This window comes from Bacillus sp. AFS098217, assembly GCF_002551815.1.
Taxonomy (GTDB): Bacteria; Bacillota; Bacilli; order Bacillales; family Bacillaceae_G; genus Bacillus_A.
The window spans coordinates 1-57,671 of record NZ_NVPR01000074.1 but is presented as its reverse complement, the minus strand read 5'-3'; the positions used below and the strand labels follow the sequence as shown (position 1 = coordinate 57,671).

Sequence of the window (57,671 nt, the reverse complement as noted above, 5' to 3'; positions counted from 1 at the left end):
TCCGACTATCTCTACTGATTAAACGATTGTCCCCCATAACGAAAATTTTATTTTTCGGAATGGTAATAGGACCAAAGTCTTCCGTTAAATTAATAAGAAGCTGCTTAGCCTGTTTTTTATTTTTTTCCAAGTAGGGTTCGCTTTGCACTTGATGATTGACATATAACTGATCATTTTTCATCTCAATTACATCACCTGGTAGCCCAATAATTCTCTTCACATAAAAATTATCAGTCTTTACTACAATGATATCTTCTCTTTTATAACTTTCAAATCTCTTTGCTAACTTATTGATAATCACTTTATCTCCGTCTTGTAAAGCAGGTCTCATCGATGCTCCCTGTACAGTTGTTGGGAAAAACACAAAGATTTTCGCTAGAAAAACTAGCAAACATGCAATTGCAAGTATTTCAAAGAATTCACGAAAACGGTTTTTCTTTTTCATTTTCTACTCTCCATTTCCCTTCCTTAGTTAGATTTATTATAGGTAGTTTTCATTTTTAATTATCTGAAGATCTAGAAAAAAGTAAGGTAAAACCCATAAAATTTTATAAATATATTCTGAATAACATTCTTGAATGTAAGATTTTGATATACTAGATTTTGTCTTTTTATAAATTACATAATATCCAAAGAGGACTTATTTTCTATGAAAGTTATGTTAAAAAACGAAAATACCGGACAAATTAAACAAGCAAAACTAGGTTTTAGCTGGACTGTCTTTTTCTTCGGTTTTTTCCCTACTATATTCCGTGGAGATTGGAAATGGTTTTTAATTATCTTAATTGCAAGTTTTTTTACATTTGGATTCTCTAATTTAGTTTTCTGCTTTATTTATAATAAAATATACATAAATGAGCTACTCTCTCAAGGTTATAAGGCCGCAGACGAATATAGTCATTCCGCTTTACAACAAAAGAATATCGTAGCATAACACGTACTCAAAAAGAGGATATCTTAAAAATAACTCAATAGCTATTTTTAGAGATATCCTCTTTTATCATATTCCTACATATATAATACACATCTGTGCAGCAACATATGTTAGCCAAATCCAAAGTGGGTCATACTTTAGTTTCCGTCCACCAATATCTGTAACACCAATAATGAAATCAGAAATCACAAATAGCAATCCACCAAATGCTGGTACCCACCACATTCCATGATTCGCATAATACAAGGCAAATGCAAAACAAGCCATTCCGCCCACCCATAAACCGTAAATGAGTGCACCTAAAGTAAACAACTTATCTTGATTGGGGTTTCGAATAAAAAAGAACCAACCAATAATTAAAAATAAACCATATACAAGTAGACCGATCCAAAAGCCATTCCATGAAATACCCGTTTGCAAAAATGCTGTTACATAAAAACAATGGGCAATCGCAAAGGCCACCATTCCTCCAATTAATCGATGACCAAATGGAATCAGTCCCGCCATAAATAAATCACCTAATGTAGATAATGTCATGCCAATTGCAACCCATTGATGATACGCTATAGATGGATCTTGTAACCATATCCAAATCGCACCAATAGTTAAAGAAAAACTAAGGATAAGGCGGATAACTAATGGTAATGGTCTATTTCCTCGTGTTTGATTTGTCTGCGCTATCGCATAAATGGCACCGGCAACAAATATAATAATTTGTCCAATTAATAAAATATAAATTTCATTCATAATGTGTTCTCCTCAACAAATGGATATGTATCTGAACTCAAAATGCTATTTTACCAATAAAGTAAAACTCGAATCAGCGAGGGTTTTCTTCATCCCCACTGACTATTAGCCCTTACCAATCGGGCTTTTATCGGTAATTTATCTCCTACCTAACTTCTTTAGAAAAGCGGAAGCGGCTCGCTCAGAATCGCAGGACGCCCGCGCCAAAGGCAGAGAGGCGCTTTTTGCCTCGTCCGAGGAGGCGAAACGACCGGAGATTCTAGCCGTTAGAGCTGGACAATGCTTTCACCGAATTTTGAAGCGGGAGTATTACTATCCGCAAATAGCAGAAAAAGTTTCACTGTATCTCTTTTCGTGATATAGCAGCTTTTCTCCTGTTTTCATTTCGAATAAAAAAGAAAAACAATTCTGGTCCTCTCCTCTATGCCACTTGTTTTTCTTGTTCAGTTTTCGGTTCAGCTGGTGTACGATTTACTACAATAATCCCAGCTGCAACACACGCTAAGCCGAATAAAACAAACGAATGAATCGCTTCTCCTAAAATCATACTTGATAACAACACACCAAACACTGGTATAAAGAACATATACATCGATACTTTTCCTACTTTGTTATATTTCATAACTGTATTCCATATGCAGAATCCCGCTGCCGATAAGAAAGACAAATATATCAACATAAAGAGCGCCTTCGTACTAAATACAAATGGCATAAATCCAACTTGAAAAATACCAATACACAATAATCCAACCGATCCAAAAATCATTTGATATGCTGTCATGTATCCTACATCTAATGTTTTACTACCTTCTTTAGCTAATATATTTCCGTATGAATACATCATAGCAGCACCAAGTAGTAATAATTCACCAATACCAAAATGGAATGCCAAACTCCCGTCACTTGGTACATTTACCAAGATCACGCCACAAAAGCCGATGGAAACTCCGATTACTTTTCTTATATTTAATGCATCATCTTTATACAAGAAATGAGCAATTAAAATTTGAAAGAAAGATGATGTCCCTGAAATAATTGCCCCTTCAATACCCGAGCTGTAACTCATACCAATATAAAAGCATACATATTGTAGAAATGTTTGGAACAATCCTATTTGTACTAATTGCTTCGCAGTTTCTTTTTTGAAATGCATATCTTTTCCTAGTACTCTAAAAAAGAATAAAAGCATCACACCTGATAAGAAAAAGCGATAACCAGCAAATAATATTTGCTCACCAACTTCATGTGGCTGAATTCCAAGTTCAGCATAGCTTAATTTAATGAAAGGAAATGCGCTTCCCCATAAAAATGTTGCTGCCAATGCCGCAATAAACACGCCAATCGGATGAGTAAAAAATTCCTCTGTCTTCACTTGCTGTCTTCCTTCCCGATCTTTTTATGAACAATATTCATATATACCAAAGGAAACGGTAAAACACAAGTTTTTCACTTTATCATATAAACAAAAACATATCATCAAGTAAAAACATATGATATGATGTAGGAGAAATCCAAAATAATAAATAATAAAATTAATTTCAACTGAAATGCTGCTATCCGTATGGATGGCAGCTTTCGTCGTTTTATAGGGATTTCGATTTTGATTCTTTTTCTCAATAAAAAATTGGAAGGAGCAAGTCACAATGAACGGAGAAGTAAAAACTTTACCATCAAAACAGAAGGTATCTACCCCATCTTGGGTTCAAGCATTTAAAAAGCACCATGAACTTATCTTTGCCATCTTATCTGGTGTTTTCATTTTAGCCGGTTGGTTACTAACCAAAAACGAAGCAGCTACTGCTGGAATTACTTTTTATATCCTCGCGTATATCGTTGGAGGATATGCAAAAGCAAAAGAAGGTATTGCAGATACAATCGAAGAGAAAGAATTAAATGTTGAAATGTTAATGCTCTTTGCTGCCATCGGTGCTGCTATAATCGGCTACTGGGCAGAAGGCGCTATCCTAATCTTTATCTTTGCACTAAGTGGTGCGATGGAATCTTATACATTAAGTAAAAGTCAAAAAGAAATTTCGGCACTCCTTGATTTACAACCGGAGGAAGCACTACGTATTTCAAACGGAACTGAAGAACGTATTCCAGTAGGTCAATTACAAATTGATGACATCATTTTGATCAAACCAGGTGAGCGTGTTCCTGCTGATGGTACCATTTATAGTGGTGAGACAAATATTGATGAAGCAGCTATTACAGGAGAGCCTATCCCAAATGAGAAAAAATTTGGTGATGAAGTATTCGCTGGAACTGTAAACTTACGAGGTGCCATTGAAGTTAAAATTACAAAACCTAGTGATCAAACATTGTTCCAAAAGATCATTCGTCTCGTTCAAAATGCACAAAGTGAAAAGTCACCATCACAACTATTCATTGAAAAATTTGAAGGAACATATGTAAAAGGGGTACTTCTTGTTGTTGCTCTTATGATGTTTGTACCTCACTTTCTACTAGGCTGGAGCTGGAATGAAACATTTTATCGCGCTATGATTTTACTTGTAGTCGCTTCTCCTTGTGCACTCGTTGCAGCGATTACACCAGCAACTTTATCTGCTATCTCTAATGGTGCAAGAAACGGTATTTTATTTAAGGGAGGCATTCATTTAGAACGCCTTGCCTCTGTAAAAGCGATTGCCTTTGATAAAACAGGTACATTAACACAAGGGAAACCTACTGTAACAGACGTATATGTGCGAGAAGGAATGACAGAAAAAGAGGTACTTTATATTACAGCAGCTATTGAAAGTCATTCTACGCATCCTTTAGCTGAATCAATTGTGAAATATGCAAAACACGCATATGACATTACATTAGCCAAACCAGAAAATGTAGAAGATGTCACTGGATTTGGCTTAAAAGGAATTTTAGAGAATACAGCTTATAAAATTGGTAAAGCAGATTTTATCGGCGAAGAAACAAAGACTTTCTATAACGGCATTGCTAATACTCTCGAACAAGAAGGAAAAACCGTTGTCTATATTAGTGATGAAAAAGGTATTCTTGGCCTTATTGCTTTAAAAGATACATTGCGCCAAGAAACAATTGCCGCTATTCGTGATTTACAAAAAATTGGTGTTGAAGCCATCATGATTACTGGTGATAATGAGGAAACAGCAAAAGCAATTGCAGCTGAAAGTAACATAAAGGAATATTATGCTTCATGCCTGCCAGAAACAAAAGTTGAAACAGTAAAACAATTAAAAGAAAAATATGGCACAGTCGCAATGGTTGGTGATGGTATTAACGATGCTCCTGCACTCGCTACAGCTAGCATTGGTGTTGCCATGGGAGAAGGAACAGACGTCGCTTTAGAAACCGCAGATGTTGTTCTTATGAAAAACGAACTATCTCGTCTTTCTCAAGCCATTCGCTTATCAAAACGAATGAATCGTATCGTGAAACAAAACGTTATCTTTTCTTTAGCAGTAATTGCAATGCTTATTTGCTCGAACTTCTTGCAATTTTTAGCTCTTCCATTTGGTGTTATCGGCCATGAAGGAAGCACAATCCTTGTTATTTTAAACGGCTTACGTTTATTAAAAGGAGATAACTAAACGGGTCCCCAGAGGGAACCCGTTTTTTTTAATGATAGCTATTATGTCCATTCGCACTGCTACTCGTTTTGTGCTTTGGATGTGAGCTACTATTTTTTTTACCTTGGTTTTTATTATTGTGATTTTTTTTGTTATTACTCATTTTAAATCCCCCCTGTTCCTCTTTATTATGGAACAGAAAATTACTTTTCATCACGGGAATTATTGTCACTTGTTCGATAAAAATGTAGTAATCCATTAATTTCCCCGCCAAGTAAAATGACCCAGGCTGTTAAATAGAACCACAACATTAAAATGATAATACCACCAAGACCACCATATGTATTGGCATAATTTGCAAACTTATCTACATAAAAAGCAAATGAGTACGATACCACAATCCATCCAATCGTTGCAAATAATGCTCCTGATACTACTTCTCTTTTTTTTAACTTTCGATCAGGTGTGAATGTATATAGAAAGCTGAATAAAGCAAATAACACAAAGAAACTAGCTACTAATCGTGTAATGCTCCATACAAAAGAAAAGCTCTCCGATAAACCAAGCGCTTTAAAAATCGCTGCTCCAATTACTTGTCCAAACACAGGAACAATTAATGCAAAGACAATCATAAAAATGATTGCTAATGTCAACACGATTGACAAAGCCCTTGTTACAATAAAAGAACGTGTCTCTTTTACATCATAAGCACGATTAAAAGCATTCATGATTGCATTTACACCGTTTGAAGCAAACCATAACATCGATAATAAACCAAATGATAGTAATCCACCATTTTGTTCATTTACAACTTTATCTACATTCACTTCAATTAAATTCATTGCATCTTCTGGCACATAGGCCTCCAATAAACCAAGCACATCTTCTGTATGAATGGGAATAAAACCAAGAAGCGTAATTAAAAAAACAAGCCCAGGAAAAATAGCAAGCAAGAAGAAATAAGCGAGCTGTGCTGCTAAGCCCGCTACGTCATCTCGCATCGTTCGGTCATATAGGTCTTTCCCAAACGAATAGACACGATTTCCCCTTGCTTTTTCTAGAAATTTTTTCATATTTTTCTAAACGCTTTTCTTCTCTTCTTTATCTTGCTTTAACTCAATGTATGCTTCTGTTTTTTTCTCTTCCGTATTAGATTCCTTCATAAATAATTCACGCGCTTCTTTCATACCACCATCTTCAGCTACTACCGGTTCTTCTTCTGCTTTTAATTCTTCTGCTTTTGGAGACACAGCTTGAATTTCAATTGTCTCTGGCTCAGCCTTTTTCTTACTAAACATTTCTTTTGTTTCCTTTAACGTGCCAACAACAGCTGGCGTTAGCTTCTTTATTTCCGCTACTTTAGCCTTTACTACATTAAAATCTGCCAGTTCGCGTCCCTTCTCTGTAACAGTTTGCATTTTTTCTTTTATCTTCGCATTTTCACCAATTTCAATCATCTTTGACTTTGCTTTTTCTGCCGTATTTTTCACTTTCTCACGATTTTCCTTTTTAAGCATGGAAACAGCTACACCTGCTGCTACCCCAATCGCTATATTTCGAGCTATATTATTCTTTTTTGCCATATTCCTTCACCCTTTCATTTCTTATGTTAAAAAGTATCTCTTTCTAAGCTTACTCATATTCCTTGCTCATTTCGAATGAACGCTAACAGCTTTGCACACCCTTCTGTTACAAGGTCATAGACTTCTTGAAAATTCCCTGTGAAATACGGATCAGGAACATCTGCCCAGCCACCGTCTGGAACAAAATCGGACAGTTTACCAATATAGCCTCCTGCTTTACCTAAGCTTTTTAAATCTGCTATATTCTTGTTGTCCATGGCAATAATATAATCAAACTTTGTTAAGTCTTCTTTTTCTACTTGACGTGCTTTAATTCCTTCAAAAGAGACTTCATTTTCTTTTAAAATTTTTTGTGTTCCTTCATGAGGTGGATGGCCAATATGCCAATCTCCTGTTCCAGCAGAGTCAATTTGGATTTTATCTTCTAGTCGCTCTTGTATAACAAGGTCTCGAAAAATTGCTTCTGCCATAGGAGAGCGGCAAATGTTCCCAAGGCAAACAAATAATACTTGAACCATATTTGTTTCTTCCCTTCTTGCTGCATTTCTTATATATACATATAGTATAAACAACCAATTATTAATTATAAAGGAAATCCCTACTAATTTAATGGACTGAAAAGTTTCATTAACGAAAATGATAAAAAATGTTAAGATAGCCTTATGTTATTTTAAAGGGGGACACTTCGGTGGATTTATCCGTAAAATCGCAAGAAAATGTTGAATATATGGTAGAAGCTATTAAAGAAAAATTACGTATGGTAAATGCAGGTGCAATGAGAGCTGCTAGCTTTAACCAGGAAATGTATGAAGATTTAAGAGACATTTATGACCATGTCATGAAACGTGAAACATTCAGCATTAGTGAAATGCAAGCTATTACAGAAGAATTAGGTACATTAATTAAAAAGTAACAGAAAGCCTCTAAATGGGGCTTTTTTCAATTCCAACAAATTTATGACAACTCGTCCCTTCGCTTTATCCTACTTTAAAATACTGTACAATAAAAATAGAACCTCATCCTAGATTATTTCTCCATACATACTACACGTAAAGAATTGCCACACTACCATTGCTAACTGTTTTTACTGGGGGTGCTTATATTGAGCAATTGGTACAGTAAGACGAAAGATCAAATACTACTTGAACTCGAAACAGATGAACAGCGTGGTTTAACAGATGAAATGGTACGTAATCGGTTAAACCAATATGGACAGAATGAATTGGTTACGAAGCAAAAACGGACCTTATGGCAACGCATTTTTGCTCAAATCAATGATGTTCTTGTCTACGTCCTTGTGATCGCTGCTCTTATTTCTGCCTTTGTAGGTGAATGGGCCGATGCGAGCATTATCGCTCTTGTCGTTATTTTAAATGCTGTAATTGGTGTGATTCAAGAATCAAAAGCAGAACAAGCGCTAGAAGCATTAAAAAAGATGGCAACACCAAAAGCAATTGTAAAACGTGATGGTGAACTAAAAGAAATTCCATCAGAACACGTCGTCCCAGGTGATATTATTATACTTGATGCCGGCCGTTATATCCCATGTGACTTGCGACTTATCGAAACAGCAAATTTAAAAATTGAAGAGTCGGCTTTAACAGGTGAGTCCGTTCCTGTGGATAAGGATGCACTTTACCATCCATCCATGCAAAATAATGAACAAGTACCACTCGGTGATCAAAAAAATATGGCCTTTATGTCGACACTTGTAACATATGGCCGTGGGGTCGGAGTCGCTGTTGAGACAGGGATGAAATCACAAATTGGGAAAATCGCTACTCTTTTACATGAAGCTGACGATGATACAACCCCGCTTCAAAAAAGCTTAGCACAAGTGGGAAAATATTTAGGGTTTGTAGCTGTAACCATTTGTATCATTATGTTCCTCATTGGATTTTTCCAAGGCCGAGACACATTAGAAATGTTCATGACTGCTATCAGCTTAGCCGTTGCAGCAATCCCCGAAGGATTACCAGCTATTGTTTCCATTGTTCTCGCCATTGGCGTGCAGCGTATGATTAAACAAAACGTTATCATTCGGAAACTCCCAGCTGTCGAAGCTCTCGGTTCTGTCACAATTATTTGTTCAGATAAAACAGGTACTTTAACCCAAAATAAAATGACAGTTACTCATTTCTACAGCGATCGTATATACGATAAATTAGATAATTTAAATATAAATAATGATGCCCAGCGCTTACTATTAGAAAATATGATTTTATGTAATGATGCATCCTACAGTGCTGAATCACAAACTGGTGATCCAACAGAAATTGCACTCCTTATCGCCGGAGGCGCCTTCAATATTCAAAAAGATGCTTTAGAAGATAAACATAAACGACTAAATGAATTGCCATTTGATTCTGATCGAAAAATGATGTCAACATTACATACATACAATCAAGGCTACTATAGCATGACCAAAGGCGCAATTGATAAGCTCTTACCTCGTTGTACTCATATCTTTATAAATGGTACAACTGAGGTTTTAACAGAATTAGATAAAAAACAAATATTAGACGCTGCTCAATCAATGTCACAGGACGCTTTACGAGTGCTTTCATTTGCTTTCAAACAATATGATACAAAAAATATTCGTATCGATCACGTAGAAGAGAACCTTACATTCATTGGACTTGTCGGTATGATTGACCCACCGCGAACAGAGGTAAAAGCATCTATTACAGCGTGTAAAAAGGCTGGTATTCGCACCGTCATGATTACAGGAGACCATAAAGATACTGCATTCGCTATCGCTAGGGAACTTGGCATTGCTGAGAAAGAATCTGAAGTCATGATTGGTATAGATTTGGACCATATTTCAGATGAAAAACTAGAAAATGAAATCAATCATTTAAATGTCTTTGCTCGTGTTTCCCCAGAACACAAGGTGAAAATTGTCAAAGCATTGCGTGCAAAAGGAAATATCGTCTCGATGACTGGAGATGGTGTAAATGATGCCCCATCTTTAAAACAAGCGGACATTGGAGTCGCAATGGGAATTACGGGAACAGATGTAGCTAAAGGTGCAGCTGATATGGTTTTAACAAACGATAACTTCTCGTCTATTGTCAAAGCGGTTGAGGAAGGAAGAAACATTTATCGCAACATTAAAAAGGCAATCCTCTTCCTACTGTCCTGTAACTTTGGAGAAATTATTACACTATTTTTAGCTATTTTACTCGGCTGGGCTACACCACTACGCCCTATTCATATTTTATGGGTAAATTTAATCACAGATACGCTCCCAGCATTGTCACTTGGTGTTGATCCAGAAGATCCAGACGTTATGAAAGACAAACCGCGTCATGCAAAAGAGAGTTTATTCAGTGGTAGTGTTCCTTTTCTGATTCTAAACGGAATTGTCATTGGGCTCATTACTTTAATTGCTTTTATTGTTGGCGCAAAGCTCTATACCGGAGATACAAATCTCTTTCCGCTCTTCCCATCTCAAATTGATGAGGATGCTTTATTACATGCTCAAACAATGGCATTTGTCGTACTTAGTTTTTCACAGCTCGTTCATTCGTTTAACTTACGATCAAGCACGAAATCAATTTTTTCAATTGGGGTATTTACAAATAAATACTTAGTTTTTTCTCTTCTTATCGGCGTTCTTATGCAGGTGTGTATTATCTCTATAGCACCGCTTGCAAATATATTTGGAGTACATGCTTTAACAATAAAAGATTGGGGGTTCGTTCTCTTATTAAGCATCATTCCGCTTATTGTAAATGAAGTCATAAAACTATTTAAGAAACATTAAAAGGCAATGAGTGAGTTTTCTCATTGCCTTTTCATATTATCCTTGCAATTCTTTTTTAATATTCTCTGTTAATTCTGCCATACGCTTACGGCTTTCTTCACGTTCACGTTTGTTTTGCTCTTCAATTTGCTGCGTTTCTTGCATACCCCTTGAAATAATATTCCATGTTTCTTCAAGTGTCTCCATCTTAATACTAGAAGAACCAGATAATCTCGCTACTTCTACACTTTGCGTTGCAATATTTTGGGCATTTTTCTTAAGCAGTTCATTCGTACGACGATCAAGTTCAGCCATTGAATCTGCAACAAGCTTTTGACGCTTCGCATTTACAGCTTGAATAATTCCATTTTTAAAAATAGGAATCGTTGTAATAAACGCTGTATTAATTTTACCAATTAATTTGTTATTACCGCGTTGAATCATGCGGATTTGCGGTGCTGTTAATAGTGCCACCATACGCGCTTTTTCTAGATCATCAATGCGTTGCTCTAAAATTTCAACAGAGTTTTTAAGGGACTCTAACTCAATACCCGCTAATTGATCGTTATTACGTACACGTTCTTCATACATTGGAACTAATTCTGTGTTCAAGCGCTCCAATAGCATTTCCCCTGCTACTACATATTTCTCTAAGTCTAAATAATATTTTAAGTTTTGTTCATATAAGCCATCTAATGTACCAATTGATTTCTTCATCTCATCTTGATATTTCGTAATTTCCACGTATACTTTGTCCATTTCACGGCCCATTGTTTGATACTTACTAAAGATTTGCTCAATCATTTTATCTGCTTTTTTAAACATACGAGAGAAAAAGCCGCTCTTCTCCTCCGCAAAGTCTTTACTATCAAATTTATCCATAATTTTGCCAAGTTGCTTTAACAACTCACCAGAATCCTCTATCTTAGATAAAGACATTGTATGTAAAATTTGATCCGCAAAACGAGAAATTTCCATGGATGGTTCTTTTCCAAGCTCAATTAATTCTAACTGATCTTTAACATCCACTCCATTATAAATGCGTTGCACTTCAGCATCTTGTCTCAGCTGCAACCGAACATCTTGTGCGGTTTGCTCATTTAATTCTGTTTTCGAATCTAGTACAACTGGATTATTCATGTATTATTCTCCCTTTCCTTATAAAAATGGACGAAATAGCCCTTTTATTGTTTGAGATAAATTTTTATACGCTGACGGACCGTGAAATTCAAGATCAAAGTTCACTTCCTCAAGCCAGTGTGAATCGAATGCTGCTCCTTCAATATACGGTTCAATATCATTTCTTCCTGTTGGATTGAAGTGCAGTACATCAATTCCAATTTGATTTAAAAATAATAATAAGACCGCATCAGAACGCGTTAATTCTCCACTCTTTTCATTGTTAAATATAACAATTTTCGGTACTTCTTGCGAATAATCAAATTTCTCAAGTAACTCTAAAATATGAGGTGGAATTTGAGAAAGCTGCGCAAAAACATACAGTGCTACATCTTGTTTTGTTTCTTTTCCAACTGGTTTACACAGTTCACTTTCACACGTATGAATGATGGCTTCTGCAATCCCATGCTGCAAACCTTCAGGTAAGCGCTTATGTGGCCACCAGTGACTATTCATAATTTGATCTGGATGCAGTTTCCCAGCACGGTCTAATGCATCTCGATAATGAAATTGAAAGTTTGCTTTTTGTTCTTTTGTAAATGGAAATGTATTAAGTAATAAGCTGTTATCGAATGATGTGACAGCCTTCAAACGCTGGAAATATTCTTTATCATTTTTTGAAACACCAGATACTTTTGCAAATAAAGATGGAATATAAATATGTTTATTTTCCACAAAGAATGTCGGGCGTATAAATGCTTTTTCTTTCGTAATGATAAAGAGTTCATCGTATGTTGTCTTCAGCGTACGCGCTACAGGCGTGTACGTACGAAATTGCCACGGTTTGTATAATAATGAATTATCATGATGAAGCACTTGTTCAATTTCCTTTGATGCTTGATAGGCTACCGTTGCAACACGCTCACGACGCCGATCAGGGAATGGCTCTAATGAAACGCGTCCTGGATGAGAAACGACAAAAGTCTTAGCTTCTTCATCAACGCTTTCAAAACCATCTTTTCCTTCTGGATGATAGTAGAGAACGTCACATCCGAGCATAATAAGAAAATATAAGAAATAGATCTGACTCTCTTTCGCATCACCGTACCAAACGATACGCGGCATTTGTTTCTTATAATTAATTGCAGAAAACCATTTTGCTACGTAATTTTCGCTTAATTTAATTATGTCAATTAAGAAACGACGAAAACCTTCTGTTTTTAAAGATTGATTATGTTGTTTCTCATACAATTTCAATACAGCGATAAATGTTGTATGTATATAATGTTGTAAATCAGGATTATCTACTTTCGGCAACAATTGTTTTCCCGATAAATGTGCAACAAGTCTGTTTACAGTAAGCCCATTTGGTGCCTCTTGATGCAGTGTGAATATTTCTTGAATGTGACGAAGTTTTTCAGAATCAATCACCTTATTCAAATTTTGTTCATGTAGTACATGAATTCCTTTTGCTTCACTATAATCAAATAGTTCATTGAAATATTCGTCTACATCGTTTGGAACACCAAGAATACGACAAGCTATATAGCTAAATTTCATCTCATTCTCTGTTAATTCATACTGTGGGCGCTTTTCTAAAATCATTTCGAATTGTTTTAAGTCAGCTTCTTCTTTTAATGCATATGGATGAAGTGTAAAACGCGAAAACACGACAGTTCACCTCCAGAAACATTTACTTTTTTAAAGAAATAATATCTTATCTTTCTATTATAAACTATTTTAAGTTATAAAAAATGGGCGCTCGCATAACGAGCAAACCCATTTCAATTATTTATCTTCTTTCTTAGTAGCTGCAATCTCTTCTCGGGCTTGTCCTTGTCGCATATAATGCAAAATAAATGTTGCTCCAAATGCCACAACTAAAATAATAAAGAACACCGTATGACTCATTTCGATACCGAATACAGACAGGAACATTTTCGCCGCAATAATTAATATTAAAATATATGCTGTCGTTTCAAGCTCTGGAACACGTTCTAGTAATCTTAAAAATACGCCTGCAATACCACGCATCATTAAGATTCCAAGCATTCCGCCTAATAGTAGAATCCAAACTTCATTGGAAACACCAAAGGCTGCAAGAACACTGTCCACAGAAAACGCAATATCCATTAATTCAACCATTACAACCGTTCCCCAGAACACACCAAACATTCTAACGAGAAGACCGTTTTGGTTTATGCCATGAGCTTCCTCGTCTTCACTACCTTCTTTTCGTTTATCAATGAAGTATTTAATAGAAAGCCATGCAAGATACAACGCTCCCAGTACTTTAACCCACCATAATTTAATTAAGAACATTCCGATTCCGATAGCAATAAATCGGAATGCATATGCACCAATTAATCCATAAAATAACGCCTTTTTACGTTTTTCTTCTGGAAGATGTCTTACCATTACCGCTAACACAAGTGCGTTATCAGCAGATAATAACCCTTCAAGTACAACAAGTGTACCAATTAATCCCCAAGATACTGGATCTTGTAATACTTTAATCCACATGTCCAAATCAAAAAATTGGGCATACGTATCAAGGATTCCTTGTAAAACGCTCATCTTACTATTATCTCCTATTCTTTGCTAGATTTATAGAAAGGTCAAAAAGAAGGAAACGAGGTTCGTTTCCTTCTTATGCATCCAAGCCATACGCTCTTACAAGCGCACCTAATCCACCTTGGAATCCACTTCCTACTGCATTAAACTTCCATTGTCCATTATGACGGTATAATTCACAAAAGACAACTGCTGTTTCAATGGAGAAATCTTCTCCTAAATCAAAACGTAGAACTTCTTCATTTGTCTCTTCATTTGCTAAGCGAACAAATGCATTTGCAACTTGCCCAAAGTTTTGATTGCGGCCTTCCGCATCATAAATTGTAACTGTAATTGCGATTTTATGAACATCTGCTGGAACCTTCTTCAAATCTACAACAAGTTGTTCATCATCGCCTTCTCCTTCACCTGTACGGTTGTCACCTGTATGTAAAACCGATCCGCAAGGAGATTGTAAGTTGTTATAGAAAATGAAATCTGTTTCTTTCGTACATTTTCCATTTGCATCTAATAAAAAGGCAGAGGCATCTAAATCATAGTCAGATCCACCATCATATGACTTAATGTCCCATCCAAGACCAATTACTGCTTTAGTAAGACCTGGGCTTGTCTTACTTAAATCAATTTTCTGTCCTTTTTGTAATTGAATAACCATTTATATTCACCTCTTCTTAAAAAATGTGTCCATCAATAAAACTGCTGATTCACTGATGGGCATTAGCATTTATTACTCTACATCTAAGCCGAAGTTGTTACATAAAGCACCTAATCCGCCTTGGAATCCACTTCCAATTGCATTAAACTTCCAATCGCCAGCATGACGATATAATTCACCTACTACTACTGCTGTTTCAATAGAGAAATCTTCTCCTAAATCGTAGCGAATTAATTCTGCATTTTTTTCCTCATCTAAAATACGTACGAAAGAGTTGGATACTTGTCCAAAGTTTTGGCTACGGCCTTCACCATCATAAATTGTAATGGTAAAGCAAATACGCTCGATGTGTGAAGGAACATTTTTTAAGTCTACTTTAATTGCCTCATCATCGCCTTCTCCTTCACCTGTACGATTATCTCCTAAATGTTCCACAGAACCATTTGCACCCTTTGGATTATTATAGAAAACAAAATCTTCTGGTCCTGATACTTTACCATTCGCACCTACTAAGAAGATGCTAACATCTAAATCAAAATCATGTTGTCCATCATAACGATTTGTGTCCCAACCAAGTCCTACAAGAACTTTAGAAAGACCTGGATTCGTTTTTGTTAAATCTACCTTCTGTCCTTTTTTTAATGAAATAGATGCCATATATGATTCCTCCTCAAATTGTATTACTGATAACGTGATACAATCTCACTTAAATTCTTATCTTGTGTTCCTTCACCAACTGCAGAAAACTCCCATTCGCTTCCGTGACGATACATCTCACCTGCGATTAACGTTGTTTTCCCTCCGTAATTTTCCGATAAATTATAACGTGCTAATTCTTCACGTGTTTGCGGATTTTGAATACGAATATACGCATTGCGAATCATCCCAAAATCTTGACGACGATTCACGCAATCATAAATATTTACAACAAATACTAAACGATTAATACGGCTTGGAACTTTATGCAATTCTACGAAAATTGTTTCGTCATCGCCTTCTCCTTCACCTGTTAAATTATCACCTGAATGAATAATGCTTCCACAAGTAGAAAGCTTATTTCCAAAATAGACAAGATCATTCTTATTTACAAAACGGTCATTTTCTAGCATAATCACGGATGCATCACAATCAATGTTCGGTTTACTTCCAAATAACGAAGATAGAAATCCACCTGATTGCCCCATTGGGTCCCATCCTAAGCCAACCTGTAATTTTGCTACTCCTGGTTGTCCCTTTGTTAAATCAATCTTCTGTCCTTTTTCTAAAATAATAGGCATGAAGTTTCTTCCTTTCTACAATGTATTTTCCTAATGGGAAAATATTGTATTCTTCTATTCTATTGTAGCATTATTTGTCGATTGAAAAAAAGAATAAATTTCTAATTATATGAAAACATTCGCACCATTTAGTCATAAGGATGTAAGAAGTGGGAAATTACCCCTATCATTCCGGCATGATTACGATTTTTCGCAAGTTAAATCTCACAATTATCATAAAATATAACTGGACCTTTATCTCTTATACATCAATTAAAAAACCGACATAAAACCTCTCTTTTTAGATGGGAGAGAGCATCTATTCATGCATAGAAGCGGTCATGGCCTTTTTCTGCCACATGCGAAGGAAAAACAGAAAGAACAAACAAGTATAGGTTACTTTTTATTCTGCATCGCAGGGAGTTAGATGTCGAAAAATTAAAATGGATTTATATCGTTTCAGATGAAGGTCCAGTTTATTAATTAAGGAATGTATTCAAATAGAATACGGCTCAAGCTAAATTTAAACACCAGCACATTAGTACGCCTTGCCCCAGTACACCATATGTTCAGCTTTTTTACCACAACATACACATTCTCCTGCTAACTGTTCTTGCTCAAATGGTATACAACGTGATGATACACCTGCTTCTTCTTTTAATTTTTCTTCACAAGTTAGCTCACCACACCACATTGCTTTAATAAATCCTTGTTTTTCGTCAGCTGCTTGCTTCATTTCTTCAAAGGTCGTAACACTATATGTGTGTTCATCACGAAACGCCTTTGCTTTATTAAATAAAGTATGATGAATCTCATCAAGTAACGCTGTAATTCGTTCTTCTAATTGATTCATGGATACAAATTCTTTTTCCTTCGTATCACGTCTCACAAGTACTACTTGGTTCTTTTCAATATCTTTTGGACCAACTTCTAATCGAATTGGAACACCCTTCATTTCATACTCATTAAATTTCCATCCAGGCGTTTTATTACTAGCATCCATCTTCACACGAGCAACTTTTTGAATACGACCTTGCAACTGCGTTGCCTTTTCTAGAACGCCTTCTTTATGCTGCGCAATTGGTACAATAACAACTTGTACTGGTGCTACTTTAGGCGGCATTACTAACCCGTTATTATCACTATGGACCATAATTAATCCACCGATCATTCTTGTTGATACACCCCAAGATGTTTGATGTGCATATTGCCATTTCCCATTCCGATCTAAAAACTTAATATCAAATGCTTCAGAGAAATTCGTTCCAAAATTATGAGATGTTCCTGTTTGAAGCGCTTTTCCATCATGCATTAAGCTTTCAATCGTATAGGTTGCCTTCGCTCCTGCGAACTTTTCTTTATCTGTTTTCTGCCCTTTAATGACTGGAATAGCTAAGTAATCTTCACAAAAAGAAGCATATAGATTCAAGATGTTTAATGTTTCCTTTTGAGATTCCTCTGCCGTTTCATGAATTGTATGACCTTCTTGCCATAAAAATTCAGTTGTACGAAGAAATGGTCTCGTCGTTTTTTCCCAGCGAACTACTGAACACCATTGATTATATAATTTTGGTAAGTCGTTATAAGACTGGACAATTTTTGAAAAATGCTCGCAAAATAACGTTTCAGATGTTGGACGTACACAAAGTCTTTCCGCTAACTTCTCATCTCCTCCATGTGTAACCCACGCTACCTCAGGTGCAAACCCTTCCACGTGGTCCTTCTCCTTTTGAAGTAAACTCTCTGGAATAAACATTGGCATATACACATTCTCATGACCAGACTCTTTTAATTTTTTATCCATCACTTTCTGCATATTTTCCCATAATGCGTATCCATATGGGCGTAAGATCATACATCCTTTTACACTTGAATAATCCACAAGTTCAGCTTTCTTTACAATATCGGTATACCACTGAGCAAAGTCTTCTTCCATTTTTGTAATGGCTTGTACCTGTTCTTTTGCCATAGCTATTCCTCCTTTAGAAAATAAAAAAAGCCCGTGTCCCCAAAATAGGGACCGAGCTTTTGCCGGCGTTACCACCCTGATTCATGCACAAATAAATTATACATGCTCTCTTTTTGATAACGGGAATTTCCCGCTGCATATGCAGAACGCAAAGGTAGGTTCCATATCGCCTTTTTAAGAATCTTCCAGCCAAACGGATTCTCTCTCTACAAAAAAGGTGGGACATGTACTAATCCTTTTTCATCGTTATAACAAGATAAATTTGTTGAATATCATAATATAAATTCTATTTCAAAACAATAGCTACTTTTCTTATTTTTATATATTCTTTTCATTTTTTTCTGTTTTATACTGCATTTATACATAAGTTTTCCGAAAGAGTTTTACGATTTGATGAGTAATCATACCGATAAGTGTTCCCACTAAAACAAAGAAACATGCAATACCGTAACCCATTCCATCCCATCCGCCAATAGCGAAGATTGTAACTGGAAAGAAAGCTAAACAAAGAAGAATTAAAATGAGTGCAAATATAATATCAAATGATCTCTTTGGGAATCGCTTCTTTAATAAAAATGAAACAGCAAATACAATGAGAATTGTTACAGCCCCAATTATAAAAAACACTTCAAATCCATCCATCCCATTCCCTCCTTCCATTCATTTCCCTATAATATATATTATATGTTTAAAAATTCAAAAAATAAATAATAAACTTTCTTCAAATATAAGTTTTTATAACTAGGTGTTAATAGTAATATATAATAATAGGTTACATATAATCAGGAGGTATACACAATGGGAAACCCATTAACAAATCATGTAATTATTTTATCTTTTGACTGTTTATCAGCTTTAGATTTTCCTATATTACAAGAACTTCCTCATTTTCGTTCTTTAATAGAACAAGGTGCAATTGCAAAAAAGGTAGAAGCTATTTATCCTTCTGTAACATATCCAAGTCACGCCACTATTGTCACTGGTAACTATCCTAACAAACATGGTGTTGTAAATAATACATTACTTCAGCCTGGCCAAGAATCACCAGATTGGCATTGGTACCGCCGTTCCATTAAAGGAACGACATTATATGACGAAGCAAGAAAAGCAAATTTAACGACTGCTGCTCTCCTATGGCCAGTTACAGGAAGGGCAAAAATCGACTACAACTTACCTGAAATCTTTCCAAACAGACCGTGGCAAAATCAAATTCTTGTTTCATTATTTAGCGGAAGCCCGTTGTATCAGCTAGATTTAAATCGTCGTTTTGGCCATATTAGAAATGGATTGTCACAGCCAGAGCTTGATGATTTTGTCCTTGCCTCTGCTGTACATACCATTCAAACAAAAAAACCTAACGTTATGTTTGTACACTTTACAGATTTAGACACGCAAAGACATTATCATGGATTTACTTCTAAAGAAACCCAAGCAGCTATTCATCGACATGATGAACGACTAGGGCAAATCATCAATGCATTGCAAAAAAGTGGTATGTACGAAAACAGTACAATTATTGCTCTTGGTGACCATAGTGCTCTAAGTGAAAATAAAGCAATTCAATTAAATGTTCTTTTCCATCAAAAAGGACTAATTTCTGTAAACAAAAAAGGAAAACTAACAAGTTGGAAAGCCTATTGTCAAAGCTGTGACGGCTCTGCCTACGTGTATGTGAAAGATAAAAATGATACTCAAACCATCCAAACGGTTCAACACCTTCTTGAAGAACTTCTTCAAGATAAACAAAATGGAATCGAATTTGTTCTCCATGATGAAGATGCAAAAGAGCGCGGTGCTGATGGAAATTGCCTTTTCATGTTAGAAGCAAGAGAGGGCTATTACTTCATTGAAAATTATACGGGAGATTTTATAAAAGAAATTACAGAAAAAGATGTAACTTCCAATAAAAAATATACATTTGGTACACATGGATATTCTCCGACAAAACCAAACTATGAAACAATCTTTATCGCCTCTGGAAAAGGAATTCGTCAAGGTGCAACCATTCCATATATGAGATTGATCGATGAAGGCCCTACCATTGCCAGATTACTTGGATTACACCTTGGTGAGACAGACGGAACTGTGATAGAGGATTTACTTCAATTGTAAAGAAATGTGTATATGTAAAAGTTATGTAAAACTTATCTCTGTTTCTCTTTTTTAAATTTTTATTTTTGTACACTAATATTAGAACATTTTTAAGGAGGAACATTTTATGAAAAAAATGTCCAGGCAAGAAAAGAGCTGGATATTGTATGACTGGGCAAACTCGGTATACTCGCTCGTCATTACAACTGCAATATTTCCGATTTATTTCAAAGCTGCAGCAAAAAATGCAGGTTTATCAGGTGCAACTTCAACAGCTTTTTGGGGATATGCGAATTCTTTCTCTACGCTTTTAATTTCCATTCTTGCTCCTATTCTTGGTACAGTTGCTGATTATAAAGGGTTTAAAAAACGCTTTTTCACATTCTTTTTTGGACTCGGCATTATATTTACAAGCATGTTAGCAGTTGTTCCTACATCACAATGGCACTTACTCCTAGGATGCTATATGCTCGCTTTAGTTGGATTTGCTGGAGCGAATATTTTTTATGATGCGTTCTTAGTAGATGTAACATCAGCAGAGAGAATGGATCGAATTTCAACACGCGGTTTTGCACTCGGTTATATTGGAAGCACAATTCCTTTTATCGCTTGTATCGCTCTTATTATCCTTGCACAAAAGGGAGCTATTCCATTATCAGTCGGCATCGCTAGTCAAATTTCCTTTGCAATTACAGCACTTTGGTGGGGATTATTTACAATTCCAATGCTTAAAAATGTAGAACAAACGCACTATATTGAACGGCATCCAAGACCAATTACAATGAGTTTTAAACGTTTAGCTATTACTTTTAAAAATATTAAGCAATATAGAACTGTATTTTTATTCTTACTCGCTTACTTTTTCTATATCGACGGGGTTGATACAATTATTACCATGTCAACTGCTTATGGAACAGATCTCGGGATTAGTGCAACAAGCTTACTTATCATTTTGTTTGTAACACAAATTGTCGCTTGTCCATTCGCCTTGTTATATGGAAAACTCTCTGAAACATTCACAGGTAAAAAGATGCTATATGTCGGTATTATTATTTATATCATTATTTGCACATATGCTTATTTCTTAAAAACAACACTAGATTTTTGGATTCTGGCAATGCTTGTTGCAACTTCTCAGGGCGGGATTCAAGCACTCAGCCGCTCTTATTTCGCTAAATTAGTTCCGAAAGAATCCGCAAATGAATTCTTCGGATTTTATAATATTTTTGGTAAATTCGCAGCTATTATGGGACCTGTATTGGTCGGTGTAACAACTCAATTAACAGGAAAAACAAACGCTGGTGTACTAAGTGTTATCGTCCTATTTGTTATCGGTGGATTTGTACTAACACGAGTACCCGAAAATGCTCCTTCTGTTACACCCCCTGCTCCAAAATCAGAAACACTATAACAAAAATGTCCCTTTCTATATGACAGGGACATTTTTTTATGGATCTTCTATCTATACCACTTACCCCGAAGCTCTGTTAAGCAATAATAAAGTGCAAATGCCATAGCACTTACCCCCACTACAAACAGAAACAATAAACTCATTCTACTTTCCTAAAAATTGTCTTTCCTTATTGCTTATATAAAAATAATTTATCAACAGTTGTCCCTAGCACTTCAGCCAAACGAAATGCTAGTGCTAAACTTGGATCATATTTATTATTTTCAATTGCATTTATCGTCTGTCTTGATACTTTACACTTATCAGCTAATGCACCTTGTGAAATATTATTTTCAGTGCGCAATTCGTAGATTTGATTTTTCACGCTATTTCTCCTAACCTGTAAAATCGGTTTTACAACATCAGTATATATTCGGTACATATAGTTGTCAAAAAATTCCCAGACAAAAAAGGGGCGGTAACTGCCCCCCTCTTTCAAAACCGACCGTTCAGTCTAATTTAGTGTAAGAAAAAAGCTGCTGATTTAAGATTCAGCCGCCATTCCTTGTAGTAATACATCGATTGCCTTTTTGTAAATTCGCTTCATCTCTGTAGAATCTAGCTCATAGTAAAGTACGCCAAGTCCAGATAATAAACCATTTACAATATACATAAGATCACGAATATCATCTTGACGGAATTCTCCGGATTTTATGCCTTCTTCAATTAATTTTTCAAAGACAGCATATGACGCTCTTGCTAAAACTAGCATTTCATCTAGAATCTCTTTGCTCACCACTTGGCTTGTAGAAAATTCTTCTACTGCACTAAAAATAGGATGTTGCGTGTCTTCTACATGATACTCAGCAAGACCATATAATTTTTCAGTACTCGTACAATACTGCTTTTCCTTCACATTCCATTTTTCAAGCCAATCATACGTATGTTGTTTTACTACAAATAAAAATAATTCTTCTTTACTTTTAAAATGATAATAAATACTACCTTTACTACGCTCTGTAATTTCACAAATATCTTCCATAGATGTTGCGGCATATCCTTTTCGTGAAAACAATTCTTCCGCTTGGTAGGCTATTTCTTTTTTTATCTCTTCTGCACTTTTTCTCATATTTACACCTCATAAAACCGACCGTTCAGTCCAATGATAACAAATATAAAACCTCCATTACAAGAGGCTATATTCCTGATTTAAGAAAATATATTTTCAAACCACGTTTTAATCATATGGATAGCTCCAATCTTAAAGCCCAATTTAATAATAAATACACCACCTGCCACTAATAAAAATAATGCTACTTTTCCTTTATTTTTAACTTCTGGCTTTTTCTCCATGTTCATTCCCCTTATAACATCATATATTCCTTATTTATCAATATATCACTCTTAAACAAACGTTTGTTTAGCTGATTCTATACAGGTTTAGGCCAACTAATCAAACGTTTGTTTAAAAAGGAATACGCCCATAAAGAGCGCATTTTTCATTAATCTCCACCGCCGCCACAGCTACCACCATCACCGCCTGAAAAACCGCTATCTCCCCCAGAGAAACTTCCGCAATCATTTGAACTATCACTATCTGATCCTGCAAAGAAAATTGGTGTAGAAGTAGTTGTAGATGTTGTACTATCTCCACTACCTGTTTTATAAAGGTTCACTTTCTTTCTGCTTGCCCGAATTGATTTTGCAATCATTCCAATTAAAACTAAAAATAATAGTGCCGCTATTGCAAATCCCATATAAAAGGCCCCCTTTATTTTTCAACTAATTGTAGTACTCGCTCTATCTTCTCTAAAGAAATAAATCGTGACTCACGAAGTATCTCTTTACCCTCATGAAATAATAAAACTGTTGGACCTGTAAACACTAAATACTTCCCTGAAATTTCTCTCATATCCTGTAGTGAGATTACAATGTTTTCTACACCTTGATAGTGTTCTAATAAGCGACTTACTTTCTCTAACATCACATCACAAACACCACAGTTTTCAGTTTTGATGAATAAAAGCGCCAAGTCTTTTTCTTCAATATATGCTACTAATTCTTCTATCGTTTGAAAATCTCTCATATTATCCCTCTTAACGTAATTTACGAAACACTTGATTTTGGTACATACGAAATGCCGAATTTCCTTTTATTTTTCTCTTTTCCATTAACTGTTGAAATCGCAGCGTTTTTGCAGTTAACTCTTCTTGCAATCTTGTTCTCTCTGTTTCATCATAACAACACGCAATTAAATCCTCTATTTTCAATATATCCTTTTGTAGTTCCATCTCTGCTGGAATCATTCGAGCATTTTTCAAAATCTTATAGCTCATTCTAAGATCTGGAGGTACCATTGAAAGGTCTTCTAATTGCAGTGGTCTTCCTTTACCAGGTAGATCATCAAGATCACCATTATGAACTGCTTGACGAATTCTTTCCTCAGCAATACTCAAGAAAACATCCACTTCCTTCCCTCCCCTTACATATTTTTACTATTATTTTACATGAAATTTTAAAATGTCGCTACGATGTGAAGTAACACCCTTACACAATTTTTTCTCAAATTATCTTCTAAACAACCTAATTTTCATATTGAGAAAGTCTTTCTCTTTACTGATGGGGCCTTTTCAGTCTGAATTGTAAGCTGAGATTTTTACTTTTTACGTAGTTCTCACCTTTTATTTTTTTAGATTGGACATATAATTCAATTTAAAAAATAAATTATTATTATATTCAATTTTACATACGAAGTTTATGTGAAGTTGAATTGAATTTTACATGAATTTCCTATAAATTTCCTTGTTTTTCTATATCAATCACATTATTCTGTATTTATAGAAATAATTGTTGTTCCGATTGAAACTATCTATACATATAAAAAAGATAGTGGCCTATTAGGGAAAGGCATCTATATAGTATTCATAAAAATATAAATATAACAACAACTATAGAAAAAGCACGCTTATATGTGCATCATAAAAGTGCTTATTCATACAATTCTCATGTAAGAGTTATCGAAAATCATATGAATCACAGAGAAAAGGCGTTAGCTTTTATCGCTAATGCCTTTCTTTTTTGTTCCGTTTTCTTTGAACATTTCTCTGTAATAAAAAGCATCTGAACACTCTCTGTTCAGATGCTTTCTTTACTTTCTCATATAAGGAGCTAATATTCTTAAAATCTCCGTTTTGTCTTCTTTTAACTCGAGGGATGTTAACATATCCATCGTTCGAGGACGAGGTAAGTTAACTTTCACCTCACCTACAATTGCTGCTGGTCTTTGTGACATAATAAACACCCGATCAGATAGTAATATTGCTTCATCTAAGTCATGCGTTACCATCACAATCGTTTGTTTCTCTTGATGCCAGGAATCTAGAAGCCAACGATGCACTTCCATTTTTGTGAAAGCATCTAATTTTCCAAATGGTTCATCAAGTAGCATAATAGGTTTTTCACATAAATAAGTACGAAGGAAACTAATCCGCTGTCGCATACCACCAGATAATGCATCTGGATAATGATTTGCATATTCAGACAGACCAAATTGTTTTAATGCTTCCATTCCTTCTGCAAGACGCTCTTTCTTCGGCTTTCCCTCAATTTCCAATGGAAGCACAATATTTTGCAAAGCTGAACGCCACGGAAGCAGTAAATCTTGCTGCGGCATATAACTCACGATATCTTGTTTTTGGACAAGTTCGTCATTATACATTACCTCTCCACTAGTCGTCTCTTCGACACTCGCAATCATATTTAATAACGTACTTTTTCCGCAACCACTTGGCCCTACAAATGAAACAAATTCACCCTCGTGTATCGAAGCACTAATCTTCTCTAACACATTTTTCCCATCGAACGCCTTCACAACATCTTTTATTTGTAATCCGCTCATTTTTCACTTGGAAGGAATTCATTTGTAAAGGCATCTTTTACATCAATTTTCTTTTTAATAACTTTGTTATCATATAAGAAATTCATGTAATTTGTCCAAACTTCTTCCTTTTGTACTCCCCATGCTTTTGCATCATCCTGATATTTTGTACTTAACCACTTTTGGCTCTCTTGCACTAAATCTTTATTAATATCTGGTACGTTTTTGATTAAAATATCAGCAGCTGCTTTCGGATCCTTAATTGCAAAATTATATCCTTCCGCTGTGGCACTCATAAATTTTTTCACAAAATCTTTATCTTGTTTCGCATGCTTTTCACTTGTAATAATAACAGGGCTATAAAAATCTAGTGCTGGATCTAAATCTTTTACCATAATTGTATTTAATTCTTTTCCTTGGCGCTTCGCTTCGATGCCATCCCATCCATAGTAAATCCATTCAAAATCTGCGTCACGACCAATCGATTTAAAGAAATCTGTTTGTCCAAGCACAATTTTGTTTACTTTACTAAAGTCCGCTTGATGTTTATCCATAATTGTTTTTAATGTTGCTTCTTCCGCTGGTGCTCCCCAGCCTCCATAACGCTTGCCTTCAAAATCTTTCGGTGAAGTAATATTATCTTTTTTCAAAGATGCAAATGCAGATGTGTTATGTTGAATAATTGCTCCAATCGAAACAACTGGAATTCCCTCAACACGTGCAGATGTTACATTTTCTTGATAACTCACACCAAAATCTGCTTTTCCTGAAGCAATCATTTGCTCTGCTGATACATTATCACCCGGTTGAATAATTTCTACATCTAAACCTTGCTTCTTATAATAATCTTTCGTCTTTGCTACATATAAACCAGTATGGTTTGTATTTGGGAACCAGTCTAAAACAACTGTTACTTTCTTCCCTTTATCTGTACTTTCTTCTTTCTTCGCCGGATTACAACCAACGACACCTACTGCGAGTAGTGCGGCTAGCATAACTTTTAAGCCTTTTTTCATTTTCTGTCTTCCTTTCTGTATATCCATGGTGCTGTTATTCTTGCCATAAACTCTACGATAAAATACAAGAGCAATGTCACCATGACGATAATAGCTGCGATACCGAAGACACGAGCAGTTAAAAAGGATTTTGTCGCTCTTGTGAGCATAACTCCTAATCCTTCACTGGCTCCAAGCCACTCCCCAATAATCGCCCCCATCACACTATATGTGACAGCAATTTTTAATCCCGAGAAAAAATACGGAAGCACGGCAGGGAATTTTACCTTTTGATAGATTTGCCACTTTGTTGCACGCATTGTTTGTAATAACTTGAGCATGTTTTTATCTACCGTTTGAAAACCTTCTAAAATGCTAAGGGCAATCGGAAAGAAGCAAACAAGAATAACAACCATCACCTTTGGTAACATGCCGTATCCGAACCAAATAATAAATAAAGGTGCGAGCACCACGATCGGAATCGTTTGTGAAATAACAAGCAACGGATTAATTAAAATGCGAAAGAGCGGAATAACATCCATAATAATAGCAATACTCGTTCCAAGCAGAATCGCAAAAAATAACCCGATGATAACCTCTTGCAATGTTTGCAGCGTATTTGGCAGCAATAAATCCTTCATTCCAATCAGTTCCTGTACAATAGCAGAAGGCTTCGGTAAAATCCACGATTCAATTTGAAATATTGAAACCGATCCTTCCCATATAGCAATGAGAAGGATAAGCCAAATCGTTGTAATTGTTATGTTAGATCGCTTCTGGTTTTTCATATTCATCACGATACTTCCATACCTTTTCATCAATCGTTACACCTGTACTTGGACGATAATGGATTTTAATAGAAGTAATAACTTCCTCTGCACCAGCATCGACGCAAGCTTGTTGTGCACGTTTAATGACATCAAGAAGTACGTCTAATTCTCCTTCCAGTGTTGTTTCCATCGCTCCTACTTCATAGCGAACGCCTGATTGTTGTACGACTTCAATCGCTTTATCAACAACTGCATATAAATCTTTCGTTTTTGCTTGCGGTACTACTGAAAATGAAATTGTAACCTGTTGTGACATGTTAAAATCCCCCTTGCGAAATATGTTTGTAAAAAGAAAAGGCTTTCCTACCATCACGTAGGAAAGCCTTGTATGCAAGTTATTATAAAATAACATATGCTACATCACTTTAAGTAACTCCCTACGCTGGCATTATCCAGATCAGGTTGAGGGTCGATGTATTCTTACATCCTCTCAGCCAATTGGCTCCCCGGTTCTTAATTCGTTTTCATTGTAGCATGATTTATTTTATTGAACAAACAAAAGCACACTAAGCCCTTTTCATTACTTGTCCATTTTTGGAAAATATCCTACTTGTTTACCATGTGCTAACAACTTCTGAATAAATTGTGTATCAATTGCTGGTACCACAACTTGTTTCTTCTGTATCCACTCATTTGTTCTTCTAGTACCCATTACAATTTCAGATTGCTGCGCTCCATCTCCTGCGACTTGTGAAGCAATTAATTCTGCTATCACATCATTCTCTTTGGCTAGCTTCAGACCAGTATCCACATATTGTGAAAGTGGAACAACATCGAGATCATATCCGCATTCCATAATCAACTGTACAAAGTTTTCAAATTCAACTTGATATGGATGACAAATATGCAGAGTTTCTCCTACAATTTGTGGATCCTGCATATAAGTTACGATTGATTTACTCGCAAAATCTATTGGTGTAAAATCAACTTTCCACTTCACACTCGGTGCTTGTCCTACTAGCAACATAGTCTTAATTAAACGATAGAATGCATTTCCTTCAATATTTTGTTGAAATGCTCCTGTCTCTGAATGACATGCTAGATTGCCTGCACGATAAATATTTCCTCGCATACCACGTTTCATTGCTTCACGAACAAGATTCTCTGCTTGCAGCTTACTATCAGAATAAACATTCTCTAGCTGCACATTATAATTGAAGTCACCAATTTTCTCATACGTATCCCATTGTTCTACAGCTAAATCTATTGGAATACCAATCGTAGAAATGAAATGGAATGTTGCTCCTTCATCAGCTAATGCAAGCATACGTCTTGTTCCTTGAACATTTACATTTTCAAATTGCCTTACGTCTCCAAAATGCCTTACATCCGCACCGCAGTGAATTACTGCATCAATATTAGAGCGTATCGATATAAACTCTTCCTCATTTAATCCAAGACAATCTTCTCCAAGGTCACCAGGAACAGCTGTTATACGTGCAAGTAATTCATTAGGCATATCGTTAAAATAACCTGTTAATGTATCGATAATTCTTTGCTGTACATCTTTCGTGGGTCTTACTAAACAATAAATATGTGAAGAAGTTTGTTGTAATAATTCATATAAGACATGAGACCCTAAATAACCAGTTGCCCCTGTTAAAAAGATATTCGAAATACGGCTACCTTTTATAACTTCTGGATACATAATAGTCTTTGGTTCATGAATCCATTTATATTCACGAAATACTTCTTTTTCTTCTACTTTTAATTCCCTCTGTATTCTCGCTAATTGGTACACTGTTTTTTCCTTAAAGAAATCTTGAATTGTTAAATGCGGAAAATCTTCTTTTAACAATGTTAAAATTCGCAATACTTTTAATGAGTGCCCACCAATTGTAAAGAAATCATCATGTACACCAATTTTTTGAATCTCTAATACTTCAGCCCATGCCTCTGCTATTTTCTTCTCGCTCTCAGTAGATGGTGCAATATATTCTTGCAGACGAATTGGTTCATAATCCTCTTCTAATTCTGCCAATTTCTTAATATCTACCTTTTTATTTGGTGTAAGCGGAAGTTCGTCAATATAAATCAATTTAGATGGCACCATATAATCTGGAAGTTGTTCTCTCAATTCATGTATCAGCTCTGATATAGCTATCCCATCAACCGTTGTATAAAAAGCGACTAAATAATGACTACCTTCTGCGCTTTTCTTTGTAAATACAGATACTTCTTTTATTTTTTCATATTTTGCAATCGTATTTTGAATTTCACCTAATTCAATACGATGTCCTCTTATCTTTACTTGGTTATCTTTTCGGTGTAAAAACTCAATGTTTCCATCTTCTAATAGTTTTACAATATCACCAGTTTTGTATATTTTACTATTAGGTTTAAAAGGGTGCGAAATGAATGCTTCTGCCGTTTTTTCTGGCTTATTAAAATACCCCTTTGCTAATCCCACTGATTCTATATATAGTTCCCCTGGGATACCAATTGGACATAGCTTCCTATTCTTATTCAAAATCATAACCCGATAATTATCTGCTGGTTTCCCAATTGGGATACTAGCCAGATTATCATTTAATTCTGCCGGAATTGCATAGGCCGTTGTTGTAATCGTGCACTCCGTTGGCCCGTATGCATTATTTAATTGAACATGCGTTCCGATTCGCTCTCTCCATAGTCTAACAACTTCCGCTGTCAGCATTTCGCCACCAACCGCAATTCTCTTTAGTGAATTCAATTTATATGTATCTTCTTCCGGAAGATATGTTGCGACTTGTTGTAAAAAGATTGTAGCTAAGCCTAAAATAGATGTTGCCTTCACCTTATAGATTGCATCAGCAAATGTATCTACTGATAATCTTTGTTCATCAAGTAACACATATAAATTCCCACCACAAAATAGCGACGCAAACAATTCCCAAATAGATGCATCAAAACTAAATGACGGAAATTGTGCAAAAACATCTTCCTCTGTTAATTCATAATGTTTTTTCATCCATGTACATAAATTAACTACACCACGATGTGCAAGCATAGTACCTTTTGGATTTCCTGTAGATCCTGACGTATATATCATATATGCAATATCATCAAGATGAATTGGAAGTTTTATATCTGTATCAGGAAACGTATTACTTTCATAAACGGACAATTCTTGAATCCCTGTATATGTCAATTTGGTTTCTTTTGTTAATACTAACGTTGACTGGCTATCTTCAATAATATACTGTACACGATTCGCTGGATAATCAGGATCGATTGGAATATAAGCAGCACCTGTTTTTAAAATAGCTAATAAACTTACTACCGTATCAATGCTACGTTTCATAAAGATACCGACATAGTCACCCTGCTTCACCCCATGTTGTATTAACATATGTGCAATTTGATTACTTTTTTTATTCAATTGTTCATATGTTAAAGATCCCTCGACCGAAGATAATGCGACACGGTTTGAAAATTTTGCTACCGTTTCATAAAACATCTCGGTAATATTTTTATTTGGATACACGACTTTGGTACAATTTATTTCATGATATAACGCTAACTCTTCTTCTGTAAGAATATCCATATCTACAACAAATTGCTCTTCATTTTCAAAGCCTTGTTGTAATACATGCTGAATTTGTTTTACATAACGGATTGCTGTTCTTTCTTTTAATTGCATTATATTGCAAGAAACTTCAAAATCTCCATTTTCGTTTTCTGTGAAGTTCAACTGGCCATATGTATTTTCTTTTCCAATTACAACAGGTGCTAGTCCCCATTTTTTATCATCATACTTTATTGCTTCTCTTTGTTCTTTCTTCATATTTTGAATTTGCATCATCTGGTCAGCGACTTCTTCTTTTAATTCTTTATAAGAAAGTTCCTTTGATATATTCACAAATAATGGATATGCCATTTCCCCTGTATGATAAAGAACTACAATTTGATTTTCGTTACTAGCATGATGCATCCATACAAAGATAGCCGTTACCATTTCTAGCATATCTGTACCATCTATATAAACATCTTGTAGTTTTTCTTGTTTATTCTCAGCTGTTTGAAAATCTTTTGGAATTATAATAGATTCATAATTTTGTTGTAAAAATTGTTTATACTTCTCCACATAAGAAACTTTTAAAGAAATACTCATTCAAAACCCTCTCTTTCCATTGGATAAAGGTGTGGATTTTTACCACACCTTTTTTATATTCTATTAACTTTTAAACTCACCAATTAGTTCTTGTAATTCTTGAGCAAGCCAACTTAAGGATGTAGCTAACTCAGCGATATCTTGAACAGACATCTCTTGCTCTTTCATACTCTCTTCTACATGACCGCTACTATTCGCATATGTCTTAGCAATATGGGATAATTCATCAACAACTTGAACAATTCCTTGGCTATTTTGTAAAATATCATTTGAATTACTAGAAACCTCTTTGACTTGATTCGTAACAGATTGTGCCGATTTTGAAATTTTTTCGAAGAAGGCACCACTGCTCTGAACAAGTGTAATCCCAGATTCTACTTCTTTCGAACCTTTTTGCATCGAAACTACAGCTTCTTCAGTTTCTGCTTGTGTTTCTCCAATTAATTTAGCAATATCTTTAGCTGATGTCTCAGTCTGTTCTGCTAGCTTACGTACCTCGTCTGCTACAACGGCAAATCCTCTCCCTGCTTCCCCAGCACGAGATGCTTCAATAGATGCGTTTAAAGCAAGTAAATTTGTTTGATTCGAAATTCCTGTGATAACAGTTACAATGTCGCTAATTTGTTTTGAGCGATTTTCTAATGAATAAATAATAGAAGATAGATCTTGCACTGCACTTTGAATCAAATTCATTTGGTTAATAATTTGATCAATGACTTCATTTCCTTCTACTGAATGATGCTCCATACCTTCAGACGCATTTGCAACCTGTTTAGCAGCACCTGTAATCTCTTCTATTTTACTTCCCATCTCATGTACAATATGTAAACATTTTTGTACAGAAACTTCTTGAGATCGTGCTCCTTCATTTAAACCTTCCATAGAGCTTGCAATCTCTTGAACTGCCATGCTGTTTTCCTCTGTACTTGCTGATAGTTCTTGTGAAGAAGAAGAAACTTGTTCTGCCGTCTGCTTTACTTTATCAATAATCGATTTAAACTTTTCAATTGTAGTATTGAAGTAGGCATTAATAATCCCAATATCATCTGGTCGCTCTTGTAATTGAATACTTAAATCTCCCTCTCCTACTTTACGTAACCCTTCACGTAAATCTTGTAACGGAGCTAAAGAACTGCGGACAATAAAAAATTGAACTACAATAGCAATTACTAATGAAATAGAAATAAAGATTAAACCTTGTATAATAAACTTTTGCTTTGTGCTAGGAACGATAGAAGCATCTACATCAGCTGCCACAACTGCAACAATGTTTTTTTCTTGATCAGTAATCGGTTCTAATATCGTTACCCATGAACCAAACTCATCTTTATACACTTCTGTCATTTGTGCTTTCTTCGTATCCATTACTTTATGGTATGCTTTCATCCAATGATCCGGTTGTCCAAAATACTCACCTGGTTTCACAGGTACGGACTTCGCCAACTTGGTGTTTAAACCAACAATTTGTAGTTCGCCCTTTTCATTCGTTTTTGAACTTATTACATATGCTTGTCCCACGCTTTTTAATTTTTTTGTAACTTCATCTAGTTGCTCCGTTAGCTTCTCTTTCTTCACTCTTTGACTCGCAGGGTCCTTCGCAATATCTTCGATCAATTGCTTGTCTAACTCATTTAATACAGTATCCCCTGTTTCAATAGATTGTCTTTCAAATAAAGACATCATGTTGCTTTGGAACATATTAAGACTTATTACTCCCATACTTCCAACAAGCGTTAAAATAACAAGGACGGTTAATAATACATTTTTCTGTAAAAACGATAGCTTGTGCCAATATTTTTTCATCAAAACTACCTCCTTTATTTTTCGTATAATAAGATATAAGAATATAAATAACACCCAGAAATGATAACACTTCTCATTTAAGGGTGTGCAAATAAAAAAAAGACCAATGTAAAAAAAGCATTGGTCAAGACCAACCCTATCCGTCCGGTAACTGGCTAGCTTAGTCAGTTTTTGACCTTAGCTCCTATAGTTTTGCGCCCTCATGTTTCCATTAGTTTGCCTTTCTCGCTGAACGAGTTGAACGATATGGGAGTTTTATGAGAATTAAATATTCTCTTCCACAGGTTACAACATAAAAATTAAATTGTCCACTTATTTGCACATATAAATATAAAATTCAAATAAAAAGTTTTATCAAAATAATTCTATAAAAAGAGTGAATGTTACTTTTTATGTGTTATATAATAAAAAAGGTTTATAAATAAAGGTTTCATTTGGATGCTTTATTAATTTTTACACAAATTAAATTATTCAAAAATATCTAATCCTATGAATTCCGGAGGTAGTTTATCATGTTTTGGCTACAATTTCTTACTTTACTGCTCTGCATTTTCATTGGCGCACGCCTTGGCGGAGTTGGTCTAGGAGTAATGGGTGGAGTCGGTATGGCAATCCTCGTATTTGTCTTCCACTTGCAACCTACAGCTCCCCCTATTGACGTTATGCTGATGATTTTAGCAGTAATTACAGCTGCCGGTGCATTGCAAGCAGCAGGGGGGATGGATTATCTTGTCCACCTTGCAGAAAAAGCATTGCGTAAAAATCCAAAGCGTATCACATTTTTCGCACCTATTGTAACTTATTTATTTACGCTGTGCGCTGGAACTGGTCATGTTGCCTATTCTGTACTTCCTGTTATCGCAGAAGTATCACGTGAATCAGGAATTAGACCTGAACGCCCGATGTCAATCGCCGTCATTGCTTCACAACAGGCAATTACAGCAAGTCCAATCTCGGCTGCAACTGTTGCTCTTTTAGCAATGCTAGCTGATTATAAAATTACATTGTTAGATATTTTAAAAGTAAGTATTCCTTCTACTTTTATTGCTTGTATGTTAGCAGCTTTTGTTGCTAGCAAAATGGGAAAAGAGTTAAATGAAGATCCAGAATACTTGAAACGATTAAAGGAAGGCATGATTCCTAAACTTGAAGAAAAGAAAGAGTTTGTAGGTACAAAGGGCGCCAAGTTATCTGTTATTCTCTTCTTATTCGCAACTATTTTTGTTGTTCTTCTCGGTTCATTCGAAGCACTTCGTCCAGGATGGATGATAGATGGAAAATTAGTTCGACTTTCCATGCCAAACACAATTGAAATGGTCATGTTAACAATTGCTGCTCTTATTATTATCTTCTGTAAACCAAATGTAGAAAGTATTGTATCTGGTAATGTCTTTAAAGCAGGAGCTACAGCTGTCGTTGCCATTTTTGGTATCGCTTGGATGGGAGACACATTCTTTAACGGAAACTTGAATATAATTCAAGGATCCATTCAACACTTAGTAACAAGTGCACCATGGCTATTCGCTATCGCACTATTTATCTTATCAATCTTACTATATAGCCAAGCAGCAACAGTACGTGCTCTCGTGCCACTTGGATTATCACTTGGCATTTCACCGGCACTGCTCATTGCAATGTTCCCTGCAGTAAATGGTTATTTCTTCATTCCAAACTACGGAACCATTGTTGCTGCGATTAACTTTGATCGTACTGGAACAACACATATCGGTAAGTATGTATTAAATCATAGCTTTATGATTCCTGGTCTTATCGCAACATTTACTTCCATTGGAATTGGAATGCTACTCATTTCAATCATGTTTTAATGAACGAAAAGCACAAACTTTTTTTCAAGTTTGTGCTTTTTTCATTTAATCAAACGTTTGTTTAAAACTTTCATTCAATAACCTCTACGTGATACCCTTTCCTTTCTATTCCACTTAATATTTCTTCAATATGATTTTTATCTTTCGTCTCTAATGACAAGTGGATCTGCGCATACCCTGGAAACACCTTTGTTCCAATTCGTTCTAAATGTATATTCAATACATTTGCTTCAAAGCTTGTTACGATTTCAAGTAAATGTTGCAAATATCCTGGTTTATCTTTAATCATTGTTGCAATATGGACAAAGCGTCCGGCTTCAACCATGCCATGCTCAATGATACGTGCAATGAGGTTTACATCAACGTTACCACCACTTAAAACCGGCACAATTTTCTTCTCTTTCACTGGGATTTTTTGATAGAGTAAAGCAGCCAATGAACTAGCACCCGATCCCTCTACTAATAATTTATTGCGCTCAAGTAGCATTAACATCGTTCTCGAAATTTCCATTTCATCTACACAAAAAATATCATCCACATAACGTTGTACAAGTTGAAATGTTAAATCTCCTGGCCTTTTTACTGCAATACCATCAGCCATAGTCGGTGCACCATCTACTGTTATCACTTTCTTTTCTTGAAGTGATTGCTTCATCCCTGGACAAGCAAGTGCTTGTACGCCATATATTTTCACCGACGGTTTTTGCTCTTTAATCGCCATCGCAACACCTGCAATTAAGCCGCCGCCTCCAACAGGACAAATAACAGCTTCGACGTCATCAAGTTGCTGCATGATCTCTAATCCCACTGTACCTTGACCAGCAATCACTGCTTCATCATCAAACGGGTGAATAAATTTTGCACCCGTTTCTTCTTTCAAATCTAACGCATATGCCAAAGCATCATCAAATACATCCCCTTGTAGTTCCACATGCGCACCATATCTCTTTGTCGCAAGTACCTTACTTAGTGGTGCACCTTTTGGCATTACAATCGTGCAGGGAATACCCAGCATATTACTAGAATAGGCGACTCCTTGCGCATGATTTCCAGCTGATGCTGCAATAACTCCATTTTCTAATTCTCCTTTTTCAAGAGAAACCATCTTATTATAAGAGCCACGTACTTTAAAAGAGCCCGTCTTTTGTAAATTTTCAAGTTTTAAATACACTTCATTATTTGCTAGCTCGCTAAATGTACTTGAATAATCTAGTGGTGTGATATGTACAATGCCTTTCATTTTCTCATAAGCAGCTATAATATCCTGTAAAGAAATCATGCATTCGCCTCCGAAACGATATATGTTCATATATATTAGTTTGAGCGACAAGATTTGTTTTATACGATTTTCTAACTCAAGCCCAATTCATTTTTAAGTATTTGTTATTATCTAGTTTGGTTCTACTATATATTGAACAGCTTCTGATAACAATTTTGTAAAATCATCTGGAAAAAGGTGCCCTAATCCTTCTTTCACAATTAGTTTACATTTGATATCATACTTCTCAAATATAGACATCAATTCAATTGTTTTCTTATAAAATGGATCTTTATCCCCCGTAATAATGCATCCTTTCAAATTAGCTACCTTCTTTGTCTGAATCAACTTTTCTATAGACTCTATGTCTCGAATAGCTGGTATAACAGCAATGAATCCCTTAGTAGCTAACAGATTATCATTTAAACTTAACTCTATTGCTAAGTTCCCTCCTTGCGAAGCTCCAGCAATTATTACTTGTTCCATATTATACTTCTCTTTAAAGTCACGAAATGTTGTAGAAATATCATTTAGAGCTATATCGTGCTTATCCCAGCAATAAGAATTCACTCCATATATTTGTGAGGACTGCGGAAATCCTAAAACATACTCATGAAGCAACTCATCATTATACCAATACGGTGCAAAATCATTTACATTCGAACCTCTCCAATGTAACGAAAATATTCCAGTGTTTGAATCCTCATTTCCATACACAAATAATTTAGAACTAGAATTCAATTGATGATTATTTAAAATAGCTTCACATTTCTTTACAATCAGTTTGAATTCTTCTCTGCTTTGTAATTCATGTAAGTCTGGATCACTCATTAAGGTATATGGATTCCACCAAACTCCTTTTGTTAAAGCTGCATTCAAAATAGCGAGCGCTTCCTCTTGTTTACCTTGGAGGGAATAAGCACATGCCTTCCAAAAACTCGTTTTATCTAGCCTTTCAGGGAAATCCTTTTGCGCTTTATGAATAAGTCTATGCATGGCCTCAAAATCCTTTTTTTCGAACAACTTGAACAGTTCATTTTGTAGCTCAACAAATTTTATTTTTATCACAAAGATTCCTCCCTTATTTTTTTCTAAATTATACCATTAGATCATCACGATAAGACTGAATATTCAAAATAAATCTTAAAAAAAGATCACTCAACACTTGCTATGTTGCGTGATCTTTTTTCATTCTTTCTCAATAAATAAATTATTTTTTTACTTGCTGAGCTAATTCCTTCGTACTTTCATACGCCGAATCCGCTAAACTAATTGCGGAAATAACGGAAACTCCATCTGCCCCTGCCTCGATAACAGAAGAAGCATTTTCAATTGTAATTCCACCAATACCGACAATCGGTACCCTAATCCCTTCTTCTCTAAAATACCTTAGTCCTTTCGTTCCTTGAACTGCTTTTGTATCCTTTTTTGTATTTGTCGGGAAGATAGGCCCTACTCCTAAATAATCCGCGCCACTTGCAATTGCAAAACGCGCTTCTTCGATTGTATGAGCAGACACTCCAACAATTTTATCTCCCATTCTTTCACGAACTGATGTGATTCCTTCATCGTCTTGTCCGATATGAACGCCGTCTGCATCTAGTTCAATCGCTAATTCCACATCATCATTTACGATAAAAGGCACACCATATTCTTTACAAAGCGCTTGTAGCTGCTTTGCAAAATACAATCGTTCGTTTCCAGTTAAAGCTCCTTCCCCCTTTTCACGAAATTGAAAAAGTGTCGTTCCACCATCTAGTGCTTCTTTCATTACTTGCAATGGATCCGTTTGGCAGTTATTGCTCCCCATAATAAAATATACTTGCAATAACTTGGACATTTGTTGCATTTCAATACGCGCCATTTTTCCTCCTCCCTTCTTACTGCACCTCTTGTATCTTTCCATATTGTTCAATATCAGCTGCAGTAGTGTTTGCTAGCTGATTCAAAAATTCAATTTGGAAGCTTCCTGGCCCTAGCTCTACTGTTTTAACAGCTGCTATTTCCGCTGCTACACCATAAAACGTTAATGCAGCAACTGCAGCTTTCACATAATTTTGTTCAACGGCTGCGAATGCTCCCATTACAGAAGTTAATAAACAACCTGTTCCTGTAACTTTCGTTAAAATTTGATGACCATTATGAATCATAAATGTTCGTTCTCCATCTGTAACAATATCTTCTTTTCCAGTAATCACCGCAACTGTATCTAATTCATCAGCTGCTTGTTTTGCAATCCCTACTACATCACCGTTTCCAGCTCCAGCATCCACACCTTTAATTGCCCACTTTTCATTAATAACATTAGCAATTTCTGCTGCGTTCCCGCGAATCATCGCTAACTTCACTTCACTTGGTATATGTCTTGCAACTTCTGTTCGGTATGAAGTCGCTCCTGCACCAACTGGATCAAATAACACAGGGACATGATGTGTATTTGCTGCTTTTCCAGCAATGAGCATCGCTTCTACTTCTTCAGGACGAAGTGTTCCCATATTTAGAACAAGCGCTCCTGCAATGCTAGCCATTTCTGCCACTTCTTCTTTTGCATACGCCATCACAGGTGATGCCCCTAATGCCAATAAACCATTGGCCGTAAAGTTTGTTACAACCACATTTGTAATATTATGTACAAGTGGATTCGTCCCTCTCACTGTTTCCACTACTTTTGCGATTTCTTGTAAATTCATTCTTTTCATCTCCTAATTTCATAATGGGAGATACACAAAAAGACACTTCGCGTATGCAAAGTGCCTGAACATGTGCTTTTACACTCTCCCTACGCTGGCATTATCCAACAGGTTCAAATGGTCAACGACAGATTAGCCGTACTCTCAGTCTGCATCCGCAAACTCCCATGTGTTTTCTTATTCATCTACTTCAGAGTCTACTCTTATTCTAGTAAAATAACAAGCGCTTTACTTTCTTATACAATTATATATACATCAAAAACCCCTCTTTTTAGGCGGGAGAGGGCATCTGGCCATGCATAGAAGCGGTCAGGGCCTTTTTTGGCCACATGCGAAGTAAAGACAGAATGAGCAAACAAGTGTAGGTTACTTTTTATTCTGCATCGCAGGGATTTAGATATTGAAAAATTAAAATAGTTATATATATATCCTCTTTTTAGGCGGACAAGAGCATCTGGCCATGCATAGAGGCGGTCAGAGCCTTTTTTGGCCACATGCGAAGTAAAGACAGAATGAGCAAGCGAGTGTAGGTTATTTTTTGTTCTGCATAGCAGGGATTTAGATATTGAAAAATTAAAATGGATTAAGTTGTATTCAAAACAGCAAGTGATAGTTACTCCAAAGCAGTTTAATGAGGTTTATAGAGGGAATAAGAAATTAAGACAAGAAGTAGAGATTCTTAAACAAGCCATGTCAATTATGACTGCCAAATAGAAGGTGTTCCTTACTGCTCTTCTTGAAAACTGTGGTATATTAAACGGTATATAGTTAGTAAAGGAGTTTGAATAAATGGCAAAGAGTGTAGTAATTGCTGAGAAACCATCAGTTGCACGTGATATAGCAAAAGTATTAAAGTGTACAAAAAAAGGGAATGGATTTTTAGAAGGTGACAAATACATCGTGACTTGGGCTCTTGGGCATTTAGTGACGCTTGCAGACCCTGAGGTTTATGATAATAAGTATAAAACATGGAATCTTGAAGATCTTCCAATGCTTCCGGAACGTATGAAATTAGTTGTGATCAAACAAACGGGAAAACAGTTTAATGCTGTTAAAAGCCAACTGATTAGAAAAGATGTAAATGAAATAATTGTAGCTACAGACGCAGGTCGCGAGGGAGAATTAGTCGCTCGTTGGATTATTGATAAAGTTAAAATTAATAAACCTATCAAGCGTCTATGGATTTCATCTGTTACCGATAAAGCAATCAAAGACGGCTTCGCAAACTTAAAACCAGGTAAAGCATATGACAACTTATACGCTTCAGCCGTTGCGCGTTCAGAAGCAGATTGGTATATCGGTCTTAATGCAACACGTGCATTAACGACTCGCTTCAATGCACAACTAAACTGCGGTCGTGTCCAAACACCAACTGTAGCTATTATTGCTGGTCGTGAAGATGAAATTAAAAACTTTAAAGCTCAAACATACTACGGTATCGAAGCTCAAACAACTAATAAATTAAAACTAACTTGGCAAGATGCAAAAGGGAATAGTCGTAGTTTTAATAAAGAAAAAATTGATGGTATCGTAAAGAATCTAGATAAACAAAATGCTACTGTTGTGGAAATTGATAAAAAACAAAAGAAATCATTCTCTCCTGGTCTTTATGATTTAACTGAACTACAACGTGATGCAAATAAAATCTTCGGTTACTCTGCTAAAGAAACATTAAACATTATGCAGAAATTGTATGAGCAACATAAAGTGCTAACATATCCTCGTACAGATTCACGCTATATTTCATCTGATATCGTTGGAACACTTCCAGAGCGACTAAAAGCGTGCGGTGTAGGAGAATATCGCTCGTTAGCACATAAGATTTTAAATAAGCCGATAAAATCTAATAAATCATTTGTTGATGATAGTAAAGTAAGCGATCATCACGCTATTATTCCAACAGAAGGGTATGTTAACTTCTCGGCTTTCACAGATAAAGAACGTAAAATTTATGATTTAGTTGTAAAACGTTTCTTAGCCGTTTTATTCCCGGCCTTTGAATATGAACAGCTAACATTACGCACGAAAATTGGTGACGAAACGTTCATCGCACGAGGAAAAACGATTTTACATGCTGGTTGGAAAGAAGTTTATGAAAATCAATTTGAAGATGATGCTGCAATCGATGATGTAAAAGAACAAATCTTACCTCGCATCGAAAAAGGCGATACATTAAACGTAAAACTAATTGTCCAAACATCAGGTCAAACGAAAGCACCTGCACGCTTTAATGAAGCAACATTACTTTCAGCAATGGAAAACCCAACAAAATACATGGATACGCAAAACAAACAACTTGCTGACACGTTAAAGTCAACTGGCGGACTGGGTACTGTAGCTACACGAGCTGATATTATCGACAAGCTATTCAATTCATTCTTAATTGAAAAACGTGGTAAAGATATTCATATCACTTCAAAAGGCCGTCAGTTACTTGATTTAGTGCCAGAAGAACTAAAATCTCCTACACTAACTGGTGAATGGGAGCAAAAACTTGAAGCGATCGCAAAAGGGAAATTAAAAAAAGAAGTATTTATTTCAGAAATGAAAAACTATACAAAAGAGATTGTTGCTGAAATTAAATCGAGCGATAAAAAATATAAACACGACAACATTTCAACGAAATCTTGTCCAGACTGTGGTAAACCAATGTTAGAAGTAAACGGTAAAAAAGGGAAAATGCTTGTATGCCAAGATCGCGAGTGTGGTCATCGTAAAAATGTATCCCGCACTACAAATGCACGCTGCCCTCAGTGTAAAAAGAAACTGGAGCTTCGTGGTGAAGGAGCTGGTCAAATCTTTGCATGTAAATGTGGCTATCGCGAAAAACTTTCTACATTCCAAGAAAGACGCAAGAAAGAATCGGGCAACAAAGCCGATAAACGAGACGTCCAAAAATATATGAAACAACAACAAAAAGAAGAAGAACCATTGAATAATGCATTAGCAGAAGCATTAAAGAAATTAAAATTTGATTAAACAAAAAGGTTCCTACCGTTTTCAGTAGGAACCTCTTATTTTTAATGAATAATTTTACTTCCTTTTGCATTCTCAACAAACTTTTCACTCGACTTATTAATTCGTGTTTTCAGTACTAATGCAAGTACAAGCATGATCACCACAAAGACACTTAATACAAGAAGATCCCTTATCACAATATCCCAAATCATTCCGCCCACTGTTTCACGAATCGCGCTAATTGCATATGTGAACGGTAAGAACGGATAAATTGCTTGGAAGAATTTTGGAAGCATTTGAATTGGGAATGTTCCGCCTGATCCAGCCACTTGCAGTACGAGTAAAATGATTGCCATCGATTTCCCGATGTTTCCGAAAACAGAAACAAGTGAGTATACGATACAAACAAAGACTGCACTACTAAATAAACTGAATAACACAAACCAGAACTTATCAACTACATACGTATCAAGTAAGTATATATCTCCCACCGATACGATAAACGCCTGCGCAAGACCTATCGTTAAGAACGTTAAGAAACGTCCGAAGTAAATCTCATGGCTCTTATAGTCTATATCTTCGTGTACTTCTACTGTTAATAACGAAACCATTAACAATGCCCCTACCCATAGTGCAAGCACTGTATAGAATGGTGACATCGCTGAACCGTAGTTTGGCATCGCAAATAATTTATTTTCTTTTAATTTCACCGGACTTGCAAAATAATCACTTTGCTTTTCAACATCATTTTTCAATAAACGTATGATGTCTTTTATATCCTCTTGTGAATCAAATTCACGAATTTTATTTGCTAATTCTTTAATCTTTTTCTCAGCAGCCGGCATCTCAGCTTTAATATCTTCAACTTTCTTCTTACCTTCTACTAAACCTTTTGATGAATCTTCTAGTAATGTTTTTACATCTGGAAGCTTTTTATTTGCATCGCTTAAAATTTTAGATGTATTTTTAGACATCTCTTTTGTACGAGCAATTGCTGCATTAAAGTTTGGAACGATTTCTGAATCATATTTTGCTAAAATATCGCCTAATTGTGCTGAAACACTTTTTGATACTTGGTTAATGCTTTCAATGACATCTTTTGCTGGTTGCTGCCCTTTATCAATAGCAGCAATTCCTTTATTCGTTAAATCCATTCCTTTTTGAAGATCCGTTTTTGCTTTGTTTAACTTAGCAATCTGATCGTTAACATTTTTATCACTATTGACATCACCTAAAATTTTATTTAAATCATTTAAGACAGGTATCATATCATCAATCATATTTATACCTGCTTGGAATTGGCCGTTTAGACTATTTAAAGCGGTTTTTGTACCATCTAGTCCGTTAACACCTTTATTTTTCAAATCTTCTTTTGCCTTTTTGAAATCTTCTACTGTATTTGGGATACCTTCTTCTACTATATTTTTCAACTGTTCGGCTGTGCTAACTGCTTTTTGGAAACCTGCTACAAAAGTTTCGTTATAATCTTTTTCAGCTTGATCAATTAAACCGTTTACTGCATTTAACTTTTGATTAATTGCATCTCTTACATCTTGTTTTACTTCTTGTCCTGAGCTAATTAAGTCTCCAACATGTTTAATCCTATTATTTACATCTTGCATAGAGTCTCTAATCGCTGTTAAATGTTGTACTCTTGTACCAAAGAAATCTTTACCAAAATCAGTTGGCACACTCTGCTCAAGCTTAGACATCATAGCAATCAGAGAAGAAACATTATCAGTATGAGTCTGAAGATTATTAGAAACAGTCTCTATATTTTTCTTCGCTATCTCTGGATCAATTTTTCCATTTTGCAAGCCATCCATAACACTTTGCGCGTATGCTGTTCCCACACGGGCAGAGCCAAAAACACTGTTTACTGTTTGATTAATATTTTTTGCTATATTTTTATATCCTTCTACATTAACTTGCGGAAGGTCTGGAATATCTAGATTGAAATCAATTCCTGGATGCATCAAGAAATCCGTAGCAGTTGTTGCACCATCCATCCCTTTTTTCAATACAGTCAAATTATTTTTCATGACTCCAGGAGCATCTTCTAACGTTTGACCATTTCTTGCAAAGAATGCATCCAGATCTTTCGTCATTTGTTGCCCATCATTCATCACACTTTCCACTACTGGTAAATTCTCTTGTGCGACTTTTACAAGATCTTGTGCTTTACCAGCATCTGTTAATGCCGTATCCACAAGTTTATTCATTTCTGGTAATTGTGCTTCTAACTTGAATACAAGATCTTTTACCTTTTCAATACTTGGTAAGTTTGTTTCTAAATCGATTCCAAGGTCATTGAAAATTTTAAAAATCTCACCATTCGCTGTTTTAACGAAGTTTTTACTAATTTCTTCTGTTATACCCGATGCACCTTTTGCTGTAATCTTTGGTGCAATGGCATTTACTTTTTCATTCACAAAATAATCAAGTTCTGGTTTTTTCGGATTATCGCTAATAACAGTCGTAATTTTTTCTGAGAAGTCTTTTGGAATCGTGATACTTGCGTAATAATCTCCGCGTTCCACTCCATAAACTGCTTGTTTTTCATCAACGAATTTCCAGTTAAAATTCTTATCCTTCTTAAGTGAATCTACAACTTCTTTCCCGATATTAATGTCTTTTCCCCGTAAGTTTGCCCCTGCATCTTCGTTAGAAACTGCAATTGGGATTTCTTTTGTATTTCCATATGGATCCCAAGAAGCCTTAATGTTAAACCATGCATATAAAGATGGTAAAACCATCAGCCCTAATACAATTACAATCGCAGCCCAATGTTTGGCTACATTCCGTAAGTCTGTCGTATAAATACGCCATATTTGTTTCATATAAGCTATCACCTAATTATATATTTTTCCTTCTTTAGAAAATGATACATGCATTTTGCCATTATATCATTTTCTACATCGTGGATTAAACGAAAATGTACTATTTTTCCAATTAAATCTTTTACTTACTTCATTATATAACGAAGTAAAAAAAGTATGCATACAAAATGACCAATTCGGTTTTACATTCAATGATAACAAATATACAGGAAATGTCATAAAAAATACAAGTATTTTCTCTTGGAAATACTTGTATTTATAGAAAAAATCCTCACAGCTCTTAAATCGCTATGAGGATTTCTTCTATATTATATATCCAATTGAACTTCTACTCCAAAATGATCTGAAACAACATTTCGATTTATACCATTGAAAATGACTTTTGAAGAAGTAACTGTTTTTGGCTTGTTACTTAAAATAAGGTCAATTCGTAAGTTTTGCTTATTTTCATCCCAACCAGCAATTTCTCCTTGCACGGTTGTTCCTTCATCTTTCTTCACGGCTAATTTGTATGTGTCATAGAGACCTTTTTGCATGAGATAATCATACCCTTCTCCTTGCAAACGAGCATTGTTATTAAAATCTCCCATTAAGAAAGAAAGTTCATTTCCATCCACATGCTTCATTAAACAATCTACTTGTCCTTGAAATGTTTCTTCTTCATCATTCCACCAACCGAGGTGACAAGAATAAAATGTTATATTCTTATCTTTATAAGAGATTGTTGCACTAACAATTTTACGTGTTTTCCAATAAGATGTATCCTTACTTTCTGATACAAAGAAAGAATTCTGTTCGACAATTGGATGCTTCGTTATAATTGCTAATCCTTCCTCATATATATCATAGCCAATATGAGCAAAATCCCAAACGATATCGTAACCTCTTACATGTAGCGCTTCAAGTTCTGCAAGTAATACAAGACCAAAGTTATCTTCTTTCTTGTTCTCACATATACTTTGAGCTTGTATAGACTGACTGACTTCTTGCAATGCAATGACATCATAATCCTCTTCTTGAATTACCTTAGCAAGATATTTTATTTTTTCTAATTGATTCTCTTCTTGCCAAGAGTGGCAATTTAAAGTTAGTAATTTCATTACTTATGCACCTAACATATCTTGAATGTCTGATTTTAATACATCTGCTTTCGGACCATATACCGCTTGAACACCTTTATCTTTTACAATCAAACCTAAAGCTCCATTTTGCTTCCACTGTGCTTCTGGTGCAACAATATCTAAATCTTTTACCGTTACACGCAGACGTGTCATACAAGCATCGACATCAGCAATATTATCTTTTCCGCCTAACAGATCAATAACTTTTGTTGCTAAAGAACCTTCTTTTACATTCGCTGTTCCTTCTGAAGATTCATCTTCATTATCAATATAGTTACCAGCACGACCTGGTGTTGGTAAATTGAATTTTTTAATTAAGAAATTAAATACTGTAAAGTTTAAACCAAAGAATATCACTGATACAACGACAAAGTTAATTAAGTCTCTTGTTAATCCTGCATTAATCATCATTGGTGTACGTGTAAGTAACTCAATAAAACCAAAAGCATGAACACGTAAGTGAATCAAATCCGCTAACGCAAATCCAAGTCCTGTTATAACTGCATATACAACATATAATACTGGTGCAATGAACATGAACATAAATTCAATTGGTTCCGTTACACCTGTTAAAAATACTGCTAATGCTGCAGATAAGAACATTGGTTTATATTTTGCACGTTTATCTTTATCGACATTACGGAACATCGCAAATGCGATACCAATTAATGATGCAGTTGAACCGATAACTTGTCCAGCTTTGAAACGAGCTGGCACAACATTATTTAATAAATCGTGATATGCTTTTGTATCCCCTTTTGCTAACAGGTTATTTAAATCAGTAATCCATGCAAGCCATAATGGATCTTGTCCTGCAACAACCTGACCAACTTTTGCTCCAGTTAACATCGTATATGTTCCGCCAAGCTCCGTGTAGTTCATCGGAATCGTTAACATATGATGTAATCCAAATGGTAATAATAAACGCTCTAATGTCCCATATACGAACGGCGCAACAACTGGCGCACTATCTTTTGATGCTGCAATCCAACGACCGAATTCATTTAATCCGCTTTGGATAAATGGCCATAAAAGTGATAAAGCAATCGCAGTAACTGTAGACCATACAATTACAACAAATGGTACAAATCGTTTTCCGTTAAAGAACGCTAATGCCTGTGGTAATTTATTATAATTATAGTATTTGTTATATAAAGTAGCTCCTAAGAACCCTGTAATAATCCCTACGAAAACTCCCATGTTCAGTGCTGGTGCACCAAGTACTGAAGTGAAATAATCTTTAACAACTAAATCACCCGCTAATAATGAAGAAACTTTTGCTTTTGAATCCGCTAACATTGCAGCGTTTACACCAAATATAGCTCCTGTAATTCGGTTTGTTAAAATGAATGCCAATAGTGCTGCAAATGCACCGCCTGCACGATCCTTCGCCCAAGATCCCCCGATTGCTACTGCAAATAAAATATGTAGATTTGTAATAATTGCCCAACCGATGTCTTCCATTACTCTAGCAATGGTATGTACTGCATTTATATCCCCAGCAGACATACCGATTAGTTTACCAATTGAAATCATTAAACCAGCTGCTGGCATAACTGCTACAACAACTAGCAATGCTTTCCCGAACTTTTGCCAAAAATCAAAAGACGTAATTTTCATCTCTTTCTTCCTCCCTCTTATTTATAGCATCCCTAATGGATATAGATTATAATTGCTACTCCTCTTATGAAAACGATTCCTTTCTTTTTATAGCGCAAACGTTTTCATAAATCTATTTTAATAAAAGCGTTTTCACATTGCAATAAAAATTTAGATTTTTTCATAAAAAAAAGATGCTACGAGAGCATCCCTTTTTTATGAAATACGATAAACCCTTGTTTCATAAGGTTTCAACGTGATTGTATTATTTGTTTCATGTTCTAATACTTCATAGTTATTCAAAAGCAAACGTTTGCATTCTAGTGCGAATACACTCTCATTGTACACAGCTTTCTCGTTCGAGATATTGCTAATAACAATCACTTTTTCATCGTGTAACGTACGTGTATACGCATAAATTTGTGGATCATCTTCTAAAAGTAAATCATACGTACCATAAGTAAATACATCATTCTCTTTTTTCAGCGCGATCATTTTCTTATAGAAATTTAAAATAGAATCTGCTTCTTCTTGCTGCTTTTGAACATTAATTTCTTTATAATTTGGATTCATTCCAAACCACGGCGTACCTGTTGTAAAACCAGCATTTTCTTCATTACTCCATTGCATCGGTGTACGTGAATTATCACGGCAAGATGCCCAGATAATTTCCATCATCTCTTGATGTGATACCCCTTCTGCAATTTTTTGACGATATAAGTTTTTAATTGCTACGTCATCATAATCTTCAATATTTGGAAACTGAACATTTGTCATACCGATTTCTTGCCCTTGATAAATAAACGGTGTTCCTTGCATAAAGAAATACATTGCTCCTAAAGCCGTTGCACTTTCACGCCAATACTGTTGATCATCTCCCCACGTAGAAACAATACGTGGTTTATCATGATTCTCAATATACAGCGCATTCCATCCCTTATTCTCTAATCCTTTTTGCCACTTTGTTAACACCTTTTTCAGTTCTACAACATCAAGTTCTTTTTTCTTTTCTGCATCCCATAAACTTAAATGTTCAAACTGAAACACCATATTGAATTTACCATTCTCTTCTCCAACCCAAAGATCAGCATCTTCAATTTTGACACCATTGGCTTCCCCAACAGTCATAATATCGTATTTAGAAAATGTGTTATCTTTTAACTCTTCTAATAATGGCTGAATACCATTCACATTCATATGTTTATCGAAAGAAGGTACATAGGTTAAGCCCTCTGGATTTGGCATGTCTTTTAATCCATCTTCCTTTTTGATATGACTAATTGCATCAACACGGAAGCCATCAATTCCTTTATCTAGCCACCAATTCACTGTATCATATAAAGCTTCACGAACCTCTGTATTCTCCCAGTTTAAATCCGGTTGTTTACGTGAGAATAAATGTAGGAAATATTGATCTGTCATTTCATCATATTCCCAAGCAGAACCGTTAAAAATACTTTCCCAGTTATTTGGCTCTTTTCCATTTTTACCATCACGCCAAATATACCAATCACGTTTTGGATTATCTTTAGACGAACGTGATTCAATAAACCAAGGATGTTCATCACTCGTATGATTAATAACTAAATCAATAATTAGCTTCATACCACGCTTATGCACTTCATCTAATAGTTCATCAAAATCAGCCATTGTACCAAATTCATCCATAATATCTTGATAATCGCTAATATCATAACCATTATCATCATTAGGTGATTTATACATTGGACAAATCCAAATTACATCTATACCTAAATCCTTTAAATAATCAAGCTTTGCAATAATACCTTGTAAATCTCCAATACCATCACCATTGGAATCCATAAAGCTGCGTGGATAAATTTGATAAGCGACAGCTTCTTTCCACCATGTTTTATTCATAATAATTCTCTCCTTTTGCACTCTTTATAAAATTTATGCAAACGTTTTCGTAACACTATTATAACAAAATATGGAGAGTTTGTAACGGGAATTTTTATCTTATTATTAAATATCTACTTTTCTTTAAAAAACATTCCCCTATTTAATTACCTTACATATGTTTATGATGCTCAAACCCGTTAGAATTTTTTTCACTACTTCTTATTATTACTAAAATGACAATTAAAAAATCATCCAATTTATGCCCGAATTCTCCGTAACATTTTGGATGACTAAAGTTTACTTTTTTATTTCTAATGATTTCCCTTAATAATAACCTCGCTATTACAAGCTAATTATATGTCTTATCATTTTCATTTAATGACTGTAATTTAATATTTGGTGCTTTATTTTTCGCTATGCTTTCACCTGAAGCAATCGGAATTTGAAATTCAAATTGCTTTGTTTCATGTCTCTGTAAATAGATAGGCTTCGGTACTTGATAGCTCTGCAAATTCTGATTTGCACCTTGATATAAAACAAGCTGTACTGCTTGTGACTGATTGTAATAATTTTTTAAAGTGACGACGCAATTTTGTTCAAAATTATCTCCCTTTTTCTTCATCGTACATTGGCTATCCTCTTTTTTGTATTCAATTGCTTCTAGTCCTTTTTTGCCTGCGTAGTACCATGTTTTATCAAGAATTTGAAGCGTTTTATTTAAAGTAAATGGCATTGTTATAATGAGGACACTTATACACGCTACTTTTATTTTATTTAACTTTTTCAACCAGTTAGAATCCTTCTTTTCTAACCATTTCATAAGAAATAGAAAAGAGATTACTTGTAATACAAAAGAACAAATCCATATATTCGAAACTTTATAGCCCATATAAATATATGTATCTACTGGAATCCCATACGCGTGAAATAATTTTTCCCCAATCAATTCATGATCATTTGGCATTTTTATTAATAGTAATACCCCGATACTGTAAAAAATAGCTACTAATCGATCATATTCAATCCGAATCATTCTTTCTCCCTTCCCCTTTGTTTTTATTATCGATTTTAGCTAACATTATCGGAATATACAATCTCTTTATAGTAAATAACATAAAAAAGTTCCTTATAAATATATAAAGAACCTTATTAATATACAATATGAATAAGAGAATTGATATGTATATACATCCATTTTCATTTTTCGACATTTAAATCCCTGCTATGCAGTATAAAGAGTAACCTACACTCGTTTGCTCTTTCTGTTTTTACTTCGCATGTAGCAGAAACAGGCACTGACCACTTCTATGTATGGCTAGATACTCTCTCCCACCTAAAAAGAGGGGTTTTGATGTATAGCATTGTCCCAGTGTAACAACACTTTCCCTTATCTAATATTTATTATAAAGTTTTCACATCGAAACTTCCTCGAAATAAGTTGGGTCATGTATAATAATTTTTTTACTTGAAACCGTAACAATGCTTTCATTCTTTAACTGTTTTAACACACCGCTAACCGTCTCCCGAGACGTTCCCGATATTTTGGAAATTTCGATTGTGGTGAGCGGACATGCAATTACAATCCCTTCCCCATCCTGCTCTCCTAGATCATTCATTAAATAATTTAATGTCTGAATGACGCGGTCCTGCGCATTTGGAATCGTAATATTTTGCACACGATTTTCGTTAATTTTTAATATCGAGGATAACTGCTGAACAACGTACATTAATTGTGTACGACTTGCTTTTACCATATCCTCAAAAATCACTGTAGGAATATAATACACATCCACATCTGTCATTGCTTCCGCCGTATAATTATAACTCTTATCTGTAAACATACCGCCATAAGGAAAAATAGAATATCTCTTTACATAGTCCTCATATATTAAATTTCCACTTTGATTCACCCGCTCTAACTTCACAAAACCATCTAACATAAGGTAAATTCTTTCTCTTGAATCACCTTCTAAAAATAAAAATTGACCTTTCTTATAAGTTCGCCAATAAACAAACTCTGTTAAGCCTTTCAATTTTTTTTCTGTTAAATGAGCAAATAATTCAAACTGCTTCAGATCTTTAACTACGTTTCGTCTATTCATAAAACTCCCTCTTTCTTGCTATATGTCGGAGTGAAGCATTAAGAAAGCGTATTCAATACTATTTTACCATACTTAACATAGTAAACTTTTTCCTGTCATGAATACTTTATGAACATTATTTACAAAAAATACTAATAAATAAAAAGAATGAAGTTGATCACTTCATTCTTTTTACAATTCGCTATGTTTATACACAAACACATGCATCCTGCTTAGAAATAATAGTACCTGCTTTTTCTTCTAATGCTTCATATACCTTTTCTAAAGAAGTAATAATTGTTTTTCGTTTTGGATCTGCATTAGCAAAACTAATAGCAGCTTCAATTTTTGGGAGCATACTTCCCGCTGCAAATTGATGTTCCTGTATATATCCTTCTAATTCATCAACTGTAACAGCCTCTAATCTTTTTTGATTAGGCTGATTAAAATTCACATAAACATAATCAACTGCAGTTAAAATAACAAGTGTATCAGCATCTACTAACTCAGCTAACTTTTGAGCAGCAAAGTCCTTATCGATAACAGCTTCAGTTCCTTTTAATCCTTCTTCAGAGTCAATTACCGGAATTCCGCCGCCTCCAACAGCAATTACTATATTTCCACCCTCCACTAATGAATTGATTACTTTATGTTCATGAATACTTACAGGTTTTGGTGATGGAACAACCCGTCTCCATCCTCTTCCTGCATCCTCTTTAAATACAGCTTTTGTTTCTTCCATTAACCTTCTTGCTTCTTCTTCTGTATAAAAAGGACCAATTGGTTTTGTTGGATTTTTAAATGCCTCATCCTGTTCATCCACGACAACACGTGTTATAACCGTTGCTACCTCTTTTTTTATGCTTCGCTTTTTCAAAGCCTTTTCGATTGCATTTTCCATCCAATATCCAATCATTCCTTGGCTCATTGCACCACAAGTATCTAACGGCATTGCCGGTGTTTTTTCTGTTTCCGCTGCTTTTTGTTGTAATAAAATATTACCTACTTGTGGACCATTCCCGTGTGCAATAACAATATCCATATCATTTTCCATAATTTTAACGAGTTGTTCCGCCGTTCTTTCTAACGCTTCTTGCTGCGCCTCGGCAGTGGCATTTCCAGATTGTATAGCATTTCCTCCTAGTGCAACTACGATTTTTCTACGTGTCATATTTCAACCCTCCAATTGATTGCATTTTCACAAATTTTTATAAAGTGATACTTCCTGTAATTAATCCGTAAATCGCAAAAAATGCTAAGGCACCAATCGCTACAGAAGATGCCAGTTCCACACGTGTAAATATTTGTTTTGGATTCGTTTGCTTTTGAACATTGTAAAAGATGAAAATACCTGGTGCATATAACGTCATTGTTAGTACTAAGTAGTCTAAACCAGCTGCATAAACTAACCAAATTCCATAAATACTTGCTACCAAACCAATGATTATATTTTTTGTTCGATCTTTTTCTTCAGATTGTAAACTATACTTAAATTGATAGAATGCTGACAAAGCATACGGAATTAAAATAGCAGAGGAAGCGAGAGAAAATGCAAAATGATATGCTTGATCTGAAACAACAAATGTTAATAAGAAAACTTGAATTAAACCATTTGTTATCCATAATGAATTTACAGGAGCTTTGTTTTTATTTTCTTTCGCAAACCACTTTGGAAATACTCCGTCTTTAGCAGCTAAATACGGAATTTCAGATGCGAGTAAAGTCCATCCTAACCAAGCACCTAATACAGAAATTACTAAACCTAAGTTAATAAAAATAGCGCCCCATTTTCCGACAACGCTTTCAAATAAATACGCCATAGATGGATTTTTCAAATTAGCAACATCAGCTTGGTGCATAAGGCCAAGAGATAGTAATGTAAGTAGGATATAAATGATGAGTGTGCCGATTAATCCAATGACAGTTGCTTTCCCAACATCACTTCTGCTTTTTGCACGACTTGATAGAACAACTGCCCCTTCTACACCAATAAATACCCAAAGAGTTACAAGCATTGTACTCTTCACTTGACTACCTACCGCTGCCCAAGAAAAGGAACCAGCTTGTCCCCAAAATCCATCTAAGAAAATATCAATATGAAAGGCGAAAATTCCTACAACAATAAAGACAAATACAGGCACTAGCTTTGCAATTGTAGTTACTAAATTTACAAGTGCTGCTGATTGTACACCGCGTAAAATTAACATGTGAACACACCATAGTAATACGCTCGCTCCAATAATCGATGCTATATTTTGTCCCCCTTCAAAAACTGGGAAGAAATAACCTAATGAAGAAAATAGCAACGTACCGTAAGCTACATTCCCAAGCCAAGCAGATAACCAATATCCCCACGCACTATTAAACCCCATAAAATTACCAAATCCTGCTTTTGCATAACTAAAAATACCACCATCTAAATCTGGTCTTTTTACAGTTAAATTTTGAAATGATAATCCAAGAGCAATCATTCCAATTCCCGTTATAACCCAACCGATAATAATAGCCCCGGCACCAGCACCTTTTGCCATATCACCTGCTAAGTTAAATGCGCCACCACCGATCATAGATCCAACTACAAGGGCTGTTAAAGTAAGTAATCCTAATTTCTTTTCTTCACCCATTACACTCACCTCTCTTTAATTGCAATAAGAATAAAACAACAATAGTGAATGATAGTGTCTAAAGGAGGAGAAAGAAGGAGGATTTCCCCCTTCTTTATTCCATATTTCCTAAAGTAGCTGCCATAACCGCTTTAATTGTATGCATTCTATTTTCTGCTTGATCAAATACTTTTGAATGCTTACTGCGGAATACTTCGTCAGTTACTTCCATTTCTTTTAATCCATATTTTTCATATATGTCTTCTCCGTACGCTGTTTCCACATCATGGAATGCAGGTAAACAATGTAAGAAAATCATATTTTCATTTCCAGTCTTTTTAATCATTTCCATATTTACTTGATAAGGTGCCAATAGTTCAATACGTTCAGCAAATTTGTCTTCTTCTCCCATTGATACCCATACATCTGTATAAATTACGTCTGCACCTGCAACAGCTTCGTCTACATTACTTGTTACCATGACTTGATCATTATATTTTTTAGCTGTATCGATTACTTCTTGTGCTGGGAATAATGATTCTGGCGTACAAATACATACGTTCATTCCAACAATTGCACCACCAACTAACAAGCTATTTGCTACGTTGTTCCGTCCGTCTCCAACGTATACAAGCTTAACCCCTTTTAAACGTCCCACATGCTCTTTAATTGTTAACAAATCTGCAAGTGTTTGGGTTGGATGCCACATATCTGTTAAACCGTTCCATACAGGTACACCGGAATTTTCAGCTAAAGATTCTACTGTTGCATGAGCGAAACCACGGAACTCAATCCCGTCAAACATACGACCTAAAACTTTTGCTGTATCTTCAACTGATTCTTTCTTCCCAAGCTGAATATCATTTTTACCTAGGTATTCAGGATTTGCACCTAAATCCGTACATGCCACCGTAAATGCACACCGTGTACGAGTTGAAGTTTTTTCAAATAAGAGCGCTACGTTTTTACCTTCTAAATAACGATGCGGAATACCGTTTTTCTTTTTCTCCTTTAATTCTGCTGCTAAATCTAGAAAATATAACATTTCTTCTTCTGTAAAATCTTTTTCAGCAAGAAAACTTCTTCCTTTTAAGTTTGGTTTAGTCATCAACATGATTCATCCCTACTTTCTCCGTTATTTATACTAAATATCTTTTCGAACAATTGGCATACTCATGCAACGTGGACCCCCACGACCACGGGATAATTCCGAACTTAATACTTCAATAACTTCTATACCATGTTCCCGTAATAAAGCATTTGATACATAGTTGCGATCATATGTAACAACTACTCCTGGCGCAATTGCTAATGTATTCGATCCATCATTCCATTGTTCACGAGCAGAAGCGATCACATCTCCTCCTCCGCAAGGGATAAGTACCAATTCGCTTAAGCCTAATACTTCTTTTAGCGCTTCCATTAAAGAGGTACGATGTGTAATTTTAAGAGTTTCTTCATCCTTTCCTTTTTCTAAAATATAAATGTTCATATTTCCTTTTGGTCCTTGGATAGCTGGATGAATTGTAAATTTATCATAATCAACCATTGTAAATACTGTATCTAAATGCATAAATGCTCGACATTTTGGAATTTCTATTGCTAGTACTTTCTTAATTTTATTTTGACGGCTAAATAAGTTTTTAGCTAAACGCTCAATCGCTTTAGCTGAAGTACGAGCAGATACTCCAATTGCAATTGTTTCCTCATTTAAGATCAGCTCGTCGCCACCTTCAATTGGAAACTTATAATCACGATCTAACCAAACTGGCACATTATGATTTGCAAATCGTGGATGATGTTTAATGATATATTCCATAAACAATGATTCACGTCTCCGTGCTGGCTCTCTCATTCTATTAATTGTTAAACCGTCACCTATACTAGCTGCTGGGTCACGAGTAAAATATAAATTTGGCATTGGATCTAAATAAAATGGATAATGATCTTCCATTAATTCATACAGGTGGGTTTTTTTACTCGTTTCAATTTCGTTTTTACGTACGCCCCCCATAATTTTCTGAATCAATTCTTCATTTGAAAAGGAAAGTAAATATTCTTTTAAAGTTTGATGTGCAACATTTACGTCAGCCTGTCCTTCTTTTAAAATACGATCAACAAATTCTTCACGAAGTTTTTTATCAACTAACGCCTCAGCTGCTAGTTTTTCTAAATAAAGAACTTCAACACCCCGATTGCGTAATGTTTGTGCAAAATAGTCATGTTCTTTTTGAATAATTGGTAAATATGGAATATCGTCAAATAATAATTGCTGTAAATAATCTGGCGTTAAGTTTTCCACTTCTTTACCTGGACGTTTTAATAAAACCGTTTGTAATTCCCCAATTTCTGAAGTAACATGGATCGGATGTTTCATTTGTTGTACCTCCTTTTAAATTTGGTTGTTGTCTACAAGTACATAATAAACGGTATGTGCTTCTATCTTTGTGAAAACGCTAACATTATTAAGTGAAATATTTCACAAGTTATTTTGTAAAATAATATATATTTGTATTTTTATAAGATTTTTTGCTCTATATTTCGCAAAGCAGCTATATATTACGTATATATGGTGAATATCGGATTCCTTAATTCATATGAAAACTCTAAAAAAAATCCTGTCTCCAACAAAATTGGAAACAGGATTTTTATCTACATAATTAAATTCAATCTTTCTTCTAAAATCTTTCTATCCGACTGTGACCGAGAAATTACAAGGCATGTATCATTTCCACATATACATCCTACTTTTTCTTTCCAATCTAAGGAATCTAATAAGGCACCAATAACATGGGCATTACCAGGTAACGTTTTAATAACCGTTAGTTGATCTACATAATCAACCTTTACGACAACTTCTCTTAATTTTTTCTTTAACTTCATATCAGTCTGTAAATTGTCTTCTGAGAAAACCTTATATATAGTTAATCCATTTGAAGAAGTTACCTTTATTAAGTTTAATTCACGAATATCTCGCGAAATAGTAGCCTGCGTCACTAATACGCCTTGTTCTGCCAACAATTCTACTAATCTCTCTTGTGTATCTATTTCATACTCTTCCACCAATTGTTTAATTAGCCGTTGTCTTTTTTCTTTTTTCATAAAAGACACCCCTTCTAATATTATAACTCTATTATATCTTGGTATAATTTTTATTCGAAAGAGACAACGGGAAATGTTGCGGAAACGTTCATAGTTTTTATAGGAATCCCCAACTATCTTCCTTATCTCTCTGTACCTTGAGTTTGGAGATCTTACCATATACGGGATAAAGTAAAAAAGGCACCCAAAAATATTTTTTTGGATACCTTTTTTGCTTTCATTATTGTTGTCTTTTCTTACCTAATACGAGTAAACCAAAACTCATCATTACAAGAACTGCCCCCATATATGGTTCCAGAGGAGTTCTCTGTCCCGTTTTTGGGAGTTCTTTTTGTGATTGAGCTGAATCCATAGTTTCAGATTTTCCTGGTTTCATTACTCTTAAACTTTCTTGGTTTGTCTTATCCTGGCTCTCTGAACTTGTTGTTCTTGGATTTTTTGGTTTCATTATCTCTGAGTTTTCCAGTTCTGTCTTACCTAGATTCCCTGGATTCGTCGTTTCTGGTTTCTCCGGTTCC

At 35.3% G+C, this 57,671-nt stretch carries 50 protein-coding genes, 3 riboswitches and 1 other annotated feature (1 of these 54 running past the window's edge); of the genes, 8 read left to right on the top strand and 42 right to left on the bottom strand.

Going from position 1 to position 57,671, the window contains the following annotated elements; translation table 11 throughout:
• Window positions 1–445: the 5' portion of a signal peptidase I gene (gene lepB, locus COO03_RS19390; RefSeq protein WP_097898728.1), read on the bottom strand. It extends 89 nt beyond the left edge of the window; the window shows 445 of its 534 coding nt (coding positions 1–445); it begins with the start codon at window positions 443–445; the stop codon falls past the left edge of the window.
• Between the two features lie 204 nt (window positions 446–649).
• On the opposite strand from lepB, the gene COO03_RS19385 reads away from it, so the two are divergent.
• Window positions 650–934, top strand: coding sequence for a hypothetical protein (locus tag COO03_RS19385; protein WP_097898727.1), 285 nt, complete (start codon window positions 650–652; stop codon window positions 932–934).
• A 66-nt stretch (window positions 935–1,000) separates the two neighbouring features.
• Here COO03_RS19385 and COO03_RS19380 read toward each other — a convergent pair whose 3' ends face one another.
• Window positions 1,001–1,681 (bottom strand): lysoplasmalogenase, encoded by a 681-nt coding sequence (locus COO03_RS19380; protein ID WP_097898726.1) that lies wholly within the window; start codon window positions 1,679–1,681, stop codon window positions 1,001–1,003.
• A gap of 421 nt (window positions 1,682–2,102) precedes the next feature.
• On the bottom strand, window positions 2,103–3,053 hold the full coding sequence (locus tag COO03_RS19375) for a DMT family transporter (protein ID WP_097898725.1): 951 nt from the start codon (window positions 3,051–3,053) through the stop codon (window positions 2,103–2,105).
• Window positions 3,054–3,324: 271 nt separating this feature from the next.
• Here COO03_RS19375 and COO03_RS19370 point away from each other — a divergent pair, with 271 nt between their 5' ends.
• A complete protein-coding gene (locus COO03_RS19370; protein ID WP_097898724.1) occupies window positions 3,325–5,250 on the top strand; it encodes a heavy metal translocating P-type ATPase in 1,926 nt (641 codons plus the stop codon).
• Window positions 5,251–5,432: 182 nt separating this feature from the next.
• Here COO03_RS19370 and COO03_RS19365 read toward each other — a convergent pair whose 3' ends face one another.
• Genes COO03_RS19365 through COO03_RS19355 form a run of 3 tightly spaced genes read right to left on the bottom strand, consistent with a single transcriptional unit; the run spans window position 5,433 to window position 7,330 of the window.
• Window positions 5,433–6,302: a YihY/virulence factor BrkB family protein gene (locus COO03_RS19365; protein WP_097898723.1), complete on the bottom strand. Its 870-nt coding sequence runs from the start codon at window positions 6,300–6,302 to the stop codon at window positions 5,433–5,435.
• 6 nt (window positions 6,303–6,308) lie between these two features.
• Window positions 6,309–6,812, bottom strand: a complete 504-nt coding sequence (locus COO03_RS19360) for a DUF4075 domain-containing protein (RefSeq protein ID WP_097898722.1) — start codon at window positions 6,810–6,812, stop codon at window positions 6,309–6,311.
• 53 nt (window positions 6,813–6,865) lie between these two features.
• Window positions 6,866–7,330, bottom strand: a complete 465-nt coding sequence (locus COO03_RS19355) for a low molecular weight protein-tyrosine-phosphatase (RefSeq protein WP_097898721.1) — start codon at window positions 7,328–7,330, stop codon at window positions 6,866–6,868.
• Between the two features lie 170 nt (window positions 7,331–7,500).
• Here COO03_RS19355 and COO03_RS19350 point away from each other — a divergent pair, with 170 nt between their 5' ends.
• Entirely contained in the window at window positions 7,501–7,725 is a 225-nt protein-coding gene (locus COO03_RS19350; RefSeq protein WP_097898720.1) for a DUF1128 domain-containing protein, read from the top strand.
• 189 nt (window positions 7,726–7,914) lie between these two features.
• On the top strand, window positions 7,915–10,581 hold the full coding sequence (locus COO03_RS19345) for a cation-translocating P-type ATPase (RefSeq protein ID WP_097898719.1): 2,667 nt from the start codon (window positions 7,915–7,917) through the stop codon (window positions 10,579–10,581).
• 36 nt (window positions 10,582–10,617) lie between these two features.
• On the opposite strand, the gene COO03_RS19340 is transcribed toward COO03_RS19345, so the two are convergent.
• From COO03_RS19340 to COO03_RS19305, 8 genes are all read right to left on the bottom strand, one after another.
• Window positions 10,618–11,700 carry a toxic anion resistance protein gene (locus tag COO03_RS19340; RefSeq protein WP_097898718.1) on the bottom strand — a complete coding sequence of 361 codons (1,083 nt, stop codon included), beginning with the start codon at window positions 11,698–11,700 and terminating at the stop codon, window positions 10,618–10,620.
• Between the two features lie 18 nt (window positions 11,701–11,718).
• Window positions 11,719–13,350, bottom strand: coding sequence for a YceG family protein (locus tag COO03_RS19335; RefSeq protein WP_097898717.1), 1,632 nt, complete (start codon window positions 13,348–13,350; stop codon window positions 11,719–11,721).
• Between the two features lie 117 nt (window positions 13,351–13,467).
• Window positions 13,468–14,256, bottom strand: a complete 789-nt coding sequence (locus tag COO03_RS19330; RefSeq protein ID WP_097898716.1) for a TerC family protein — start codon at window positions 14,254–14,256, stop codon at window positions 13,468–13,470.
• 73 nt (window positions 14,257–14,329) lie between these two features.
• A complete protein-coding gene (locus COO03_RS19325; RefSeq protein ID WP_097898715.1) occupies window positions 14,330–14,908 on the bottom strand; it encodes a TerD family protein in 579 nt (192 codons plus the stop codon).
• 72 nt (window positions 14,909–14,980) lie between these two features.
• Entirely contained in the window at window positions 14,981–15,565 is a 585-nt protein-coding gene (locus COO03_RS19320; RefSeq protein ID WP_097898714.1) for a TerD family protein, read from the bottom strand.
• A gap of 23 nt (window positions 15,566–15,588) precedes the next feature.
• Complete coding sequence (locus tag COO03_RS19315) at window positions 15,589–16,185, bottom strand: TerD family protein (RefSeq protein WP_097898713.1); 597 nt, start codon at window positions 16,183–16,185, stop codon at window positions 15,589–15,591.
• Between the two features lie 517 nt (window positions 16,186–16,702).
• The gene (gene proS / locus COO03_RS19310; protein ID WP_097898712.1) at window positions 16,703–18,133 is read right to left on the bottom strand and encodes a proline--tRNA ligase; all 1,431 of its coding nucleotides are present in this window, start codon (window positions 18,131–18,133) and stop codon (window positions 16,703–16,705) included.
• Window positions 18,134–18,176: 43 nt separating this feature from the next.
• Window positions 18,177–18,386, bottom strand: a binding site (T-box leader).
• A gap of 104 nt (window positions 18,387–18,490) precedes the next feature.
• Window positions 18,491–18,775, bottom strand: a complete 285-nt coding sequence (locus COO03_RS19305; protein ID WP_097898711.1) for a YesK-like family protein — start codon at window positions 18,773–18,775, stop codon at window positions 18,491–18,493.
• A gap of 156 nt (window positions 18,776–18,931) precedes the next feature.
• On the opposite strand from COO03_RS19305, the gene COO03_RS19300 reads away from it, so the two are divergent.
• Complete coding sequence (locus COO03_RS19300) at window positions 18,932–20,245, top strand: alkaline phosphatase family protein (protein ID WP_097898710.1); 1,314 nt, start codon at window positions 18,932–18,934, stop codon at window positions 20,243–20,245.
• 106 nt (window positions 20,246–20,351) lie between these two features.
• On the top strand, window positions 20,352–21,635 hold the full coding sequence (locus tag COO03_RS19295; protein WP_097898709.1) for an MFS transporter: 1,284 nt from the start codon (window positions 20,352–20,354) through the stop codon (window positions 21,633–21,635).
• 169 nt (window positions 21,636–21,804) lie between these two features.
• On the opposite strand, the gene COO03_RS19290 is transcribed toward COO03_RS19295, so the two are convergent.
• The 12 genes from COO03_RS19290 to COO03_RS19235 form a co-directional block, all read right to left on the bottom strand.
• Window positions 21,805–22,056, bottom strand: coding sequence for a helix-turn-helix transcriptional regulator (locus tag COO03_RS19290; RefSeq protein WP_097898708.1), 252 nt, complete (start codon window positions 22,054–22,056; stop codon window positions 21,805–21,807).
• 102 nt (window positions 22,057–22,158) lie between these two features.
• Window positions 22,159–22,743 carry a TetR/AcrR family transcriptional regulator gene (locus COO03_RS19285; protein WP_097898707.1) on the bottom strand — a complete coding sequence of 195 codons (585 nt, stop codon included), beginning with the start codon at window positions 22,741–22,743 and terminating at the stop codon, window positions 22,159–22,161.
• 80 nt (window positions 22,744–22,823) lie between these two features.
• The gene (locus COO03_RS19280; protein ID WP_097898706.1) at window positions 22,824–22,967 is read right to left on the bottom strand and encodes a histidine kinase; all 144 of its coding nucleotides are present in this window, start codon (window positions 22,965–22,967) and stop codon (window positions 22,824–22,826) included.
• Between the two features lie 149 nt (window positions 22,968–23,116).
• Entirely contained in the window at window positions 23,117–23,371 is a 255-nt protein-coding gene (locus COO03_RS19275; protein ID WP_097898705.1) for a hypothetical protein, read from the bottom strand.
• A gap of 14 nt (window positions 23,372–23,385) precedes the next feature.
• Entirely contained in the window at window positions 23,386–23,700 is a 315-nt protein-coding gene (locus COO03_RS19270; protein WP_097898704.1) for a thioredoxin family protein, read from the bottom strand.
• Between the two features lie 10 nt (window positions 23,701–23,710).
• The gene (locus COO03_RS19265) at window positions 23,711–24,082 is read right to left on the bottom strand and encodes a J-domain-containing protein (protein WP_097898703.1); all 372 of its coding nucleotides are present in this window, start codon (window positions 24,080–24,082) and stop codon (window positions 23,711–23,713) included.
• A gap of 680 nt (window positions 24,083–24,762) precedes the next feature.
• Entirely contained in the window at window positions 24,763–25,512 is a 750-nt protein-coding gene (locus COO03_RS19260; RefSeq protein ID WP_097898702.1) for an ABC transporter ATP-binding protein, read from the bottom strand.
• Window positions 25,509–26,507 (bottom strand): ABC transporter substrate-binding protein, encoded by a 999-nt coding sequence (locus tag COO03_RS19255; RefSeq protein WP_097898701.1) that lies wholly within the window; start codon window positions 26,505–26,507, stop codon window positions 25,509–25,511. Before COO03_RS19255 ends, COO03_RS19260 begins: the two co-directional genes overlap by 4 nt.
• Entirely contained in the window at window positions 26,504–27,280 is a 777-nt protein-coding gene (locus COO03_RS19250) for an ABC transporter permease (protein ID WP_141523251.1), read from the bottom strand. The genes COO03_RS19255 and COO03_RS19250 overlap by 4 nt, the downstream gene beginning before the upstream one ends.
• Window positions 27,252–27,572, bottom strand: a complete 321-nt coding sequence (locus tag COO03_RS19245; protein ID WP_097898699.1) for an MTH1187 family thiamine-binding protein — start codon at window positions 27,570–27,572, stop codon at window positions 27,252–27,254. Before COO03_RS19245 ends, COO03_RS19250 begins: the two co-directional genes overlap by 29 nt.
• 101 nt (window positions 27,573–27,673) lie before the next feature.
• Window positions 27,674–27,775, bottom strand: a riboswitch (TPP riboswitch).
• Between the two features lie 61 nt (window positions 27,776–27,836).
• The gene (locus COO03_RS19240; RefSeq protein ID WP_373605260.1) at window positions 27,837–31,409 is read right to left on the bottom strand and encodes a non-ribosomal peptide synthetase family protein; all 3,573 of its coding nucleotides are present in this window, start codon (window positions 31,407–31,409) and stop codon (window positions 27,837–27,839) included.
• Between the two features lie 63 nt (window positions 31,410–31,472).
• On the bottom strand, window positions 31,473–33,212 hold the full coding sequence (locus tag COO03_RS19235) for a methyl-accepting chemotaxis protein (protein ID WP_097898698.1): 1,740 nt from the start codon (window positions 33,210–33,212) through the stop codon (window positions 31,473–31,475).
• Between the two features lie 143 nt (window positions 33,213–33,355).
• Window positions 33,356–33,443: riboswitch (cyclic di-GMP riboswitch) on the bottom strand.
• Between the two features lie 281 nt (window positions 33,444–33,724).
• On the opposite strand from COO03_RS19235, the gene COO03_RS19230 reads away from it, so the two are divergent.
• Window positions 33,725–35,038 carry an anaerobic C4-dicarboxylate transporter family protein gene (locus COO03_RS19230; protein ID WP_097898697.1) on the top strand — a complete coding sequence of 438 codons (1,314 nt, stop codon included), beginning with the start codon at window positions 33,725–33,727 and terminating at the stop codon, window positions 35,036–35,038.
• A gap of 70 nt (window positions 35,039–35,108) precedes the next feature.
• Here COO03_RS19230 and ilvA read toward each other — a convergent pair whose 3' ends face one another.
• The 4 genes from ilvA to thiM all read right to left on the bottom strand — a co-directional run bounded on the left by ilvA (window position 35,109) and on the right by thiM (window position 38,995).
• Entirely contained in the window at window positions 35,109–36,317 is a 1,209-nt protein-coding gene (gene ilvA, locus COO03_RS19225; RefSeq protein WP_097898696.1) for a threonine ammonia-lyase, read from the bottom strand.
• A gap of 111 nt (window positions 36,318–36,428) precedes the next feature.
• On the bottom strand, window positions 36,429–37,364 hold the full coding sequence (locus COO03_RS19220) for a TPR end-of-group domain-containing protein (RefSeq protein ID WP_097898695.1): 936 nt from the start codon (window positions 37,362–37,364) through the stop codon (window positions 36,429–36,431).
• 142 nt (window positions 37,365–37,506) lie between these two features.
• A complete protein-coding gene (thiE, locus tag COO03_RS19215) occupies window positions 37,507–38,160 on the bottom strand; it encodes a thiamine phosphate synthase (RefSeq protein WP_097898694.1) in 654 nt (217 codons plus the stop codon).
• A 16-nt stretch (window positions 38,161–38,176) separates the two neighbouring features.
• Complete coding sequence (thiM, locus tag COO03_RS19210; RefSeq protein WP_346426267.1) at window positions 38,177–38,995, bottom strand: hydroxyethylthiazole kinase; 819 nt, start codon at window positions 38,993–38,995, stop codon at window positions 38,177–38,179.
• A 60-nt stretch (window positions 38,996–39,055) separates the two neighbouring features.
• Window positions 39,056–39,165: riboswitch (TPP riboswitch) on the bottom strand.
• Window positions 39,166–39,775: 610 nt separating this feature from the next.
• Here thiM and topB point away from each other — a divergent pair.
• Window positions 39,776–41,965, top strand: coding sequence for a DNA topoisomerase III (gene topB, locus COO03_RS19205; RefSeq protein WP_097898692.1), 2,190 nt, complete (start codon window positions 39,776–39,778; stop codon window positions 41,963–41,965).
• 41 nt (window positions 41,966–42,006) lie between these two features.
• On the opposite strand, the gene COO03_RS19200 is transcribed toward topB, so the two are convergent.
• The 12 genes from COO03_RS19200 to COO03_RS19140 all read right to left on the bottom strand — a co-directional run.
• A complete protein-coding gene (locus COO03_RS19200; protein WP_097898691.1) occupies window positions 42,007–44,784 on the bottom strand; it encodes a YhgE/Pip domain-containing protein in 2,778 nt (925 codons plus the stop codon).
• Between the two features lie 308 nt (window positions 44,785–45,092).
• On the bottom strand, window positions 45,093–45,884 hold the full coding sequence (locus COO03_RS19195) for an endonuclease/exonuclease/phosphatase family protein (RefSeq protein WP_097898690.1): 792 nt from the start codon (window positions 45,882–45,884) through the stop codon (window positions 45,093–45,095).
• Window positions 45,885–45,887: 3 nt separating this feature from the next.
• Complete coding sequence (locus tag COO03_RS19190; RefSeq protein WP_097898689.1) at window positions 45,888–47,525, bottom strand: PTS transporter subunit IIBC; 1,638 nt, start codon at window positions 47,523–47,525, stop codon at window positions 45,888–45,890.
• Between the two features lie 195 nt (window positions 47,526–47,720).
• Window positions 47,721–49,385: a glycoside hydrolase family 13 protein gene (locus COO03_RS19185; protein WP_097898688.1), complete on the bottom strand. Its 1,665-nt coding sequence runs from the start codon at window positions 49,383–49,385 to the stop codon at window positions 47,721–47,723.
• A 331-nt stretch (window positions 49,386–49,716) separates the two neighbouring features.
• A complete protein-coding gene (locus COO03_RS19180; protein WP_097898687.1) occupies window positions 49,717–50,400 on the bottom strand; it encodes an ABC transporter permease in 684 nt (227 codons plus the stop codon).
• A 379-nt stretch (window positions 50,401–50,779) separates the two neighbouring features.
• Entirely contained in the window at window positions 50,780–51,469 is a 690-nt protein-coding gene (locus tag COO03_RS19170; protein WP_097898685.1) for a Crp/Fnr family transcriptional regulator, read from the bottom strand.
• 187 nt (window positions 51,470–51,656) lie between these two features.
• Window positions 51,657–52,619: a carbamate kinase gene (arcC, locus tag COO03_RS19165; RefSeq protein WP_097898684.1), complete on the bottom strand. Its 963-nt coding sequence runs from the start codon at window positions 52,617–52,619 to the stop codon at window positions 51,657–51,659.
• Window positions 52,620–52,656: 37 nt separating this feature from the next.
• The gene (gene arcD, locus COO03_RS19160) at window positions 52,657–54,072 is read right to left on the bottom strand and encodes an arginine-ornithine antiporter (protein WP_097898683.1); all 1,416 of its coding nucleotides are present in this window, start codon (window positions 54,070–54,072) and stop codon (window positions 52,657–52,659) included.
• A 94-nt stretch (window positions 54,073–54,166) separates the two neighbouring features.
• On the bottom strand, window positions 54,167–55,165 hold the full coding sequence (argF, locus tag COO03_RS19155) for an ornithine carbamoyltransferase (protein ID WP_097898682.1): 999 nt from the start codon (window positions 55,163–55,165) through the stop codon (window positions 54,167–54,169).
• Between the two features lie 30 nt (window positions 55,166–55,195).
• The gene (gene arcA / locus COO03_RS19150) at window positions 55,196–56,428 is read right to left on the bottom strand and encodes an arginine deiminase (protein WP_097898681.1); all 1,233 of its coding nucleotides are present in this window, start codon (window positions 56,426–56,428) and stop codon (window positions 55,196–55,198) included.
• 275 nt (window positions 56,429–56,703) lie between these two features.
• Entirely contained in the window at window positions 56,704–57,153 is a 450-nt protein-coding gene (argR, locus tag COO03_RS19145; RefSeq protein WP_097898680.1) for an arginine repressor, read from the bottom strand.
• Between the two features lie 220 nt (window positions 57,154–57,373).
• Window positions 57,374–57,671 (bottom strand): LPXTG cell wall anchor domain-containing protein (locus COO03_RS19140; protein ID WP_141539361.1); only part of this gene is annotated, 298 nt, incomplete at its 5' end.

Excerpts from the sequence above, each read along its gene's own strand:
- COO03_RS19385 (WP_097898727.1), top strand. The coding sequence starts at position 650 with ATGAAAGTTATGTTAAAAAACGAAAATACCGGACAAATTAAACAAGCA.
- arcA (WP_097898681.1), bottom strand. The coding sequence starts at position 56,428 with ATGAAACATCCGATCCATGTTACTTCAGAAATTGGGGAATTACAAACG.
- arcD (WP_097898683.1), bottom strand. The coding sequence starts at position 54,072 with ATGGGTGAAGAAAAGAAATTAGGATTACTTACTTTAACAGCCCTTGTA.
- COO03_RS19200 (WP_097898691.1), bottom strand. The coding sequence starts at position 44,784 with ATGAAACAAATATGGCGTATTTATACGACAGACTTACGGAATGTAGCC.
- COO03_RS19230 (WP_097898697.1), top strand. The coding sequence starts at position 33,725 with ATGTTTTGGCTACAATTTCTTACTTTACTGCTCTGCATTTTCATTGGC.
- COO03_RS19330 (WP_097898716.1), bottom strand. The coding sequence starts at position 14,256 with ATGAGCGTTTTACAAGGAATCCTTGATACGTATGCCCAATTTTTTGAT.
- COO03_RS19235 (WP_097898698.1), bottom strand. The coding sequence starts at position 33,212 with ATGAAAAAATATTGGCACAAGCTATCGTTTTTACAGAAAAATGTATTA.
- COO03_RS19275 (WP_097898705.1), bottom strand. The coding sequence starts at position 23,371 with ATGGGATTTGCAATAGCGGCACTATTATTTTTAGTTTTAATTGGAATG.
- COO03_RS19285 (WP_097898707.1), bottom strand. The coding sequence starts at position 22,743 with ATGAGAAAAAGTGCAGAAGAGATAAAAAAAGAAATAGCCTACCAAGCG.
- COO03_RS19280 (WP_097898706.1), bottom strand. The coding sequence starts at position 22,967 with ATGGAGAAAAAGCCAGAAGTTAAAAATAAAGGAAAAGTAGCATTATTT.
- COO03_RS19340 (WP_097898718.1), bottom strand. The coding sequence starts at position 11,700 with ATGAATAATCCAGTTGTACTAGATTCGAAAACAGAATTAAATGAGCAA.
- COO03_RS19355 (WP_097898721.1), bottom strand. The coding sequence starts at position 7,330 with ATGGTTCAAGTATTATTTGTTTGCCTTGGGAACATTTGCCGCTCTCCT.
- COO03_RS19190 (WP_097898689.1), bottom strand. The coding sequence starts at position 47,525 with ATGAAAATTACGTCTTTTGATTTTTGGCAAAAGTTCGGGAAAGCATTG.
- COO03_RS19380 (WP_097898726.1), bottom strand. The coding sequence starts at position 1,681 with ATGAATGAAATTTATATTTTATTAATTGGACAAATTATTATATTTGTT.
- COO03_RS19360 (WP_097898722.1), bottom strand. The coding sequence starts at position 6,812 with ATGGCAAAAAAGAATAATATAGCTCGAAATATAGCGATTGGGGTAGCA.
- COO03_RS19185 (WP_097898688.1), bottom strand. The coding sequence starts at position 49,385 with ATGAATAAAACATGGTGGAAAGAAGCTGTCGCTTATCAAATTTATCCA.
- COO03_RS19255 (WP_097898701.1), bottom strand. The coding sequence starts at position 26,507 with ATGAAAAAAGGCTTAAAAGTTATGCTAGCCGCACTACTCGCAGTAGGT.
- COO03_RS19170 (WP_097898685.1), bottom strand. The coding sequence starts at position 51,469 with ATGAATAGACGAAACGTAGTTAAAGATCTGAAGCAGTTTGAATTATTT.
- COO03_RS19290 (WP_097898708.1), bottom strand. The coding sequence starts at position 22,056 with ATGTACCGAATATATACTGATGTTGTAAAACCGATTTTACAGGTTAGG.
- proS (WP_097898712.1), bottom strand. The coding sequence starts at position 18,133 with ATGGCAAAAGAACAGGTACAAGCCATTACAAAAATGGAAGAAGACTTT.
- COO03_RS19305 (WP_097898711.1), bottom strand. The coding sequence starts at position 18,775 with ATGGATGGATTTGAAGTGTTTTTTATAATTGGGGCTGTAACAATTCTC.
- ilvA (WP_097898696.1), bottom strand. The coding sequence starts at position 36,317 with ATGATTTCTTTACAGGATATTATAGCTGCTTATGAGAAAATGAAAGGC.
- thiM (WP_346426267.1), bottom strand. The coding sequence starts at position 38,995 with ATGAAAAGAATGAATTTACAAGAAATCGCAAAAGTAGTGGAAACAGTG.
- COO03_RS19315 (WP_097898713.1), bottom strand. The coding sequence starts at position 16,185 with ATGCCTATTATTTTAGAAAAAGGACAGAAGATTGATTTAACAAAGGGA.
- arcC (WP_097898684.1), bottom strand. The coding sequence starts at position 52,619 with ATGACACGTAGAAAAATCGTAGTTGCACTAGGAGGAAATGCTATACAA.
- COO03_RS19325 (WP_097898715.1), bottom strand. The coding sequence starts at position 14,908 with ATGGTTATTCAATTACAAAAAGGACAGAAAATTGATTTAAGTAAGACA.
- COO03_RS19365 (WP_097898723.1), bottom strand. The coding sequence starts at position 6,302 with ATGAAAAAATTTCTAGAAAAAGCAAGGGGAAATCGTGTCTATTCGTTT.
- COO03_RS19260 (WP_097898702.1), bottom strand. The coding sequence starts at position 25,512 with ATGAGCGGATTACAAATAAAAGATGTTGTGAAGGCGTTCGATGGGAAA.
- COO03_RS19370 (WP_097898724.1), top strand. The coding sequence starts at position 3,325 with ATGAACGGAGAAGTAAAAACTTTACCATCAAAACAGAAGGTATCTACC.
- COO03_RS19245 (WP_097898699.1), bottom strand. The coding sequence starts at position 27,572 with ATGTCACAACAGGTTACAATTTCATTTTCAGTAGTACCGCAAGCAAAA.
- COO03_RS19240 (WP_373605260.1), bottom strand. The coding sequence starts at position 31,409 with ATGAGTATTTCTTTAAAAGTTTCTTATGTGGAGAAGTATAAACAATTT.
- thiE (WP_097898694.1), bottom strand. The coding sequence starts at position 38,160 with ATGGCGCGTATTGAAATGCAACAAATGTCCAAGTTATTGCAAGTATAT.
- argF (WP_097898682.1), bottom strand. The coding sequence starts at position 55,165 with ATGTTGATGACTAAACCAAACTTAAAAGGAAGAAGTTTTCTTGCTGAA.
- COO03_RS19295 (WP_097898709.1), top strand. The coding sequence starts at position 20,352 with ATGAAAAAAATGTCCAGGCAAGAAAAGAGCTGGATATTGTATGACTGG.
- COO03_RS19300 (WP_097898710.1), top strand. The coding sequence starts at position 18,932 with ATGGGAAACCCATTAACAAATCATGTAATTATTTTATCTTTTGACTGT.
- COO03_RS19180 (WP_097898687.1), bottom strand. The coding sequence starts at position 50,400 with ATGATTCGGATTGAATATGATCGATTAGTAGCTATTTTTTACAGTATC.
- argR (WP_097898680.1), bottom strand. The coding sequence starts at position 57,153 with ATGAAAAAAGAAAAAAGACAACGGCTAATTAAACAATTGGTGGAAGAG.
- COO03_RS19320 (WP_097898714.1), bottom strand. The coding sequence starts at position 15,565 with ATGGCATCTATTTCATTAAAAAAAGGACAGAAGGTAGATTTAACAAAA.
- COO03_RS19195 (WP_097898690.1), bottom strand. The coding sequence starts at position 45,884 with ATGAAATTACTAACTTTAAATTGCCACTCTTGGCAAGAAGAGAATCAA.
- COO03_RS19270 (WP_097898704.1), bottom strand. The coding sequence starts at position 23,700 with ATGAGAGATTTTCAAACGATAGAAGAATTAGTAGCATATATTGAAGAA.
- COO03_RS19250 (WP_141523251.1), bottom strand. The coding sequence starts at position 27,280 with ATGAATATGAAAAACCAGAAGCGATCTAACATAACAATTACAACGATT.
- topB (WP_097898692.1), top strand. The coding sequence starts at position 39,776 with ATGGCAAAGAGTGTAGTAATTGCTGAGAAACCATCAGTTGCACGTGAT.